34 protein-coding genes, 1 pseudogene and 1 riboswitch are annotated in these 51,197 nt (G+C 66.4%); of the genes and pseudogenes, 16 read left to right on the forward strand and 19 right to left on the reverse strand.

The window, feature by feature from the left end; genetic code table 11:
• Positions 1-216: 216 nt before the first annotated feature.
• Positions 217-2,859, reverse strand: coding sequence for a PAS-domain containing protein (locus V3B30_RS18115; protein ID WP_262083703.1), 2,643 nt, complete (start codon positions 2,857-2,859; stop codon positions 217-219).
• Positions 2,860-2,925: 66 nt separating this feature from the next.
• Positions 2,926-4,095 (reverse strand): porin, encoded by a 1,170-nt coding sequence (locus V3B30_RS18120; RefSeq protein WP_100473869.1) that lies wholly within the window; start codon positions 4,093-4,095, stop codon positions 2,926-2,928.
• A gap of 333 nt (positions 4,096-4,428) precedes the next feature.
• Between V3B30_RS18120 and V3B30_RS18125 the strand changes: the two genes are divergently transcribed.
• Both V3B30_RS18125 and V3B30_RS18130 read left to right on the forward strand, forming a co-directional pair.
• On the forward strand, positions 4,429-5,772 hold the full coding sequence (locus V3B30_RS18125) for a dicarboxylate/amino acid:cation symporter (protein WP_100473868.1): 1,344 nt from the start codon (positions 4,429-4,431) through the stop codon (positions 5,770-5,772).
• A 229-nt stretch (positions 5,773-6,001) separates the two neighbouring features.
• Complete coding sequence (locus V3B30_RS18130; protein ID WP_262083704.1) at positions 6,002-8,293, forward strand: NADP-dependent malic enzyme; 2,292 nt, start codon at positions 6,002-6,004, stop codon at positions 8,291-8,293.
• A gap of 440 nt (positions 8,294-8,733) precedes the next feature.
• Here the strand turns inward: V3B30_RS18130 and V3B30_RS18135 are convergent, their stop codons facing one another.
• A complete protein-coding gene (locus V3B30_RS18135; protein WP_262083705.1) occupies positions 8,734-9,477 on the reverse strand; it encodes a basic secretory family protein in 744 nt (247 codons plus the stop codon).
• Positions 9,474-12,818, reverse strand: coding sequence for a GH92 family glycosyl hydrolase (locus V3B30_RS18140; RefSeq protein ID WP_262083706.1), 3,345 nt, complete (start codon positions 12,816-12,818; stop codon positions 9,474-9,476). Before V3B30_RS18140 ends, V3B30_RS18135 begins: the two co-directional genes overlap by 4 nt.
• A 420-nt stretch (positions 12,819-13,238) precedes the next feature.
• On the opposite strand from V3B30_RS18140, the gene V3B30_RS18145 reads away from it, so the two are divergent.
• The 4 genes from V3B30_RS18145 to V3B30_RS18160 all read left to right on the forward strand — a co-directional run bounded on the left by V3B30_RS18145 (position 13,239) and on the right by V3B30_RS18160 (position 16,374).
• A complete protein-coding gene (locus V3B30_RS18145; protein WP_005410967.1) occupies positions 13,239-13,436 on the forward strand; it encodes a zinc-finger domain-containing protein in 198 nt (65 codons plus the stop codon).
• A gap of 15 nt (positions 13,437-13,451) precedes the next feature.
• Complete coding sequence (locus V3B30_RS18150; protein WP_100473865.1) at positions 13,452-14,567, forward strand: glycosyltransferase; 1,116 nt, start codon at positions 13,452-13,454, stop codon at positions 14,565-14,567.
• A complete protein-coding gene (locus V3B30_RS18155) occupies positions 14,548-15,879 on the forward strand; it encodes an O-antigen ligase family protein (RefSeq protein WP_262083707.1) in 1,332 nt (443 codons plus the stop codon). The genes V3B30_RS18150 and V3B30_RS18155 overlap by 20 nt, the downstream gene beginning before the upstream one ends.
• Positions 15,880-16,074: 195 nt before the next feature.
• On the forward strand, positions 16,075-16,374 hold the full coding sequence (locus tag V3B30_RS18160) for a transposase (protein ID WP_315973631.1): 300 nt from the start codon (positions 16,075-16,077) through the stop codon (positions 16,372-16,374).
• Between the two features lie 42 nt (positions 16,375-16,416).
• Here V3B30_RS18160 and V3B30_RS18165 read toward each other — a convergent pair whose 3' ends face one another.
• Complete coding sequence (locus V3B30_RS18165; protein WP_100473863.1) at positions 16,417-17,334, reverse strand: LpxL/LpxP family Kdo(2)-lipid IV(A) lauroyl/palmitoleoyl acyltransferase; 918 nt, start codon at positions 17,332-17,334, stop codon at positions 16,417-16,419.
• 60 nt (positions 17,335-17,394) lie between these two features.
• Between V3B30_RS18165 and waaA the strand changes: the two genes are divergently transcribed.
• The 5 genes and pseudogenes from waaA (at position 17,395) to gmtX (ending at position 25,158) form a co-directional block, all read left to right on the forward strand.
• On the forward strand, positions 17,395-18,693 hold the full coding sequence (gene waaA, locus V3B30_RS18170) for a lipid IV(A) 3-deoxy-D-manno-octulosonic acid transferase (RefSeq protein WP_262083708.1): 1,299 nt from the start codon (positions 17,395-17,397) through the stop codon (positions 18,691-18,693).
• A 223-nt stretch (positions 18,694-18,916) separates the two neighbouring features.
• A pseudogene (locus tag V3B30_RS18175) lies at positions 18,917-20,165 on the forward strand (amino acid transporter).
• A gap of 324 nt (positions 20,166-20,489) precedes the next feature.
• Positions 20,490-21,881 carry a gamma-mobile-trio recombinase GmtY gene (gene gmtY / locus V3B30_RS18180; protein WP_049417540.1) on the forward strand — a complete coding sequence of 464 codons (1,392 nt, stop codon included), beginning with the start codon at positions 20,490-20,492 and terminating at the stop codon, positions 21,879-21,881.
• 2 nt (positions 21,882-21,883) lie between these two features.
• Positions 21,884-24,481 carry an integrase family protein gene (locus V3B30_RS18185; protein WP_049417539.1) on the forward strand — a complete coding sequence of 866 codons (2,598 nt, stop codon included), beginning with the start codon at positions 21,884-21,886 and terminating at the stop codon, positions 24,479-24,481.
• Entirely contained in the window at positions 24,478-25,158 is a 681-nt protein-coding gene (gmtX, locus tag V3B30_RS18190) for a gamma-mobile-trio protein GmtX (protein ID WP_049417537.1), read from the forward strand. The genes V3B30_RS18185 and gmtX overlap by 4 nt, the downstream gene beginning before the upstream one ends.
• A gap of 185 nt (positions 25,159-25,343) precedes the next feature.
• Here gmtX and V3B30_RS18195 read toward each other — a convergent pair whose 3' ends face one another.
• From V3B30_RS18195 to V3B30_RS18205, 3 genes are all read right to left on the reverse strand, one after another.
• Positions 25,344-26,702 carry a TolC family outer membrane protein gene (locus tag V3B30_RS18195; protein WP_100473860.1) on the reverse strand — a complete coding sequence of 453 codons (1,359 nt, stop codon included), beginning with the start codon at positions 26,700-26,702 and terminating at the stop codon, positions 25,344-25,346.
• Positions 26,703-26,718: 16 nt separating this feature from the next.
• Positions 26,719-27,366, reverse strand: a complete 648-nt coding sequence (locus tag V3B30_RS18200) for a protein-L-isoaspartate O-methyltransferase (protein ID WP_014648346.1) — start codon at positions 27,364-27,366, stop codon at positions 26,719-26,721.
• Positions 27,367-27,506: 140 nt separating this feature from the next.
• Positions 27,507-28,184 carry a TetR/AcrR family transcriptional regulator gene (locus tag V3B30_RS18205; RefSeq protein WP_262083709.1) on the reverse strand — a complete coding sequence of 226 codons (678 nt, stop codon included), beginning with the start codon at positions 28,182-28,184 and terminating at the stop codon, positions 27,507-27,509.
• Between the two features lie 118 nt (positions 28,185-28,302).
• Between V3B30_RS18205 and V3B30_RS18210 the strand changes: the two genes are divergently transcribed.
• Together V3B30_RS18210 and V3B30_RS18215 are read left to right on the forward strand one after the other, a co-directional pair.
• Complete coding sequence (locus tag V3B30_RS18210; protein ID WP_100473858.1) at positions 28,303-29,433, forward strand: efflux RND transporter periplasmic adaptor subunit; 1,131 nt, start codon at positions 28,303-28,305, stop codon at positions 29,431-29,433.
• 4 nt (positions 29,434-29,437) lie between these two features.
• Positions 29,438-32,599 carry an efflux RND transporter permease subunit gene (locus V3B30_RS18215; RefSeq protein WP_262083710.1) on the forward strand — a complete coding sequence of 1,054 codons (3,162 nt, stop codon included), beginning with the start codon at positions 29,438-29,440 and terminating at the stop codon, positions 32,597-32,599.
• 94 nt (positions 32,600-32,693) lie between these two features.
• On the opposite strand, the gene V3B30_RS18220 is transcribed toward V3B30_RS18215, so the two are convergent.
• Positions 32,694-33,599: a LysR family transcriptional regulator gene (locus V3B30_RS18220; protein ID WP_100473856.1), complete on the reverse strand. Its 906-nt coding sequence runs from the start codon at positions 33,597-33,599 to the stop codon at positions 32,694-32,696.
• 117 nt (positions 33,600-33,716) lie between these two features.
• On the opposite strand from V3B30_RS18220, the gene V3B30_RS18225 reads away from it, so the two are divergent.
• On the forward strand, positions 33,717-34,490 hold the full coding sequence (locus tag V3B30_RS18225; RefSeq protein WP_100473855.1) for an SDR family oxidoreductase: 774 nt from the start codon (positions 33,717-33,719) through the stop codon (positions 34,488-34,490).
• 114 nt (positions 34,491-34,604) lie between these two features.
• On the opposite strand, the gene leuB is transcribed toward V3B30_RS18225, so the two are convergent.
• The 9 genes from leuB to ilvC all read right to left on the reverse strand — a co-directional run bounded on the left by leuB (position 34,605) and on the right by ilvC (position 44,262).
• Positions 34,605-35,669 carry a 3-isopropylmalate dehydrogenase gene (leuB, locus tag V3B30_RS18230; RefSeq protein ID WP_262083711.1) on the reverse strand — a complete coding sequence of 355 codons (1,065 nt, stop codon included), beginning with the start codon at positions 35,667-35,669 and terminating at the stop codon, positions 34,605-34,607.
• The gene (leuD, locus tag V3B30_RS18235; protein WP_100473853.1) at positions 35,659-36,237 is read right to left on the reverse strand and encodes a 3-isopropylmalate dehydratase small subunit; all 579 of its coding nucleotides are present in this window, start codon (positions 36,235-36,237) and stop codon (positions 35,659-35,661) included. Before leuD ends, leuB begins: the two co-directional genes overlap by 11 nt.
• Positions 36,237-37,655, reverse strand: a complete 1,419-nt coding sequence (leuC, locus tag V3B30_RS18240) for a 3-isopropylmalate dehydratase large subunit (protein ID WP_262083712.1) — start codon at positions 37,653-37,655, stop codon at positions 36,237-36,239. Before leuC ends, leuD begins: the two co-directional genes overlap by 1 nt.
• A 60-nt stretch (positions 37,656-37,715) precedes the next feature.
• On the reverse strand, positions 37,716-38,495 hold the full coding sequence (locus V3B30_RS18245; RefSeq protein ID WP_262083713.1) for a class I SAM-dependent methyltransferase: 780 nt from the start codon (positions 38,493-38,495) through the stop codon (positions 37,716-37,718).
• Positions 38,496-38,505: 10 nt separating this feature from the next.
• The gene (locus tag V3B30_RS18250) at positions 38,506-40,092 is read right to left on the reverse strand and encodes a 2-isopropylmalate synthase (protein ID WP_262083714.1); all 1,587 of its coding nucleotides are present in this window, start codon (positions 40,090-40,092) and stop codon (positions 38,506-38,508) included.
• The gene (locus V3B30_RS18255) at positions 40,089-41,180 is read right to left on the reverse strand and encodes a threonine dehydratase (protein WP_262083715.1); all 1,092 of its coding nucleotides are present in this window, start codon (positions 41,178-41,180) and stop codon (positions 40,089-40,091) included. Before V3B30_RS18255 ends, V3B30_RS18250 begins: the two co-directional genes overlap by 4 nt.
• 96 nt (positions 41,181-41,276) lie before the next feature.
• A complete protein-coding gene (locus V3B30_RS18260) occupies positions 41,277-41,528 on the reverse strand; it encodes an ACT domain-containing protein (protein WP_100473848.1) in 252 nt (83 codons plus the stop codon).
• Positions 41,512-43,248 carry an acetolactate synthase 2 catalytic subunit gene (gene ilvG, locus V3B30_RS18265; protein WP_262083716.1) on the reverse strand — a complete coding sequence of 579 codons (1,737 nt, stop codon included), beginning with the start codon at positions 43,246-43,248 and terminating at the stop codon, positions 41,512-41,514. Before ilvG ends, V3B30_RS18260 begins: the two co-directional genes overlap by 17 nt.
• 39 nt (positions 43,249-43,287) lie before the next feature.
• Complete coding sequence (gene ilvC / locus V3B30_RS18270; protein WP_014038401.1) at positions 43,288-44,262, reverse strand: ketol-acid reductoisomerase; 975 nt, start codon at positions 44,260-44,262, stop codon at positions 43,288-43,290.
• A 614-nt stretch (positions 44,263-44,876) separates the two neighbouring features.
• Between ilvC and ggt the strand changes: the two genes are divergently transcribed.
• A complete protein-coding gene (gene ggt, locus V3B30_RS18275) occupies positions 44,877-46,670 on the forward strand; it encodes a gamma-glutamyltransferase (protein ID WP_262083717.1) in 1,794 nt (597 codons plus the stop codon).
• 568 nt (positions 46,671-47,238) lie between these two features.
• On the opposite strand, the gene V3B30_RS18280 is transcribed toward ggt, so the two are convergent.
• Entirely contained in the window at positions 47,239-48,816 is a 1,578-nt protein-coding gene (locus V3B30_RS18280) for a BCCT family transporter (protein ID WP_262083718.1), read from the reverse strand.
• A 266-nt stretch (positions 48,817-49,082) separates the two neighbouring features.
• A riboswitch (TPP riboswitch) is annotated at positions 49,083-49,184 on the forward strand.
• An 82-nt stretch (positions 49,185-49,266) separates the two neighbouring features.
• On the opposite strand from V3B30_RS18280, the gene thiC reads away from it, so the two are divergent.
• Complete coding sequence (gene thiC, locus V3B30_RS18285; RefSeq protein WP_262083719.1) at positions 49,267-51,111, forward strand: phosphomethylpyrimidine synthase ThiC; 1,845 nt, start codon at positions 49,267-49,269, stop codon at positions 51,109-51,111.
• Positions 51,112-51,197 lie beyond the last annotated feature (86 nt).

Below are 51,197 nucleotides of genomic sequence, written 5' to 3' on the forward strand. Positions count from 1 at the left end.
GATCCGCTTTTGATCTTCTTTTTCTTCTCCGTGGGTGGCAGGCCACCGAAATCTGTCAGAGGCCGGTCGGGGTGGGGGGGCGGGGGGGGGGGCCGCCCCGCGGGGGGGGGCCCCCCCCCCCCCGCCGCCCCCCCCGCCCCCCCCCCCCCCCCACGGCTTTTGCTTTCCACGACCAACCAGACACCACCCCCGAGGGGCTGCGCCGTTGGCTGGAAACTACCCGCGATGCCGGATCAGCAACTGACTCATCAGCGCCCGCAGCGCCGGCGGCTTCACCGGCTTGGCCATCATCCCCCAGCCACGCTCGGCGGCCATCTCACGCAATCCCGCATCGCGCTCGGCAGTGACCAGCACCACCGGCGGACGGGCCTGCCACAGTTCGGCCAATGTCTCGTACAGCACCGGCCCGTGGTGATCGCCCATGCGCACGTCCAGCAACACCAGCTCCGGCACGGTTGCTGTACTGGCCAACTGCAGAGCCGCCTGTGGGCCATCGGCCAGAGACACCTCGCAGCCCCAGCGCTCCAGCAGCGCGCGGCTGGCCGCGCACACGTGCGGGTCGTCGTCGATCACCCACACCCGGCGCCCGCGCAGTGGATTGTCCGCGGCCGGTTCCTGCGCCAGTACCGGCGCGGGTGCAGAGGCGGGAATCGCGCTGGCTTCACCGAACGGCACGCCTACGGCGAATACGCTGCCCTGGCCCAGCTGCGAGCGCAGCCGGATCGGATGCCCGAGCAGGCGGCCGATGCGGTCGACAATGGCCAAGCCAAGGCCGGCACCGCGCTGTTGGCCGTCGTGCAGACGGCGGAACTCCTCGAAGATCTCGCCCTGCAACGCGTCGGGAATGCCGGGACCCTGATCGTGCACTTCGATCCACAGCATGCCTTCGCGGCGACGGCAGCCGAGCAGCACGCGGCCGCGTTCGCTGTAGCGCAGTGCATTGGACAGGAAATTCTGCAGGATGCGCCGCAGCAGCGCTTCATCGCTGACCACCACGGCATTGGTATCAACCCAGTCGACCACCAGGCCGCGTGAGTGCGCGGCGATACCGAACTCGCGCGCCAGCGTCTGCAGCAGCGGGCCCAGCCGGAACGCCTGCACGCGGGTGGGGAGACTGCCCGATTCCAGCCGCGCAATGTCAAGCAGGCTGTTGAGGATCGCATCCTGCGCCGCCAGCGCGGCATCGATGTGATCGGCGGTCTGCTGCTGCGACGGGTCGCCCAGCTTGCCGCGCAGCACCGAGACGAACATGCGCGCCGCGTTGAGCGGCTGCAGCAGGTCGTGCACCGCCGAGGCGACGAAGCGGGTCTTGTAGCGGTTGGCCTGCTCGGCTTCGCGGCGTGCTTCGTCCAGGTCGCGGGTGCGTTCGGCAATGCGGTGTTCCAGCGCATCGGCCAGCGAGCGCAGTTCACGCGCCGCGTTCTTGTAGCTGGTGATGTCGGCGTAGCTGGTGACGAAGCCGCCATCGGGCAGGGGATTGCCACGGATCTCCAGCACCGTGCCGTCGTCCTTCTCGCTCTCGCGCATGTGCGGGCGGCCGCTGCGCAGGTGGTTCAGGCGGCGCTCGATGGCCTCGTCCACCGGGCCGGGACCGAGCAGGCCACGGCGTGCATTGAAGCGGAACAGGTCTTCGATCGGCCGGCCCACGCGCACCAGGTCCAGCGGGAAGCGGAACAGTTCCAGATAGCGCGAATTCCACGCGACCAGGCGCAGGTCCCGGTCGATCACCACCACGCCCTGCGGCAGGTGTTCGAGGCTGCGGCTGAGGCCGCTGTCGGCATCGGTGGCGGCCTGCAGCAGGCCATCCTGCGCGGTGCGCAGTTCCTGTGCATGCTGCTTGAGCAGGGTTTCCAGCTCGCGGCGGCTGCGCAGGCGATGCTTGGCCAAGCGCCGGCGCTGCTGCACGAACAGCACCAGGAAGCCCAGTGCCAGCCATGCGGCGCCACCGGTGACTGCCGCAGCGCGGCCGGCAGCGGTGGCGGCACTGGCGTCGTGCAGCAAGTGCAGGTTCCAGCCTTCGGCGGGCAGCGGCAGGCTCTGCCACAGCATCGGCTGCGGCAGCGCCGGGTCCAGCAGGCGCACCATGCGGCCGCCGTCGGCCAGCACGTCTTCGGTGCGTGCGCGCAGCGGCTGCAATGTACGGTCGGCGTACTGGCGGGCGTCCAGCATCTCGCGGCGCTCATCGGCGCCCAGCGGGCGCAGCAGCCGGTAGCGCCAGCTGTCACGGTTGGCCAGGAACACTACGTCGTGGTCGTCGCTGGCCAGCACCACGTCGGGGCTGCTCAACCATTCCTGTTCCAGTGCGGACAACTCGACCTTGATCACCACCACGCCCAGCCGCTTGCCGTCTTCTTCAATGGCCTGCGAAAGGTAATAGCCGGGCACGCCGGTGGTCATCCCGATGCCGTAGAAGCGGCCACGGCCCTGCGCCAGCGCCTGGCGGTAGTAGGGGCGATAGCTGTAGTTCTCGCCGACGTTGGTGGTCGGCTGGTCCCAGTTGCTGGCCGCCACCGCCACGCCGTCGTGGCCAACCAGGGTCAGGGTAGAGGCACGGGTGACTTCATTGGCGCGTTGCAGCTTGAGGTTCAGCCGCTGCCGTTCAACAGGCGAGGGCGGCACGCGCAGTGCATGCAGAAGATCCGGATCAAGCGCCAGCACCTGCGGCAGCGTACCGAAACGGTCGATACGCTGCTTCAGGCCCTGGCCGTACAGCTGCAGCTGGCGTTGCACCTGGCTGCTTTCCTCGCCGAGTGCGCGGCGCCAGGCGTAATGGCCTGCTGCAACCGCGCACAGCATGGTGCCACCGACCATCACCAGCAGGGTCAGCAACAGCATCCGATGGCGGCTGAGCCAATACATGGCGGCAGTCTACGCAGGGCCGGCGGGCGTGGCGTGCACGCCCGCCGGGGTCTGACGTGGAAGGGGTCAGAAGTGCATCTGCGCGCGCAGTTCGAAGATCTCCGGCGTGCTGTGCACGCCACGACGGCTGGCGTCGACCTTCACGTAGTTGGCCTGGAACTTGAAGTGGCTGGTCAGGTACCAGTTCGCACCCAGGGTGAGGTCATGCTGGCGGCCACCGAGGATGTCGCCGTCATCGAGATCCAGGCGGCTGTAGCGGGCTACCAGTTCGACTGCCCCGTAGTTGTGTGCGGGCTTGATGTTGGCCACCGCGCCGGCGTTGTACGGGCGCGATTCGCCGGTCAGCACCCAGCTGGCCATCGCGTACTGGCCGCTGCCGGTGTAGTCGGGCTTGCCGTCATGGCGGGTGACCGTAGCGCGCAGGGCTTCGGCCTGCAGCGAGAACGGGCCGCGGATCCAGATGCCTTCCAGGCCGGTGCGGCGGATCTGGTCGGCGGTGACCAGCGCACCGGAATCGACGTAGCGGATGTCGGTCAGGCCGGCTTCCGGGCGCGCGCGCAGGCGGGCGCTGGCCTCGTGGTGCACGTCGCGGCCATCGCTGTAGCCACGCGGATTCTCCTGCGAGTAGGCCAGGCCCAGGTGGATCACATCACCCGGTGCCTTCACCGGCGTCCACACCGCACGCACGGCCTGGGTGGTGCCGGGGTTGTCGCCCTGCAGGTCCTTGCCGCCATAGGCGCCGGCCTGCAGCAGGTACTGCGGGCGCTCCAGCACCCATTCCACGCCGGTACGGCGGCCGGCGTAGAAGGCCTGCACCGGCAGCGCGGTTTCCAGGAACGTGCCGGCGCGCGAGGACGTGTTCGCGTCCAGGCCGACCGGAGTCTTCATGTAGCCGAAGCGGAAGCGGCCGACGTCACGGCCGAAGAAGGCCTTGCTCTCCAAGCGCACGAACACGTCCAGCCAGGTGTCGGACTGGAAGTCGTAGTAGACCATCGCGTCATAGACGCCCTTCTTCTTCAGCGTCGCGCCGAACTCCTTGCGGCGCACGGCGTCGTCGTCCTCGAGGCCACTTCCCGAGGAGAAATCGTTGTAGTCGTAGGCGATGTTGGCGGTGGCCGCCAGCTCGGTGCCGTCGCCGAAAGCGTACTTGGTCGGCCAGTTGTCGAAATCGGCAGCCGAAGCGAAGGCGGGAAGCGCGGCCAGCGACAGGGCCAGCAAGGTGGGAATCGGGCGCATGTTGGGTGCGGCTCTCTCAGATTGCGTGTGGACAGGACAACAACGGCCGCAACGGCCGGAACTTTCGCAATGACGCGCCCGGCCGTTCAGCTCGGGCCACCGGCCTCCCCGTGATCGGGCGGTGCGGCGCCAGTGTAGGCATCGCGGCCACCTGAACCGGCGGGCTAGTACCAATAGGTTATCTGCGCCAGCGTGCCCAGCGCGTACAAAGGCGTCCATTGGTCGCACCCCCCCGCGCGTGCAGCACAGGGCCTGCGAGCAGTTTCCACGGTTACGGTTCCCGTGCAGTTCCGGGGCCGTACGTGCCTGAAAACGCCCCTTCCGGAGTCCGCCATGCACATCCCGACCGCAGCACCGGTGCCTGCAAAGCCGTTGCCGATCTATCGCCAGCTGTACTTCCAGGTGATCGTGGCGATCGTCCTGGGCGCCATCCTCGGCCACTACGAACCGCTGGTCGGCGAGAAGATGAAGCCGCTCGGCGATGCCTTCATCAACCTGGTGAAGATGATCATCGCGCCGGTGATCTTCCTGACCATCGTCACCGGCATCGCGGGAATGACCCACCTGCGCACCGTGGGCCGTGTGTTCATCAAGGCGATGGTGTATTTCCTGTTCTTCTCCACGCTGGCGCTGGTCGTCGGCATGATCGTGGCGCACGTGGTGCAGCCCGGCGCGGGCATGAACATCAATCCGCTCGACCTGGACCAGACCGACGTCAACAACTACGTCAAGAAGTCGCATGACCTGACCCTGGTCGGCTTCCTGATGGACATCATCCCGAAGACGCTGCTCAGCGCGTTCGTCGATGGCAACATCCTGCAGGTGTTGTTCGTGGCCGTGCTGTTCGGCATCGCGCTGGCATCGGTGGGCGAGAAGGGCAAGCCGATCGTGAACTTCCTGGAGGCGCTGGTCGCTCCGGTGTTCAAGCTGGTGCACATCCTGATGAAGGCCGCTCCGATCGGTGCCTTCGGTGCAATCGCCTTCACCATTGGCAAGTACGGCGTCGGTTCGCTGATCAACCTGGCCTGGCTGGTGGGCTCGTTCTACCTCACCGCCTTCCTGTTCGTGGCGGTGATTCTCGGCGTGGTCTGCCGCCTGTGCGGCTTCTCGGTGTTCAAGCTGGCGCGCTACCTGAAGGCCGAACTGCTGCTGGTGCTGGGCACGTCCTCGTCGGAGTCGGCGCTGCCGTCGCTGATGGAGAAGATGGAACGTGCCGGCTGCAGCAAGTCGGTGGTGGGCCTGGTGGTCCCGACCGGCTACTCGTTCAACCTGGACGGCACCAATATCTACATGACCCTGGCGGCACTGTTCATCGCCCAGGCCACCAACACCGAACTGACCCTGGGCCACCAGATCGCCCTGCTGCTGGTCGCCATGCTCAGCTCCAAGGGCGCGGCCGGTGTCACCGGTGCCGGCTTCATCACCCTGGCCGCCACACTGGCCGTGGTGCCGGAAGTGCCGGTGGCCGGCATGGCGCTGATCCTGGGCGTGGACCGCTTCATGAGCGAGTGCCGCTCGCTGACCAACTTCATCGGCAATGCCGTGGCCACCGTGGTGGTCTCGCGCTGGGAAGGCGCGCTGGACCGCAATCGCCTGAAGCTGGCGCTGGATGGCCGTGAAAGCGAACTGCCGCCGCCGGTCGATGCGCTGCCAGAGGCGCTGCCGGCCAAGGGCTGATCCAGGTGTGTGGTACCGCGGGGCCGGTCACGACAGTGGTACGGCCCCGCGCGTTTCAGGGCGTCCCATGGCTGTCATGGGCAGCGCCGAAGCTGGTGTCGCGGTACCGTCGCATACGGCACGGAATTGTGCGGTCGCAGCATGCTTGCGACAGGATAGCGACAGGTCCAGACGCTCCAACGGGGGTATCATCCCCTGTCCCTTCTGCCCATTCATGTAACCCACATCGATGTCCAACGAAGATTTCAAACAGGCCGCCCTCGATTACCACCGGATGTCCCCGCCGGGAAAGATCAAGGTTTCCGCTACCAAGCCCATGCTGACCCAGCGCGACCTGTCGCTGGCGTATTCGCCGGGCGTGGCGTACGCCTGTGAAGCGATCAAGGCCGACCCGCAGCAGGCCAGCGAGCTGACCGCCCGCGGCAACCTGGTGGCGGTGATCTCCAACGGCACCGCGGTGCTGGGCCTGGGTAACATCGGTGCGCTGGCCGGCAAGCCGGTGATGGAAGGCAAGGGCGTGCTGTTCCAGAAGTTCGCCGGCATCGACGTGTTCGACATCGAAGTCGATGAGACCGACCCGGACAAGCTGGTCGACATCATCGCCTCGCTGGAGCCGACCTTCGGCGGCATCAACCTGGAAGACATCAAGGCGCCGGAATGCTTCGTGGTCGAGCGCAAGCTGCGCGAGCGCATGAAGATCCCGGTGTTCCATGACGACCAGCACGGCACCGCGATCATCGTCGGCGCCGCCGTGCTCAACGCCATGGCCATCACCGGCAAGAAGATCGAGGAAGTGAAGCTGGCGACCACGGGCATGGGCGCGGCCGGCATTTCCTGCGTGAACATGCTGGTGCAGCTGGGCCTGAAGCCGGAGAACATCCTGGCCTTCGACCGCGAGGGCGTGATCCACACCGGTCGCACCGACCTGGACCCGGAAAAGCAGCGCTATGCGCGCGACACCGACAAGCGCACCCTGGCCGAGATCGTCGACGGCGCGGACATCTTCCTGGGCCTGTCGGCACCGGGCATCCTGACTGCCGAGATGGTCAAGACCATGGCGCCGGATCCGGTGATCTTCGCGCTGGCCAACCCGACCCCGGAAATCATGCCGGAACTGGCGCGCGCCGCCCGTCCGGACGCGATCATCGGCACCGGCCGTTCGGACTACCCGAACCAGGTCAACAACGTACTGTGCTTCCCGTACCTGTTCCGTGGCGCGCTGGACGTGGGCGCCACCGCGATCAACGAGGAAATGAAGATCGCCTGCGTGCGCGCCATCGCCGCACTGGCTCGCCGTGCTGCCACCGACATGGGCTCGGCCTACGGCGGCGACACCCCGAGCTTCGGCCGTGAATACCTGATCCCGCGCCCGTTCGACCGCCGCCTGCTGGTGGAGCTGTCGGCCGCCGTGGCCCAGGCCGCGATGGACTCGGGCGTGGCTTCGCGCCCGATCGACGACATGGGCGCCTACCGCGACAAGCTGGCCCAGTTCGTCTACCGCACCAGCCTGATGATGAAGCCGGTCTACGACCGCGCGCGCAGCGACAAGCAGCGCGTGGTGTACGCCGAAGGCGAAGAGGAAGTGGTGCTGCAGGCGGTGCAGAACGTGGTCGATGACGGCCTGGCGCACCCGATCTTGATCGGCCGCCCGGAAGTGATCGAATCGCGCATCGAGCGCCTCGGCCTGCGCCTGAAGATCGGCGAGAACGTTGAAGTCACCAACATCAACGACGATCCGCGCTTCAACGAGTACTGGCAGTACTACCATGGCCTGACCGGCCGTCGTGGCGTGACCGTGGCCGCGGCGAAGAACCTGATGCGTTCACGCCCGACCCTGATCGCCGCGGTGATGGTGGCGCGTGGCGAAGCCGATGCGATGCTGACCGGCATCGTCGGCCGCTTCCACAAGAAGCTGGGCTACGTGCGCAGCGTGCTGCCGCTGGAGCCGAAGGTCACCTCGACCTCGGCGATGACCGGCGTGATCAACCAGCAGGGCGTGTTCTTCTTCGTCGATACCCACGTGCAGGAAGACCCGACCGCCGAGCAGCTGTGCGAAGCGACCCTGCAGGCGGCCTACCGCATGAAGCTGTTCGGCATCGAGCCGAAGGTCGCGCTGCTGTCGCACTCCAACTTCGGCAGCCATGATTCGAAGGACGCGCTGAAGATGCGCCAGGTGCGCGAGCTGCTGCTCAAGCGCAATCCGCGTCTGAACGTGGATGGCGAAATGCAGGGTGACACCGCGTGGGATGAAGCGCTGCGCCAGAAGCTGCTGCCGGGCTCGACCCTGCAGGGCCGCGCCAACCTGTTCGTGCTGCCGAACCTGGAGGCGGCCAACATCGCCTACAACCTGGTGCGTGTGTTCACCGACGGCGTGGCGATCGGCCCGATCCTGATGGGCGTGAACAAGCCGGTGCATATCCTGACCACCAGCGCGACCTCGCGCCGGATCCTGAACATGACCGCGATCGCGGCGGTCGATGCGCAGATCCGCAAGCAGCTGGAAGCGGAAAAGAAGGCATAAGCCTTCTTTCCACTTCCGCTGCCCACGCATTCTGCCTTTACCCCCGCCTTCGGCGCGCCCCTTCAACAAGAAGGGGCTCTTGGCCGGAACAAAGATGGCGCGGTTGGACGTCGGCGCAAATGAGAACACCGGGCACTGCCCGGTGTTTTCATTTGCCGCAACGGCCGCCGAACCTGCCACACGCGCTACGCAACCCGGTCATTTCCCTGCAATGCCGTTGCGGCCCAATACGCCCACGCGGCCTGGCCGTGGGAAGGGTCCGGACCGGCCTTCCCACCCTGGGCCCGACCACCTCCCCATCGGCGAAAGTGTCATGCGCAATCGAGTGACCCGGCGGTATTTCCAGCAGCTGTTCGCGCTCTACGCAGGTTTCGTGCAGTCGCGCTGAGGCAGCGATGCGGTAGCGCCGGGGATGCCCGGCGGACGTGTGTGCGAGGGTATCAGCGCCGCTTGCCGCGGCGTGCAGGGGCCGGCGGCGGTGCGTCGGAACGCGGCTTGGCGTACTGCGCCCACAACGCCGGCAGTGCCTTGCCGGTGTGCTTCTGCCATAGCGCCGGTGCATAGCGGCCGTCGCGCAGGGCTTTGTTCAGCGCCAGCACCAGGCCCGGATGCTCGGCCTCGGCCCATTTCAGGAACGCGCCGGTGACCCGGTAGCCGCTGTCGAAGTTCTGGCCCTTCTCGACCTTGCCGGGCAGCGCCCAGCCGGCCGCGGCATTGTCCATGCCGTAGCGGTCGCGTGCGTAGTCGGCGATGCCTTCCACCAGCCAGCCCGGCACCCGCGCGTCGCCGTAGCCCGGATAGCCCTGCACGATGTGCATGGCCTCATGGGTGACCAGGTCGATGTCGTTCGGATGCTGTGCCAGCCAACCCGGATTGATCGTGATCGTCGCCGCCTGGTCCTTGTCGCCGACGAACGCGATGCCGGTATAGGCCGGATCGATCACGATGCGCACCATCGACGGCGCAGCCGGGTGGAAGTCCGCGCGTTCGCGCAGGTAGGCGAAGTAGAACGTATCGATCACCCGCTTGCGCTGCGGCGCGGCCAGGGCGCCACGGGCGTCCTGGTAGTTCAGCGTCACGCCGTCGCGGGTCAGCTGCGCATCAAAGGCCTGGGTCTGGCCAAAGCTGGAAAAGGAAAGGGCAACAAGGGCCAGAGGCAACAGACGGTAGCGCATAGGGTTCATTGTACGGCGCTGGGCGCCAACAGTTCGATCTCCGCCAGCGGCAGCCGGCCCGGCGCCGCCAGGCGCAGGCGGTACTCGCTGTAGCGACCGGGTTTGGCGATGCGGAACGGGCGGGTCTGGCGGGCCGACTCGAAGGCTTCGCCGCTGCGCTGGTCGAGCACGGTCCAGCGGCCGTTGCCGTTGCGTGCTTCCAGTGCCCATTCGCCGCCCTGGATGCGGCCGTCGCCGCTGGTGAGCGTGTACATCATCGGCGCGCCTTCGGCCAGGCCGGTCAGGGCGATGGTTGCGCCGCCGCCCAGGCCCACGGTGGTGGCCGCATCGTCGTCGACCAGCGCCGGCAGGGCACGGCCATCGGCCAGCGCCGCCTTCGCGCCGCTGCCGAGCAGGTCGTGCAGCAGCTGCGGGCGCTGGCCACGGGCGGTCAACGAGCGCGGCACGTCCTCCACGCCGCTGCCCCAGCGCGAGGGCTGCGGTCCCATCACGAAGTCCAGCGTCGCACCCTTGGCAATCAGGTCGTGCGGCACCCAGGTCTTCGTCCAGGGCGTGCCGTTGATCTTCAGCGACTGCACGTAGACGTTCTCGCGTGAGTTGTTGGCCGCGTTCACGGTCAGCACCGCGCCGCCCTGCAGTTCCACCCGCGCGTGACGGAAGGCCGGCGAACCGATCACGTACTCCGGCGCGCCCATGCGCAGCGGGTACAGGCCCAGCGAGGCCAGCACGTACCATGCCGAGGTCTCGCCGTTGTCCTCGTCGCCTGGATAGCCCTGGCCGATCTCGCTGCCGACGTACAGCCGGGACAGGATCTCGCGCACGTGCTGCTGGGTCTTCCACGGCTGCCCGGTGTACAGGTACATCCACGGGATGTGGTGCGCCGGCTGGTTGCTGTGCGCGTACATGCCCATGCGCACGTCGCGCGCTTCGGTCATCTCGTGGATGGTGCCGCCGTAGGAGCCGGCCAGTGCCGGGTCCGCGGTTTCCGGCGTGGCGAAGAAGGCATCCAGCTTCGCCGCCAGCTTGTCGCGGCCACCGTACAGCGCGGCCAGGCCTTCGCCATCGTGGGCGGCGGTGAAAGCGAAGGTCCAGCCATTGGATTCGGTGTAATCGTGGCCCCACACGCGGGGGTCGTAGTCCTTGGCATCCACGCGCCAGCGGCCATCGTCCGTGCGGCCCTGGAAGAAGCCGGCGGCCGGATCGAACATCGTCGCGTAGCTGGCGGCGCGGTAGCGGAAGTAGTCCGCTTCGGTGCTGTAGCGCTCGCGTGCGGCAGGCGTGGTCGCGCGCCTGGCCAACGCCTCGGCCATATTGGCGATGCCGAAGTCATTGAGTGCGCCTTCCATCGTCCACGACATGCCTTCGTGCACGTCCGCGCTGGCGTAGCCACGGAAGGTCGAACGGTCCATGCCCTTGCGGCCGACATGGCGGTCGGGCGGGACCACGGTCGCGTTCTTCAGCGCGGCGGCATAGGCCTCGGCCGGATCGAAGCCGCCGATGCCCTTCAGCCATGCATCGGCGAAGGCCACGTCCGAGCTGGTGCCGACCATCAGGTCGGCGTAGCCCGGCGACGACCAGCGCGCGATCCAGCCACCGGCACGGTACTGCTCGATGAAGCCCTGCACCATCTGCCCGGCATCGTGGGGGGTGAACAGTGCATAGGCCGGCCAGGTGGTGCGGAAGGTGTCCCAGAAGCCGTTGTTGACGAACACCCTGCCGTCGCGCACGCCGGTGAAGCTGCGCTTCGCGCTGCCGTCGGTGTTGTCATCGCTGGCGCTGGCCTGGTTGGCGTAGCGCCAGTCCGGTGCGGCCGCGCTGCCCGCGTTCTCGTAGCCGGAATTGGGGTACAGGTACAGCCGGTACAGGCTGGAGTACAGCGTGGTCTTCTGGTCGTCGCTGGCATCGCCGATATCGAAGCGGGCCAGGCGTGCGTCCCATGCATCCTGCGCGCGGCCGGCCACGCTCTCCAGCGTATCGGTGGCGGCGATCTCCAGTGCCAGGTTGTGCCGCGCCTGCTCCACCGAGATCAGCGAGGTGGCGATGCGCATCGTCACCTGCCGGTCGCTGCCGGCATCGAACTTGATGTAGCCGGTCGGGCGGCCGGTGTCGAGGTGGCCGCTGCTGCGCCAGGGCTTGTCGAAGCTGGCCACCACGTACATGCGGCTGGCGCCGTTGGACAGGCCGCTGCGGGTATCGGTGTAGCCGGACAGCGTCTGCGTGGCGGCGTCCAGGGTCAGGCCACCACGCGCGTCGACGTTGTCGAACAGCAGGTTGGCGTCGCCGCCTTCGGGGAAATCGAAGCGGAACACCGCGGCATGGTCGGTCGGCGCGATCGCGGCGGCGATGCCATTGTCGAAGCGCACGTCGTAGCGGTAGGGACGTGCGCTTTCATGGTTGCGGTCGAACGACAGCGCGCGCCTGCGGCGGTCGGCATCGGGCACGCCACGGCTGGCCGAGGGCATCACCTGGAAGGTCTGGCGGTCGCCCATCCACGGGCTGGGCTGATGGCTCAGCGCCAGTGCCTGCAGCTGTGGACGGTTCTGCGCATCGTTCTGCTCGTTCCAGCGGTACAGCCAGTTCAGTGCGCCGGCATCGGTGACCGGGGTCCAGAAGTTGAACCCGTGCGGCACCGCCGTGGCCGGGAAATTGTTGCCGCGCGAGAAGGTGCCGTTGGCCTGGGTGCCGCGGGTGGTCAGCACCCAGTCGGAGACGCGCTGTGGCTGCTGCCTCGGCACTGCATCCAGGCGCACGTCATCAATCCAGCCAGAGACCGGCGCGCCCTCGGCACTGGCCACCTCCAGCTCGATCGCCACCACGCGGCGCCCCTTCAGCGTGGATACGTCGCCCAGCCGCACCGCCTTGCGGGCCCACTGTTGTGGGTACAGCGTCTTCGACTCGCCCTGCGCGCGTGCGCCGATCGCCACGCCGTGCTGGTCGCGTGCCTCACCGGCCGAAACGCGGCTGCCATCGTCCAGCAGCAGGTCCAGCGAGACAAAGGTCGAAGCGACGGTGTCCTTGCCGACGATCTCCGGCAGTACCAGCCACGACAGCGTGGTATCGGCCTCGATGGGCAGGTCGGCCTTGAACAGTTCGCGCCGCGCGCTGCCGCCCGCGCTGCTGTAGCGCAGTGCATGCAGGCCGCTGTAGCCGGCGTTGCGCTTGGCGGTGTAGGGCGCGGTCGGTCCATTGCCGATCGTGACCTGAAGTGCACCCGCCGCCTGTGACGGGGCAGGTTCGCCCGGTTCGAACGAGGTCTGCAGCCCCTGTGCCAGCACCGGCATCGCAGTGGTCGCACAGGCCAGGGCCAGGGCGAGTGGAAGCAGGGCGCGGCGCGGATCGGACAGGGTCATGCAAGGGTCTCCCGGAAGGGCTGGCGGCGGGCAGAACCCGCATCGGCGGACACCACGGACGGCATCGCTCCGCCCGCCAGGCTGGCAGTGGGAGAGGCGATGCCGGTCCGGTGGGGGCGGGCCATGCGATCGGGTTGGATTGGAGGGGTCGAGGTGCGACCCGGCCCGATCCTGCAACAGCCGCCGCGCGCTGGCAAGTGCCATTTAGTTCGATCCAAATGCGGGAAATATCGCTGGAGGCGATTCCGGTGAGCGAACCTGCCGGAACGACCACAGAATCCTGCCTGGCGCTGCCGCCCGGCGTGCGGCGGGGAGATGCGAGGCATCGACGGGCGGGCGCAACGACCCGTTGCGGCGCAATGTCGGTGCGGCCCAGATGCTAGAATCACAGGCCTCGCAACCCGTTCACCGACATCCGCCATGAGCCATACCGCCACTGCGCCCGCCAACGCCGAGAAGCGCTACACCGTGCACCGCAGCGATCTGCCGCTGAGCTGCCCGACCCCGGAAATGGCGCTGTGGAACTCGCATCCGCGCGTGTACCTGCCGATCGAAGACGAACCCAACGGCGAAGCGCAGTGCCCGTACTGCGGCTCCGTGTTCGTGCTGGCCGACTAAACGGCGGCCCCTTCGATGCGCCGATTGACCGTGGTGCAGTTGCTGCCGGCGCTGCACTCCGGTGGTGTCGAGCGCTCGACCCTGGAAATCGCTGCGGCCCTGGTTGCCGCCGGCCATCGCGCGCTGGTGGTGTCTGCCGGTGGCCGCCTGGTGCAGCCGCTGCTGGACAGCGGTGCCGAGCACCTCACCCTGGACATCGGCCGCAAGTCGCTGCTGACCCTGCGCCATCTGCCTACCCTGCGCCGGCTGTTTGCCGAGGTTGGCGCGGACATCGTGCATGCCCGTTCGCGGCTGCCGGCCTGGCTGGGCCTGTACGCCATCCGTGCCATGCCTGCCGCGCAGCGCCCGCATTGGGTAACCACCGTGCACGGGTTGAATTCGCCCAGCCGGTACAGTGCGGTGATGACCAGTGGCGAACGCGTGATCTGCGTGTCCAATACCGTGCGCGCGTACGTGCAGCGCCACTACCCGACGGTGCCGGAAGAAAAACTGCAGGTCATTCCCCGCGGTGTCGATGTCGGCCAGTTCCCGCGCGTGGCCCGTGCCGACCGTCGCCCGCGGCTGGCATTGGCGGCCGATTACCCCTGGCTGGCCCAGGTGGAAGGCCCGCTGCTGCTGCTGCCGGGGCGCGGCACCCGGCTGAAGGGCCACGCCCACGCGCTGCAGTTGCTGGCCGACGTGCGTGCCGCTGGCGTGCCTGCCCAGTTGTGGATGCTGGGCACCGACGAACCCGGGCGCGAGGCCTATGTGGCTGACCTGCGCAGCCAGGCTGCGGCATTGGGCGTGGCCGAGGCCGTACAGATCAGTACGCCGACGGCACGCATCGCCCAGGCCTACGCCGCCAGCGATCTTGTGCTGCAGTTGTCGGACAAGCCGGAAGCCTTTGGCCGCACCGTGGTCGAGGCGCTGTCGGTCGGCCGGCCGGTGCTGGGCTGGGACCACGGTGGCGTGGGCGAACTGCTGCAGCAGCTGCAGCCCAGCGGCGCGGTGCCGCCCGGTGATGCACGCGCGCTGGGTGAACGTGCGCTGGCCCTGTTGGCGCAGCCACCGTCGTTGCCGACCCGCATCCCGTTTACCCTGCAGGCCATGCAGCGCGATACCCTCCGCCTCTATGCCGATCTCGCCGGCTGACCCCGCTGTCATTGTGCGCGACGACCGCGCCGGGCGCTGGGCGCCCTGGTGGGTGCTGGCGTACGTGGCGATGTGGCCGTTGCCGGGCATCGCGGAGACCGTGTTGGGCCTCGGCGCGATCTATGCTGCCGCGCGCATGGTCATGCGCCGGCTGCAGCGCCGCCCGCACCTGTTGAGCACCGCCGCCTGGGCGCTGACCTCGATCCTGTTCCTCGGTTACTGGCTGCCGCAGGCGTTCTCGGCCATCGATGCCATCGACCCGTCGGCCTCATGGACCAAGGCCGCTGCCGGGCTGCGCTACCTGCCCTTCATGTGGCTGGTGGCGATCGCGGTGGCCACGCCGGAACGGCGGCGGCTGACCTTCGGTGGCCTGGCACTGATCACCGGCGCGTGGACGCTGGACGCACTGGTGCAGGCGCTGGCCGGCACCAGCCCGTGGTTCTGGTCGTTGGAGCACCTGAAGCTGGCCGTGAGTGGCCACGCGCTGTGCCCGGCCGGCGAAGCTGTGCTGGCCGACCGCCTCAGTGGCGTGCTTGGGCCGTGCAATCTGAAATTCGGCCAGGTGCTGGCCAGCCTGTCACCGTTCCTGTTGCTGCCGATGGCGCGGCGTTTCGGCAGTGCCGGGTGGCTGCTGGCCGCTGCCGCGCTGGGATGCGTGTTGCTGCTGGCCGGTTCGCGCGCCTCGTGGATCACCTTTGCGCTGGTGCTGGCCTACAGCGGCATGCGCCAGCTCGGCTGGAAGCGGCTGCTCCTGCTTGCCCTGGTGGCGGCGATGGGCACGGCCGCACTGGCAGCGGGCGTGCCGCAGCTGCGCGAGCGTGTTGCGCGCACGGCCCAGGCATGGAACGAAGACGGGCAGGGCGTTGACGAGGCACTGTCGGGGCGCGCGCGCATCTGGACGGCGGCGGTGTGCATGATCGAAGAACATCCGGTCAACGGCGTCGGTGCGCGTGGCTTCCGCGATGCGTATCCGGCGTGCGTGGCCGATGAAGGCCCCGCAGTGTGGGGCAATCAACCGGCGTTGCACGCCCACCAGATCGTGCTGGAAATCCTTGCAGAAACCGGCGTGCTGGGCTTGCTGCTGTGGTTGGCGGCGGTGGCGCAGGCCTGGCGTGCCTGGCGCTATGCACCGCCGGCCGCGCGTGATCGCGCCCGCCCGGCGATGCTGGCGCTGGCGGTGACCGTGTTTCCGCTCAATACGCACCTGGCGTTCTATTCCGCGTTCTGGGGTGGCCTGACCGTGCTGCTGGCGGCCCTGTTCGCCGGCAGCCTGCTGGCCCGCGACGCAGATGATTCCCCGCCGGTGAAGTGACCGCGCATCTGCGCCTGGCAGGGATCAACCATGGAGCCGATCAACAGATCCACGCCATGCGTGGATGGGGCTTTCCCGACCCGAACACGGCGACATCTCCAATATCGGTGTCCCCCACCGGTTGCGCACGCTGGAGGCATGGCCAGCCCCAGACTTCGCTACGGTCGGTATTCCCGATCCGGCAACGTGTACTCATTGACCACAGCAACCCTGGACCGCGAACCGTTTTTCGCCGATGCGGCCAACGTGGCGATCCTGGTTGACTGTCTGCGCTTTGTCGAGCGCCGCGGTATCAGCCACAGCCTCGCCTGGGTGGTCATGCCCGACCATCTGCACTGGCTGATGGAGCTGCGCAGCGAAACCTCGGCCGAGTGCATGGCCCTGCTGAAGTCGCGCAGCAGTCGGCTGCTGAACCGGCCAATCCGGTCCGTGCGGGCCTGGCCAGCGCGTTGGGTGAGTACCCGTACGCACGCATGGTGCCGTTGGCCGTTGTAGTTGCCGGCACCCGGATGCAGAGCATCCACGCATGGCGTGGATCTACTTGTAGAAATCGCTCCGGCCGCCCGGCTGGCGCTTGAAACGGCGGTGGATCCACAGGTACTGGTCAGGGGCCTCGCGCACCATTGCCTCGATGGCCTGGTTGACCCGCGTGGTATCGGCTTCCACGTCCTCGCTGGGAAAATTCTCCAGCGGGGCGCCGATCTTCAGCACGTACTTCCCGCCTTCGCGGCGGTGGAAATAGGGGATCACCGCGCAACCAGTCATCCGTGCCAGCTGGTGGGTGGCGGTGATGGTCGAAGCGGTGTGGCCGAAGAACGGCACGAACACGGTGTCCTTGCCACGCATGTCCTGGTCCGGCGCGTACCAGAGGAAGCCGCCCTTCTTCAGATGGCGCACGGTCGCGCGGATGTCCTCGTTGGCGAACATCGCCTTGGCATAGCGCAGGCGGCCGAACTTCACCGCCCACTCGTACACCGGGTTCTTGTGCTTGCGGTACATGCCGGACAGGTCGACATAGTCGCACAGCAGCCGCCCGCACATTTCCAGGGTCATGAAGTGGCCGGAGACCAGCAGCACGCCGCGGCCTTCGGCCTGCATCTGCCGCAGGTGTTCCAGGCCTTCGATCCGCACGTGCGGGCGGATGCGGTCGATGCTGCCCCACCAGGCACGGATGCACTCGAACACGCCCACGCCCAGCGCGTCGAAACTATCGCGCACCAGGCGCTGGCGCCAGGCTTCGTCCTTCTCGGGGAAGCACAGCTGCAGGTTGACCTCGGCGGCGCGGCGGCGGCTGCCAAGCAGGCGCCAGGTAATCCAGCCGACGCCCCGGCCCAGCGCGCGCTGCAGCATCCACGGCAGGCGGGCGATGGCGAAGGCGCCGAACATGGCGGCAAACATCGGCCAGTTGCGCGGATCGCGCAGCGACGGGCGGACGGCGGTGGTGGCATCGGACATTGGCCCATTCTACCAAGGCGGCCGCGTGTCTTTCCCGGGGGGCTCCCGTATCCTTGCCGCATGCGTAAAGACCCTGTCGAATGGATCCTGCGCGGCCTGTATTCGGTCGTGCTCTACATCCTGCTGCCGATCACCGTGTACCACCTGGTCTGGCGCGGCTTCCGGGTCCGTGAATACTTCCGGCGCTGGGACGAACGCTACGCCTCCTATCCGCAGCCGACCGGCCAGCCGCGGGTGTGGCTGCACGCGGTCTCGGTAGGCGAGGTCAATGCCGCCGCTCCGCTGGTCAATGCCCTGCGCCAGCAGCGCCCGGACATCCGCTGGGTGATCACCACCATCACCCCGACCGGCTCCGAACGCGTGCGCGCGCTGTGGGGCGACGCCCTGGACCATGTCTACCTGCCCTACGACGTGCCGGGCAGCGTCAACCGTTTCCTGGGCCATTTCCAGCCCAGCCTGGCGCTGATCCTGGAAACCGAGCTGTGGCCGAACATGCTGTTCGGCTGCCGTGACCGCGGTATTCCGGTGTACATCCTCAATGCCCGGTTGTCGGCGCGTTCGCTGCGCGGCTACCGGCTGCTGGCCGCACTGATCCGCCGCGCGCTGCGCACCGTCACCTGCGTGGCCGCGCAGTCGCAGGACGATGCCGAGCGCTTCGTGCAGCTGGGGGCGGAGCCCGGCCAGGTGCAGGCGCTGGGCAACCTGAAGTTCGACATCGCCACACCGGATGTGCAGGGCTTCGTCGAACAGTTCCATGCGCGGGTACCGGCCGCTCGTCCCGTGTGGATCGCCGCCAGTACCCATGATGGCGAAGAGCAGGCGGTGATCGACCTGCACCGGCGCCTGCGCCAGCAGCATCCGGACCTGCTGCTGATGTGGGCACCGCGCCATCCCGAGCGTTTCCCGAAGGTGGAAGCACTGGCGCGCGAACAGGGCTGGAGCGTGGCGACCCGCCGCGTGGACCAGTGGCCGCACGCGGCCACCGACGTGTTCGTCATCGATACCCTCGGCGAGCTGATGCCGTTCTATGCCTGCGCCCAGGTCGCCTTCGTCGGCGGCAGCCTGCAGGCCATCGGCGGCCACAACCTGCTGGAGCCGGCCGCGATGGGAACGGCGGCGGTGACCGGCCCGCACCTGCACAACTTTGCGGAAATCTCCCGGCGCATGCGTGAGGCCGGTGCGCTGCTGATCGGTGAGGACGCGCAGGCGGTGGGCGATCTGCTGCAGCACCTGCTCGACGATGCCCAGGCCCGCGAGGACATGGCACGTGCCGGTTGCACGCTGGTCAGCAACGGCCGCGGCGCGCTGCAGCGCACGCTTGCCCTGGTCGCGCCGCACCTGCCCCCGCCGCACGAGTGATTCCGTCAGCGCGGCGTCAGCGGCGCTGGCGAGCATTGTCGTGATCAACTTCATCAATTCTGCTTAGCGACGATTTTTCTGTCGTTGCTGGACCGACCCTGCCAATGGCAGCGTGCCTGCCATCACATCGTGGCGCACACGGCACCGATTCTGATTCCGCAGGGCGACGCAGGCTGCCAGCCTGCTGTCGACCGCGCTTGGGCGGATATCAAGGGAACTTGCGATGGACGGCGACAGGGGCAGGGGCGGCACCGGTGGGGCCCGGCTGGGCATGGACCATCTGGCAGTGGTGGCGCTGACGCTTCTGGTGGGCGGCAGCGTGATCGCGCTGGTGGGTCAGCACACGGCGGCGCAGGCCGGCCCGGCCATCGTGCTGAGCCTGTTGCTGGCCGCACTGGGGGCCGGCCTGGTGCTGTGCTGCCTGCAGGATATGGTGCTGCGGCTGCCGGCGGCAGAGGGCCTGCACGGGCTGCTGGCTGCCAGCTGGGGGCCGCGGGTGGCTGGCGTGCTGGGCGTGGCCCTGCTGCTGGAGCTGGTGGCGACCACGGCGGGCGTGGCGCAGTCCATGGCCCACCATGTATACGCGGTGCTGGCTGCGGAAAGCCTTCAGGCCAGCGACTGGCTACCGGAACAGGTGACGGCGGCGATGGGTCTGCTGATGCTGGGCGCGCTGGCGTTGCTGCCGCCTCGGCGTGCGGTGCTGGTGGCCTGTGCCCTGCTGACGGTGAAGGTCGGTGCGGGGGTGTTGCTGCTGGCGCTCGCGGCACGTTACGTGCACTACGCCCACTGGATTCCCTGGCTGCCACCGGCGACCGCGCCGTATCGCTTTGGGCTGGGCGGTGTGCTGGCGGCTGCGGTGCCGCTGCTGGGGGTATTTGCCAGCGTCGGCTTGGCACTGGGCTTTCCTGCGCTGCGCCGCCGGGGTGCGATGTGGCAGCCGGCCGTGCTGGCGCTGGTCTCGTTGCTGGCGATGTTGCTGCTGATCGTGCTGGCAGCATTGCAGGCCGGGCTGGTCGAGTTTTCCGCGCTGGCCAGTACCCGGCCGCTGTCGGTGGCGCTGCAGATGCATCCGCAACTGCAGTGGATGCTGCCGTTGTTGCCCTTGGCGGGGGCAGCGGGTCTGGCCGCGCTGCAGCTGGTGCTGCTGATGCTGGCCGTGCGGCTGGCAACGTCGCTATGGCCGGGGAGGGGTGATGCGGTGGGACGATCCCGCGCCGGCCTGACCGTGGCGGTGGTCGGGCTGCCAGCGGTGATGCTGGAGTTGTGGCTGCCGCTGGGCACCCTGCCGACGCTGCCGGGTCCGGCAACCCTGCTGGTGATGGCGGCACTGTGCCTGGCGGTGCTGCGTCGACGGAAAGACACGCGGCAGGGCGCAACCGGCCGCGAGCTGATGCTGCCGATGCTGGCCGCCCTTGGCGGCGGCCCTGTGCCTGCTTGCGGCGCTGGAGCGCCTGTGGGCATGGCCAGGCTGAGGATTCGCGGGGCCACGCAACAGGACGGTGCGTGTGGAGGCACCGCCTGCAAAAAAGCCACCCTTGCGTTATTCCCCCCAGCTAAAGATACATAGTTGGGGTGGATTAGCCCCTGGAAACACCCCAGAGCCCCTCTCGTAGGGGCTTTTTTACGCCTAGCGCCCCATGAACTTCTCCCCTAAAATTACATGGTATGTGACTGTGGCGCCTGTTCAGATGCTCCAATGACTGTCGACAACTTGCCGTTGGATGTAGCCAGGCATCCTGATCTCCATCAGTCCCTGAGCGCGATCTACTGGATGCGCGGTCAGATGGCGTAGGTCTATGTTCGTGACCGTGAAGGCCCGCATCTATACAGATGCCACAGGGGCCTATTCTGAGTTGCCCGCACTGCTAACTCCTGCAGGGGTGCTGGAGCCACTTCTTGACTATTGCTTGCACCGTAGCCATGACCGTAGCCTGACGTGGATGTCGAAAGTCACCCGTTCTGTACGGCTGTTCCTGGAGTACCTGCTCTCCAACCCTGCCGAGCGTGACACCTATCGTTTGTTCCAGAACTTTGCGCAGCGGCTGTATACAGGCACCTTCGACCGAAAAACGGGGCTCGATCCGAGCGGTCTTTGTTGGGCTCCACGCGCACCGCAGGATGCCGCGAACATCGTTACCCACTTGACGGACTTCTTTGCGTGGTTAAGCGAGATACGACCTGAAGCTGCTCGGCTGAACCCGCGATATCAAGGTGGGGCCTTCGATCGACAGATAGATGAGGCTGCTTATCAGTTCCGCCGCAGCAAAGCGTTCTTAGGTCACACCTGGGCAGCAAATGCACATCCAACCGAAACTGGACATCGTGTCCGAAGCCAACGCCTGCCGAAGGTGCAGAGCGGGGAGCCTCCCGCCTTTCCCGAAGAGCGATTCGAGGAATTGTTAACGAGAGGATTTCGTGCAGGTAGACGCCAGGACTACCGCGGCATGCTCATTACCTTGCTGTTGCACGGCGCAGGCTTCCGCGAGTCGGAACCCTTCCACCTCTACATTTCGGACGTTTTTCCAGACCCGGGCAACCTAGAGGGGGCAAAAGTGCTCATCCACCATCCGAGCCACGGCTCTGCTCCTAGTGACTGGCGTGACGAACGCGGAAGGGTGCGTAAAGGTACCCGCGCTGAATACCTTTCCCAACAATTCGGCTTGGCGCCTCGCACCTTGGTCATGGATCGGCGCCATGCGGGATGGAAGGGCGGCATGCATGACCAGGCCTACTACAAGCAGGCGTACTGGTTTGTGCCCGAGTATGGCGAATGGTTCCTGCAGTTGTGGCACCGCTATCTGGAACAGGTCGCTCGCATTGATCGCAACCACCCATTCGCCTTTATCAACCTGATCCGCCAGCCCGTGGGTGCCATGTACACGCTGACCCAGTACAACAAGGCACATGCGGCCGCCTGCGAGCGTATCGGGCTCACTGTGGGCAAGGCATTAGGTACTACACCTCACGGCCACCGACATGCCTACGGCCTCCGGCTGCGTACCGCAGGTGTTGAAAAAGCGCATATACGCCGCTTCATGCACCACTCCTCTGAAGCAAGCCAAGAGGTCTATACACAGCCGAGTACCCGTGAAGCGCTGATGGCACTTGAGGCGGCCGCACAACGAATGCGAGATAGGGGACTCAGCACGGCCAATGTGATTGACATAAATCTGAGTTCTGGAATTTAAGGATGACTGAGATCAATAAAGGGGCGAATGCACACCTCAAGAAGAAGGGGGCAGGACGCGAGCAGGACACATCTCTTGGATGGCTCGATCGTGAGCATCCGCACCTAACTGCTTGGCGAATCTTGGCAGTTGAATGGCTGAAAGGCGAGACTCGGGGGCTGCCCAGCAGGCTGAGAGCCTTATCAGCCTTCTTCGATCGCTTCATTGCGCGACAGGGGTTGCCCCACGAACCTAGCGTGTTCCTCGCTCGTAGCACGAGCGTGCCCAACTTCTATCTCACTGCTTGTCCGAACTCTTTTGACGGCATCAAGAACAACAATCACATCAATTCCTTCCTTCAATACGTGCTGCTAAAGGAGTTCAGCGAGGAGACTGACAACGGCCAGTTGGTTGTATCCCCGGCGTTTCACAATCCCGTCCCTCGTATGTCCAGAGAGGGTCTACCCAGGCGTGATGAGAGTGTTCATTCGCCGCTGCCCTATGGATACATCGACGAACTTCGCCAGATTCTTGCTGCTGGACCACACTTCCGCGATTGGCAATGGGCGCAGCAGGCACTGGGGGCGAAAGCTGGTACGCGCGGTAGAACTGCTCCTGACTGGTTTGAGGTAACAGAGGCGCAAATAGATCGAACAGACCCAGATTGCGTATGGCGTATCCGCAAACTCAAGTCGGGATATCGTGGCGGACAGGTTCTGGAGATGTGGAGCCCGGTGCGCTGGGTTGCGCTACTCGTAAAGCTAATCCTGCCACTGCGTACTCACCAGGTACGATTCCTTGATTCCGGCGAAGCCGACACTTGGCGCTTTGAAGCAGGTTCTTGGACGTTGAATCCCAGTCCCCTCGCTGGGGGAAGTGAGCGACGCCCCGTCCAGCTAGGCGTATTTCGACGTAGCCAGCAGCTAGGTGAGAGTGAGTCCTCCGGGGCGGTGCTCTACATCAACACCAATAAGACTGCTGACATGGCGAAGGCTGGTGAGGACAAAGGCTACCTAATGCCGTGGTGCGCAGGTGGGCCGATCCATCAAGACGTCTTCTATTGGCTAGAGAAGATGCGTAACTGGCAGGAAAAGTACAATCCTGTCTCGAGGCGAACAGCCTGGGGAGAGCTCGACGCACGTCACGTCCAAGCAAAAAGCGAGATACAGCTAAGTAGTTATCCGGATGCCTGCTTCTTGTTTAGATTGCCGGAGGAATGCGATGGATCCTCCAATCTACCTCTGCAGCGCGCCGGCCAGCTTGAGGGCTGCTGGTTCCGCCTCCTGTCAGCACTGCAAATCCGCATTGCTGAGCGAGGCGAGACTCACTCTAACGGTGCGCCAATTCAATTCCTTCCGCCTGTGGAGGAACAAAATTGCGGGCTGACCACTCTCTTTCCGCTTCATAGCCTACGCGTTTCGCTCATCACCGCACTGGCCTTAGAAGGACAAGTTCCGTTCCCCGTTCTGCAGAAGCTCGTCGGTCACAGTCGGCTGCTGATGACCCTCTACTATACAAAGCCGGGGCCGACCCATGTTCGCAAGTTGTTGCATAGCGCTGCGGAACGGCTTGAGGCAGGAAAGGAAGTCAGCATTCAGAATTTCCTTCTCGATACGGCTCACGAAGAATTGCTTCAAAAGGCGGTCTGCAATAGCGTCCCTAGCCTCGCCGTGGCCATCCCTCAACATCCCTCCGTACGCAATCCAGTGGGCTGGATGCCAATGCACCATGGGTTGTGCCTGGTTGGAGGCAATACCAGTGAGAATGAGGGCAATAGTGCGATAGGTGGCTGTTACAACGGAGGGGCATACTTGGGATCAGCAACGTCTCAAAAGTACGGACCTGTCCCCGGCGGCAGTCGCAACTGCGTACGCTGCCGCTGGTTTGTGACCGAGCCACATCACCTCCCAGCGCTTGCCGCGCACTTCAACACACTCGCCTATCACTTTGACGAAGCGCGCAACACTTGCCTCACGCGCGAAGAAGAACTTCAGAATATCAAAAGGCAGAAGGCTGACGCTGAGGACAGCGGGCATCCCTTTGTTGCGTTGAACGCACACCGACAGGCAGAGCGGGTGTGGGAAAGCGCCATGAAGCGCTTCAGTGATCTGGCAGAAGACCTGGTGGCTTGCTGGCGTCTAATTGAACGCTGCAAGTTGGCCCTCGGCGATTCGCAAGAAGGCGGTACGCAGTTGATTGCCGCTGGCGAAATGGTTGATGTACAGGCTGTCTTCGAGGAGACAGAGTCAGAACTCCTACAGCTGACGGGCATATGCGATAGCGTTGAGATGTATCCGGATCTTGACCCAGGAAAGGCGGTATTCCGCCGAAGTCAGCTTCTCGATGCCGTGCTCTACAACGATGGCCGACCGCCCTTGTTCATGACGCTCAGCGAACAAGAGCAGCTACTGGCGGGCAATGCGTTCATGCGGCATCTATCTCAGCAGATGGATCCAACCAATCCAATACTCGGCCAACGAGAAGTGATCCGTTTGATGGACGCCGGTGTGCGTCTCAGCCAGCACTTCGACGTCGATCTCTCGCATCTGCTGTCTGTATCTCAACATCCGGCGCAAGGAATCCCTGTCGACCGGGTTCTTCTGGAAGAAGTGAAAGCATGACCGACACAACGAATGTGCACCCCGACGCTGTGCTTGCCGCACTGCTGGCAAAAGGAGGGCGTTCAAATCGGCAGGCGAATCTGGCTAGGATGCATGAGATCTGTAGTAATCAGCACGCCACCGGCTCGCGAGACTTCTCGATTTCAACCATTGGCCGCTTGGCAGAGGCCGAAGGAGTGCTAAAAGGTCGAGCACTCTATAACGCAGCATCCGCCGACTACCGGTCGCTCATTGAGGCTTGGGCGGCCTACGCTGGCCCGCCTCTACCGAGAGTCAAGAAGGTCTTGGCGAGTGATGAATATCTGATGCGTATCGAAGATCCGGCTATTCGATCCATCATGCAGGGCATCATCGCCGAACGTGACAGGCTCAAATCGCAGCTCAATTTGCTGAAGGCCCACACGCAAGTGACAGTTGATCGCCGCCCCCTGGGCGCCACGATCTCGGCGACTGGCGTAGCACCGCCTCTGGCTGTATTCACGCTGTCTGAGCAGTTCACACCATCAGAACGCGAGGCACTCAGGAAAGCGATATCACCAGACTACCTGCAAGAGCGGGGCCTGAAGGAAGGAACTCACGGAGAAATCATCAACGAACGGGGACGGGTCGTGCTTGAGGTTGGCTTTGCAAGAGCGATCCGCAAGATTCTTGGAGATTCGATCACCAAAGGCCGATAGAAAAAGCGCCGACGTCACCGTCGGCGCCTCCACCGTACGATGCATTGCTATGCATCTATACATAGCAATGCAATCGAGTACATCCGTATACGTATCAGTGACATAGGAAGCCACCCATGCATCCTATGTACATTTAGGGTATGAGTCCCTGCGGGTGGCTTCTTCGTTGCCGGCGGGGCGACGGATCAGTGCGTGGTCGTTGCCGGGTTGCCCGCGTCCTGGGTCAGCAGGCGGTTGACGTCCTGCAGCTCGGCCACGTCCAGCGCACCCAGCGACTGGCTCAGCAGCAGGCGGTTCTGCAGGAAGGTGTAGCGGGCCTGGGCGTAATCCAGCTGCGCCGAGAACAGGATGCGCTGGTTCTGGATCACGTCCAGCACGGTACGGGTACCGACTTCCAGGCCGACCTGCGAGGCGTCGTACGCGCTCTGCGCCGAGACCACCGCCAGGCGGCGTGCTTCCACTTCGCTGATGCCCTGAACCAGGGTCTGGTAGGCATTGCGGGTGTTGCGGTCCAGGGCGCGCTTCTGCTGCTCGTAGCCGTCCTGGGCGATGTCACGCTGGGCCAGCGCCTGGCGCACGCCCGACTGGGTGGCACCACCGGAGAAGATCGGCACGCTCAGGGTCAGGCCGATGCTGTTGGTGCGGGCGTCCGGCGACAGCGAACCGGAACCGGTGCTGTCACCCCAGGTCGCGCTCTTGCCCCAGCTGCCGCCCAGCGACAGGGTCGGGTAATGGCCGCCACGGGCGGCCTGCACGCCAGCCTCGGCGGCGCTGACCTTCAGTTCCTGGGCCTTCAGCGCCGGATTCTGGGAGGTGGCCTGCTGCACCAGCTCGTCGATGTTGCCGCGGTTGGCCGGCACTTCCGGGCGGAAGTCCGCCGGCAGGCCACGCAGGTTGGTCACAGGCTGGCCGGTCAGTTCGGTCAGCGCCTGGTAGTTATCGGCCAGGGTGTTCTGCGCAACGATGGTGTTGGCACGCGCCTGGTCGTACTGGGCGCGTGCTTCGTGCACGTCGGTGATCGGCGCCAGGCCCACTTCCAGGCGCTTGTCGGCGAAGTCGAACTGCTTCTTCGCGGCCGCTTCATTGGTCTGTGCGGCGTTCAGCGATTCGATCGCCACCAGCACGTTGAAGTAGGCCGCCGAGGTGCGCACGATCAGGCTGTCGTTGGCCGAATCGAGGGTGAAGTCCGCCGCCTTGCTCAGTTCGCGCTGCGAGCGCAGGTTGTTGATCTGGGTCCAGTTGAACAGCGTCTGGCTGCCATCGATCGTGTAGGTGCGGCGCTTGCTGGTGAACGAGCCGGAGTTGGCGTCGGCATTGGGCTCGCTGCGCGTGCGGTTCAGCTGGGCCTGGCCGTTGATCTGCGGCAGCAGGGCAGCGCGGGCCTGCACGGCGCCTTCCTTGTCGTACAGCCGGGTCGATTCGGCGGCGGACAGCTGCGGATCGCCATTGCGCGCCATTTCGTAGACCTGCAGCAGGTCGGCGGCATGGGCGGACAACGGCAGCAGGGCAGTGGCCAGCGCAACAGCGAGGGATCGGCGGATCATTGCGGCTTCCTTGGACTCAGAGGTGGAACTGGGGGGCCGGGGCGGCACCACGCAGGTAATCGATATCGGTCTCGAACAGGGACTCGCTGCTGCCGTCGGCCTTGACCAGCAGGGCCTCCATCGCCGGCGAGCGGCCGTGGATCACGAACAGGCGACCACCCGGACGCAGCCACGAAGCGAACTGTGACGGCACGACGTCGACCGCACCAGTGACACAGATCACGTCAAAGCGGCGTTCGGTCTGCCAAGACAGGGCGTCGGCCACTTCCACGCGGACATTGGTGCCCAGGCCGGAGGCATCCAGGCGGGCGCGCGCGGCGGCGGCCAGCTCCGGGTCGATTTCCAGGCTCAGTACGTCGCGCGCCAGCGCGCCGATGCAGGCCGACAGGAAGCCGCTGCCGGTGCCGATTTCCAGCACTTCGTCACCCGGCTGCAGGTCCAGCGCCTGCAGGGTACGGCCCTCGATGACCGGCTTCATCATCTTCTGGCCATGGCCGATCGGCAGTTCGACATCGGCGTAGGCCAGTGCCCGGTGCGCATCGGCGACAAAGGCCTCGCGCGGCAGGCGGGCCAGGACGTCGAGCACCTTGATGTCCAGCACGTCCCAGGGACGGATCTGCTGTTCCACCATCAGTTCGCGGGCGTGGGCGTAATCAATCGTCATGAGGTTCAAATCCAGCGCAGTGGGCCGGCCATTTTACCGGTGCCGGAGGCCGGCGGCGCGCCCAGAGCATCAGCTGCCGGGGGGCCGGGGTCGCAGTGCCGGAAGTCATCGCGACCTCCGGTTCATTCAGGTTTGCCGTTTCAGCCGGTTCCGGCCCCTCGCGGCGCATAGGCGCGCAGGAAGAAGTCGATGCTGGCGGTGACATGGACAAGAGGGTCGCACTCCACCGGTGACAGTGGCATGCCGCACATCATATGCATGTGCACTTCGCCCTTGACCAGGGTCAGGAACTGCTGGCCAGCCAGGTAATAGTCGGCGATGTCCAGTTCGCCGCGCTGACCGCGCGCGCGCAGGAAATCGGCCAACGCCTCGCAGGTACGCTCCGGGCCGGCCTGCCAGAACAGCTCGCGCAGGCGCTCATCGGTCTCCGGCGCCATCATCATGCGCTGGATCGAGATCGCCGCGTCGGAGGTGATCAACTCGAAGAAGGCCAGGCCGATACCGATCAGCTGGTCGCGCAATGGGCCGTCAGCGTCGGCCACGAACAGCGCGTCCGGCAGCATTTCGATGCACTTTGACTGCACGGCTTCGGAGAACAGCGTCTCCTTGTCACCGAAGTGGCTGTACACAGTCAGCTTCGAGACGCCGGCCTGAGCGGCGATGGTGTCCATGCTCACGCCGGTATAGCCCTGTTCGATGAACAGTGCCTTGGCTGCTTCAAGGATCGCCGCGCGCTTGCCGAGGTCCTTGGGGCGCCCGGGTCCGGCGGCCTTGGCAGCGGGCTTGGCCGACGGCTTGCGGGAAGTGTGAGAACTCATCGCGACAATACTAGACCAAGCGGTTCGATATTTATACTATACCGGCCGGTTTATTAAATTGGGCCGGCAGTCCCGGCTCTCCCTTAGTTGCAACCCTGCGTTTTCAGGACGTTGACCGATGAAGATCGTGCGCTGGATGGGCGGTATGGTGTGGATGGCTGCGCTGGCAGCCTGTTCGGGACAGGAGCAGGCGCCACAGGCGGCCGTACCGGTGCTGGTGGTTCACCCCGGCGAGCAGGCCGGGCAAGCGCCGGCGGCGTTCCCGGGCACGGTGCGCGCACGGCAGGAAAGTCCGCTGTCGTTCCGCGTCGGCGGCAACCTGGTCAAGCGCCACGTCGATGCAGGGCAACGGGTGAAGAAGGGCGACGTGCTGGCCGAGCTGGACGTAGCAGACTTCGCACTGCAGGCCCGTGCCTCGCAGGCGCAGCTGGCTGCGGCCGAGGCCGATCTGGTGCGTGCCCGCGATGACCTCAAGCGCTACCAGGTGCTGGCCGACCAGCAACTGGTCAGCCGCTCGCAGCTGGACCAGCAGTCCGCGGCCTTCAAGGCCGCGCAGGGGCAGGCCAATGCCGCTCGCGCCAACCTCGATGTGCTGCGCAACCAGGCCGACTACGCACAGCTGCGCGCGCCGGCCGATGGCGTGATCGCCAGCCGCGAGGCCGAAGCCGGGCAGGTGGTGTCGGCCGGCCAGACCATCTTCAACCTGGCCGCCGATGGTGCGCGCGAAGTGCTGATCGACCTGCCCGAGGGCACCATCCGCGACTATGCGGTGGGCCAGCCGGTCGAGGTGGAGCTGTGGAACCGCCCCGGCCAGCGCCTGCCGGGCACGATCCGCGAGATCGCGGCCGCCGCCGATCCGCAGGCGCGCACCTACGCGACCCGGGTCAGCCTGCCGGCCGATGCGCTGGCCGATGTCGAACTGGGCCAGAGCGCGCGCGTCTACAGCAGCGCTGGGCGCCACGGCACCCTGCAGCTGCCGCTCGGCGCGCTGCAGCGCGGCGCCAATGGTGCCGCCAGCGTATGGGTGGTCGATCCGGCCAACAGCACGCTGAAGGCCGCAGCGGTCACCACCGGCGCCTACGGCAGCGAGACGGTGCCGGTGCTGTCCGGGGTGGGCGCCGCTGACTGGGTGGTCGCCGCCGGCGGGCACCTGTTGCGGGCCGGCCAGCCGGTGATCGCCGTGGACCGCCAGAACCGCCCGGTGCTGAAGCCGGCCACGCCGGCCGCTGCCGCCAAGGCCAAGGAGTAAGCCGGTGCGCCGCTTCAATCTTTCCGAGTGGGCGTTGTCCAACCGCCCGTTGGTGCTGTTTGCGATGCTTGCCTTCGCGCTGATCGGCGCGTGGTCGTACAAGCATCTGGGCCAGTCCGAGGATCCGCCCTTCACCTTCAAGGCGATGGTGGTGCGCACGCTGTGGCCGGGCGCCACCGCCGAACAGGTTTCGCGGCAGGTGACCGAGCCGATCGAGAAGGCACTGATGAATACCGGCGAGTACGAGTTCATCCGCTCGTATTCGCGCCCCGGCGAATCGCAGGTCATCTTCATGGCGCGCGACAGCCTGCGCTCCAGGCAGATCCCGGACCTGTGGTACCAGGTACGCAAGCGCGTGGGCGATATCCGTCCCACGCTGCCGCGGGAGATCGTCGGCCCGTTCTTCAATGATGAGTTCGGCGACACCTACGGCAACATCTATGCCTTGACCGGCAAGGGCTTCGACTACGCGGTGATGCGCGACTACGCCGACCGCATCCAGCTGGAACTGCAGCGCGTGCCCGACGTTGGCAAGATCGACCTGGTCGGCCTGCAGGACGAGAAGGTGTGGATCGAGCTGTCCAACACCCGGCTGGCGACGCTGGGTGTGTCGATGCAGCAGGTGCAGCAGGCGTTGGCCGACCAGAATGCAGTGACCGGTACCAGCTTCTTCGAGACCGCCACCGACCGCGTACAGCTGCGCGTGACCGGCCAGTTCAACGACATCGAAGCGATCCGCCAGTTCCCGATCCGTGCTGGCGACCGCACCGTGCACCTGGGCGACATCGCCGAGGTCAAGCGTGGCTTCGCCGATCCGGCGTCGCCGAAGATGCGATTCATGGGCGAAGAAGCGATTGGCCTGGCGGTGGCGATGAAGGATGGCGGTGACATCCTCAAGCTGGGCGCCAACCTCGATGCCGAATTCGAACGCCTGCAGAAGACCCTGCCGGCCGGCATGCAGCTGCGCAAAGTGTCCGACCAGCCGCAGTCGGTGGAGGAGTCGGTCGGCGAGTTCGTGCAGGTGCTGACCGAAGCGGTGGTGATCGTGCTGCTGGTCAGCTTCTTCTCGCTGGGCCTGCGCACCGGCCTGGTGGTGGGCGTGACCATTCCGTTGGTGCTGGCGATGACCTTCTTCGTCATGCACTACTTCGACATCGGCCTGCACAAGATCTCGCTGGGCGCGCTGGTGCTGGCGCTGGGCCTGCTGGTGGACGATGCGATCATCGCGGTGGAGATGATGGCCACCAAGATGGAGCAGGGCTTCGATCGCCTGCGCGCGGCCAGTTTCGCCTGGGAATCCACCGCGTTCCCGATGCTGACCGGTACATTGATCACGGCAGCCGGCTTCCTGCCGATCGCCACGGCCGCCTCGAGCACGGGTGAGTACACCCGTTCACTGTTCCAGGTGGTGACCATCGCACTGGTGGTGTCGTGGATTGCCGCGGTGCTGTTCATCCCATACCTGGGCGACAAGATGCTGCCGGACCTGTTCAATCCGCAGCCGCCGAAGCCGGGCAGCCTGTCCGCGCGCTGGCTGGCCAAGCGCCGGCAGTGGGCCGATCGCTATCCGGCGCTGGCCAACCTGATCGCGCCGCCGCAGCATGGGCACGACCACGATCCCTACCAGCGCCCGTTCTACCGCAGCTTCCGGCGCTTCCTGGACGCCTGCCTGCGCCGCCGCTGGTGGGTGATCGCCGCAACCATCGCGCTGTTCGTGTTCTCGCTGATGATGTTCCGCTTCGTGCCGCAGCAGTTCTTCCCGGACTCGACCCGGCCGGAACTGATGGTGGACATCGAGCTGGCCGAGGGTGCCTCGCTGCGCTCGACCCAGGCCCAGGCCGAGAAGCTGGAAAAGCTGCTGTCCAGCCGCGAGGGCATCGCCAACTACGTGTCCTACGTGGGTACCGGTTCGCCGCGCTTCTACCTGCCGCTGGACCAGCAGCTGCCGGCGACCAACTTCGCCCAGTTCGTGGTGCTGGCCAAGGACATCGAATCGCGCGAAACCACCCGCGACTGGCTGCTGCACGAGGTGATCCCGAAGTTCCCGGATGTGCAGATGCGCGTGACCCGCCTGGAGAACGGCCCGCCGGTCGGCTACCCGGTGCAGATGCGCATCTCCGGCGAGCACATCGAGAAGGTGCAGGCGATCGCGCGCCAGGTCGAGGCCAAGGTGCGTGAGAACCCGCACGTGATGAACGTCAACCTGGACTGGAGCGAGCCGAGCAAGGTGGTGCGGCTGGTGATCGACCAGGAGCGTGCCCGCGCGCTGGGCGTGAGCAGTGCCCAGGTCAGCCAGTTCCTGGCCAGTTCGCTCGCCGGCCAGTCGGTGAGCGTGTACCGCGAAGGCAACCGCCAGATCGAGATGCTGCTGCGTGGACCGGCCGATGAACGCAACCAGCTGGAGCTGCTGTCCAGCCTGTCGATGCCGACCGCCAACGGCGGCAGCATCACGCTGTCGCAGGTAGCGACGATGGAGTACGGCTTCGAGGACGGCATCATCTGGCACCGCAACCGGTTGCCGACCGTGACCGTGCGGGCCGACATCAGCGATGGCATGCAGGCGCTGGACGTGGTCCACCAGATCGTGCCCACGCTGGATGGCATCCGTGCCGAGCTGCCCAGCGGCTACCTGCTGGAGACCGGCGGCACCGTGGAGGATTCGGCGCGCGGCCAGAACTCGATCAAGGCCGGCATGCCGCTGTTCCTGGTGGTGGTGGCCACGCTGCTGATGCTGCAGTTGCGCAGCTTCTCGCGTGCGGCGATGGTGCTGGTGACCGCGCCGTTGGGCATCATCGGTGCAACCCTGTTCCTGCTGCTGTTCCGCGCGCCGTTCGGCTTCGTCGCGCTGCTGGGCACGATCGCGCTGGCCGGCATGATCATGCGCAACTCGGTGATCCTGATCGACCAGATCCAGCAGGATATCGACGCCGGGCATGACCGCTGGCATTCGATCATCGATGCGACGGTGCGCCGCTTCCGCCCGATCGTGCTGACCGCGCTGGCGGCCGTGCTGGCGATGATTCCTCTGTCACGCAGTGCGTTCTACGGCTCGATGGCGATCTCGATCATGGGCGGGCTGATCGTGGGCACGGTGCTGACCCTGGTGTTCCTGCCGGCGCTGTACGCGGCGTGGTTCCGGGTCAAGCCGGACGAATCCGGGGCGTGATGCCCCGGGTTTTCCGCCTGGGGTCGGATCCCTTTCCCGCTGGGAATGGGCTCTGACCCCATCCACGATGTGCACATCCACGCACGGCGTGGATCTACTGCAGCTGCAGGCCGGTCTTCAGCACTGGCAGCAGCCATTCGATGAACACCTGCACGCGTGGCGCGCGGTGTTGCCGATGCGGCTGCAGCAAGGTGACCGGCAAGGGCTGTGCGACATGCTGTGGCATCACTTCCACCAGTGCACCCGAGTTCAGTTCGGCCTGCACGTCGTAGCGCGGAATCTGCAGCAACCCCAGCCCGGCCACGCAGCAGGCGATCGAGGCCTCGGCGCTGTTGACCCGTACCCAGCCGGGCATCGGCACTGTGCGCAGCTGGCCGCCGTCCTGCCATTCCCAGGGTTCCACCCGGGCCGTGGTCGGCGACGCGTAGTTCACCGCGCGGTGCTGCTGCAGGTTGGCGGGGTGCTGCGGCACACCGTGTTCACGTAGGTAGGCCGGCGCGGCAACGTTGACGAAGTCGAGCTGGCCCAGCGTGCGCGCCACCAGACTGGAGTCGCCCAGCTGGCCGACCCGCAGCACCGCATCACAGCCGTCTTCGATGAGGTTCACCGCGCGGTCGGTCATGCCCAGGTCCACTTCAACGTGTGGATGGCGCGCGAAGAAGTCGGGCAGGGCCGGGGCGAGGATGCGACGGCCGATGCGGCTGGGCACATCGATCTTCAGCAGGCCCACCGGCTGCGCGTCGTCCTGCCGGAACAGGGATTCGGCCGCTTCAACTTCGGCAATCAGGCGCAGGCAACGGGCATGGAACACATCGCCGTCATGCGTGGTGGAAACCCGGCGGGTCGAGCGCTGCAGCAGCCGGGTACCGAGCCGCTGCTCCAGCTCCGCAATCGCTGCCGAGACGGTGGAGCGGGGCAGGCCGAGCTGGTCGGCGGCGCGGGTGAAGCTGGCGCATTCCACGACCCGGGTGAAGATGCGGAAACGATCGATCCGATCCATTGTTCGCTGACTCTGGAAAGTTAAGTCAATGTGGCGGGCTTTATCCGCATTTTCTGCACGATATCGTCGTCAGGGCAGGGTTGCCACCCCGGGCAGCCCCCTCGCGAGACCGAAGCCATGACCGACCATTCCCTCAAGGGCAAGACCGTACTGATCGCCGGTGGCGCCAAGAACCTGGGCGGACTGATCGCCCGCGACTTCGCCAGCCAGGGTGCCAAGGCCATCGTCATCCACTACAACAGTGCCGCCACCCAGGCCGATGCAGAAGCGACCGTCGCCGCCGTGCAGGCCGCCGGCAGCACAGCGGTGGCCCTGCAGGGAGACCTGACCTCTGCGGCAGCGATGGAGCGCTTGTTCGCCGATGCCGTGGCTGCGGTTGGCCGTCCCGACATCGCAATCAACACCGTCGGCAAGGTGCTGAAGAAGCCACTGCTGGAGATCAGCGAAGCGGAGTACGACGAGATGAGTGCGGTCAACGCGAAGGCTGCGTTCTTCTTCCTCAAGGAGGCCGGCCGCCACGTCAACGACGGCGGCCGCATCTGCACCCTGGTCACCTCGCTGCTGGGCGCGTTCACGCCGTTCTATTCCAGCTACGCCGGTACCAAGGCACCGGTCGAGCACTTCACCCGCGCGGCGTCGAAGGAGTTCGGTGAGCGTGGCATCTCGGTGACCGCGATCGGCCCGGGTCCGATGGATACGCCATTCTTCTATCCGGCCGAGAGTGCCGATGCGCAGGCGTATCACAAGACCGCAGCGGCGCTTTCCGCGTTCACCCGCACCGGCCTGACCGACATCGCCGACATCGTGCCGTGGATCCGCTTCCTGGTCACCGACGGCTGGTGGATGACCGGGCAGACCATCCTGGTCAATGGGGGTTACACCACCAAGTAACGCAGCCACGCATGAGGGGCTCTACCAGGCCTCGGTAGAGCCACCCCACGGGCGGCTGCGCATGGTTCAATGCCGGGCAACGGCCACGCATCGCGTGGCTCTACTGCACAGCGATTACGCGCTCAGGCGCGCCAGCACCGCATCCGTTGCGGCAGCGGTGCTCACCGCCCGGCCCTTGGCGGCCAGGTCGGCGGTGAACACGCCATCGTCCAGCACCGCATGCACGGCCGCCTCCACCGCGGCGGCTTCGGCTTCCAGCCCCAGCGAATGGCGCAGCAGCATCGCCGCGCTGAAGATCGTCGCGTAGGGATTGGCAATGCCCTTGCCGGCGATGTCCGGGGCCGAACCGTGGATCGGTTCGTAGATGCCGACCGCGCCCGGTTCGCCCAGCGATGCCGACGGCAGCAGGCCCAGCGAACCGGCCAGCATTGAAGCCTCGTCGGTGAGGATGTCGCCGAACATGTTCTCGGTCACGATCACGTCGTACTCGCGCGGCTTGGCCAGCAGGTGCATGGCCATCGAATCGACCAGCTGGTGCTCCAGCGCTACGTCCGGGAACTCGTCGCGACCGATGCGCGCGGCCACGTCACGCCAGAGTCGCGAGGTCTCCAGCACGTTGGCCTTGTCCACCGAGGTGACCTTGCCGCGACGCTGCTGCGCCAGGCGGAACGCACTGCGCAGGACGCGTTCGATCTCGGCCACGGTGTAGCGGCACAGGTCGCTGGCGCTGCCGGCATCGCGGGTCTTGTCGCCGAAGTAGATGCCGCCGGTCAGTTCACGCACCACCACGAAGTCCACCCCCTGCAGCAGCTCGGCCTTGATCGGCGAGGCGTGCAGCGCGGCTTCGTGGGTACGCACCGGGCGCAGGTTGGCATACAGGCCCAGTGCCTTGCGGATCGCCAGCAGGCCCTGTTCCGGGCGCACCTTGGCGTTCGGGTCGGACCACTTCGGGCCACCGACCGCGCCCAGCAGCACCGCATTCGCGGCCTGGCAGGCCGCCAGGGTCGACGCCGGCAGCGGTTCGCCGTGGCGGTCGATGGCGATGCCACCGATATCGTGCTCGCTGAAGGTGAAGGTGTGGTTGAAGCGTTCGGCGACCGCCTTCAGGACGGCCACTGCCGCGGCGGCCACTTCCGGGCCGATGCCATCACCGGGCAGGACAACAATTTCAGCGTGCATGCTCACTCTCGTAGCGTTCGATTTCAGGGACACGGCCCAACAGATACCCCAACTGGTCGACGCCTTCCAGCAGGCAGGTCTGCGAGAAGCCATCCAGCGGGAAGGAATAGACGCGGCCGTCCGGCGTGCGCAGTTCGCGCGAGGCCACGTCGATGGTCAGCTCGTCGTCCGGGCGCTGCATCAGCGCCTGCACGTCGGCTTCGTCCAGCACGATCGGCAGCAGGCCGTTCTTCAACGCGTTGCCGCGGAAAATGTCGGCGATCTCGCTGCTGACGATGGCGCGCAGGCCCAGGTCGGTCAGTGCCCAGGGCGCGTGTTCGCGCGACGAGCCGCAGCCGAAGTTGCGGCCGGCCAGCAGGATGCTGCGGCCAGCGTTGTGCGGCTGGTTGAAGGCGAAGTCGGCTACTGGTGCGCCGTCGGCCTGCCAGCGCCAGTCATTGAACGCGTTGCGGCCGAGGCCGGCGCGTTCGGTGGTGGACAGGAACCGGGCCGGGATGATCTGGTCGGTGTCGATGTTGGTCTGGCGCAGCACCACGCTGGCCGAGGTCAGGGTACGGAAACCGGCCATCACGCCACCTCCTGTGCGAACAGGTCGCGGGTATCGGCAACGTGCCCGTTCACTGCGGCCCACGCGGCGCTCATCGGCGAGGCCAGCAGCGTGCGCGAACCGGGACCCTGGCGGCCCTCGAAATTGCGGTTGCTGGTGCTCACGGCCAGCTGGCCGGGTGCGACCAGATCGCCGTTCATGGCGATGCACATCGAGCAGCCCGGTTCGCGCCATTCGGCACCGGCCGCACGCACGATCTCGTCGATGCCCTCAGCCTCGGCCTCGCGCTTGACGATCTCCGAACCCGGCACCACCAGCATGCGCACCCGCTCGGCGACGCGGCGACCGCGCAGGACCTGCGCCACTTCGCGCATGTCGCTCAGGCGGCCATTGGTGCACGAACCGACGAACACCACATCCACCGGCGTACCCGCCAGCGCCTTGCCGGCCTGGAAGTGCATGTAGTCCAGGCCCTTCTGTGCGGCGGCATCATTGGCCGCTGGAATCGGCGCATCCACCGCGATGGCGGTGCCCGGGTGGGTGCCCCAGGTCAGGGTGGGGCGGATATCGGCGGCGTCGATGTGCACCTCGTTGTCGAAGCGTGCGCCTTCATCGCTGCGCAGCTGCTGCCAGCGTGCCACGGCAGCGTCGAAGTCGGCGCCCTTGGGACCACGCGGGGTCGCGGCGACGAAGTCGAAGGTGACCTGGTCCGGCGCCACCATGCCGGCGCGTGCGCCGGCCTCGATCGACATGTTGCACAGGGTCATGCGCTGTTCCATGTCCATCGCTTCGATGGTGCTGCCACGGAACTCGATCACGTGGCCGGTGCCACCGTTGACGCCGATCACGCCGATGATGTGCAGCACCACATCCTTGGCACCGACGCCCGGCGCCAGGACGCCATCGACGGTGATTGCCAGGGTCTTGGCCTTGCGCTGCAGCAGGCACTGCGTGGCCAGCACGTGGCCGACCTCGCTGGTGCCGATGCCGAAGGCCAGCGAGCCGAACGCACCATGGGTGGAGGTGTGGCTGTCGCCGCACACGATGGTCATGCCGGGCTGGGTGAACCCCTGTTCCGGGGCGATCACGTGGACGATGCCGCGGTTGTCCGAGGCCATGTCGAACAACTCGATGCCGTGCTCGGCGCAGTTGCGCGCCAGCGTGGCGACCTGGGCTTCGGAGGCGGCGCTGGCGTAGGGCAGCGTGCCGTCGGCGGCGGCCGGCAGGGTTGGCGTGGAGTGGTCCATCGTTGCCTTGGTACGGTCCGGCCGGCGCGGTGACAGGCCGCGTTGGCGCAGTTCGGTGAACGCCTGCGGCGAGGTCACCTCGTGGATCAGGTGCAGGTCGATGTACAGCACGGCGGGCGCGCTGTCGGATTCAGGGACAACCACGTGGGCGTCCCACAGTTTGTCGTACAGGGTGCGGGGTGCGGAGGTCATGCGTATGCCTGGCAGAAGTACGAAGTTGCGGACATCGGAAAAGTTGACGAATGGATCATGTCAGCGGCGACGGGCAAGTACCCGCAGCCGCACGTAGTCGGCCAGCGGCTGGCCGGCGGCGTTGCGCGGCAGGTCGGCCAGCAGCGCGGTGGCGGCCTCGCGCACGGTCGCGCGTGCCTCGGCGGGCAGGTCGTCCAGCAGCGGTGCGGCGAACACCCGCAGCCAGCCGGCCACGCCGGTCGGCAGTGCGGTCGGGCGCGGCGTGCACTCGATCAGCTGCACCTGGAAGCCATGCTGGCGCAGGCGATCGGCGTAGGCATCGGCTGTGGGGAAGTACCACTGGAAGGCGCTGGCACCATGGCCGTGGGCCACGCGCGCGGCCTGCACCGCCGCGACGATGGTGGCCACGTTGCCATGGCCGCCGAACTCGGCGACGAAGCGGCCGCCAGGGCGCAGGGCGCGGCGCACGCCTTCCAGCACCTGATCGGGGTTGGCCATCCAGTGCAGTGCGGCGTTGCTGAACACCGCATCGAATGCGTTGTCGAAGGTCAGTGCGTGGCCATCCATCACCTGCGCATCGACACCGCGCGCACGCGCGGCGATCACCAGTTCAGGCGACGCATCCACGCCGCGGATGTGTGCGCCACTGAGCGCCAGTTCGGTGCTGAGCATGCCATCGCCACAGCCCAGGTCGAGGATGCGTTCACCGGCGCGCGGGTCGAGCAGGCGCGATACCGCGCCGCCGAGCAGCGGCACGAAGCCGGCGTCGATCGCATAGTCCTGGGCGTTCCACTGCTGGCCAGCGGCGCTGGCCGGGGTGGGGGTGTCGAAGGCGCTCATCTCGGGTTCCTCAGGCGGTGGCGGGGGTGGGAACGTCGGCGCTGCTGGGGGCGGTAGCCTGGCGCTGGCGCAGCAGGCGGTTGGCCACATCCAGCCAGGCCAGTGCGGAGGCTTCAATGATGTCCTTGCTGGTACCGGTACCGTCGTACTCCACGCCTTCGTGGCGCACGCTCAGGTTGGCCTCGCCGCGCGCATCGGCGCCGATGCCGACGCTGTGTACGTGGTAGCTGTCCAGCATCAGCTGCACGCCGGTGGCAGCCGACAGTGCGCCGAACAGCGCATCGACCGGGCCGTCGCCCTGTGCGGTCTCGGCCACGCGGTTGCCGTCCGGATCGGACAGTTCGACCAACGCATTGGCGCGGCTGCCGACGTCGCTGATGGTCATCGACGCCAGGCGGTAGCCCTGCGCGTTGGAGCCGCCCTGCATCAGCGTCTGCAGGTCGGCATCGGTGACCACGCGCTGCTGCTCGCACAGCCCCTTGAACTGCTCGAACACCAGCTTCAGTTCGTCTTCGTCCAGCCAGAAGCCCAGCGCACGCAGGCGCGCTTCGACGGCGGCGCGGCCACTGTGGCGGCCCAGCACCATCTGTGAATCCTCCCAGCCCACGTCTTCCGGCCGCATGATTTCGTAGGTGCCGCGATGGCGCAGCATGCCGTGCTGGTGGATGCCCGATTCGTGGGCAAAGGCATTGGCGCCGACGATGGCCTTGTTGCGCTGTACCGGCATGCCGACCAGGCGCTGCAGCAGCTGCGAGGTGCCGACGATGCGCGGGGTATTGATCGAGCTGTCCTGCTCGTAGAAGGCCTGGCGCACCTTCAGCACCATTGCGATTTCTTCCAGCGAGCAGTTGCCGGCGCGCTCGCCGATGCCGTTGATGGTGCACTCGACCTGCCGGGCGCCGCCTTCGACGGCGGCCAGCGAGTTGGCCACGGCCAGGCCCAGGTCGTTGTGGCAATGCGCACTGAAGATCACGTTGGCGGCATTCGGCACGTCGGCGACACCGGCGATGACCTGCTGGAACATCGCGCGGATTTCTTCCGGCGTAGTGAAGCCGACGGTGTCGGGCAGGTTGATGGTGGTGGCGCCAGCGGCGATCGCCACGCGCGAGACCTCGATCAGGTAGTCCAGTTCGGTACGGGTGGCATCCTCGGCCGAGAACTCGACATCGTCGATGTAGGACCGGGCCAGCGAGACGTGCTTGCGTACCGACTCCAGTACCTGCTCGCGGGTCATGCGCAGCTTGTGCTCGCGGTGCAACGGGCTGGTCGACAGGAACACGTGCAGGCGCGGGTTGGCGGCGGCCTCCAGGGCACGTGCCGAGGTCTCGATGTCGGCCTGCAGGCAGCGCGACAGCACCGCCAGGCTCAGGCTGGGGCGGCGCAGTTCGCGGCCGATCAGCGCCATCGCCTCGCGGTCGGACTGCGAGCTGGCCGGGAAGCCGGTCTCGATGATGTCCACGCCCAGTTCATCCAGCGCACGCGCCATCACCAGCTTCTGCGGTGGGCTCATGCTGCAGCCGGGGGACTGCTCGCCGTCACGCAGGGTGGTGTCGAAGATGCGGATGCGCGGGGTGGTAATTCGTTCGATGGTGGTCACAGGGAAATCTCCTCGACAGCGGGTGCAACGGCTTGCAGGGGGGAAGGGGAAGAGGTGGGAGATGCGGAAGCGCTGGCCCTGCCGGGCGAGCGCGGGGTTTCACTGCGCCGTCGCCGTGGTTTGCGTGGCGGGCGCGGGCGGATGTCGGTGAGCAGGCCGGCCAGAACGCCGGCATCGATATTGCCGCCGGAGACCACTGCGCACTTGCGGCGGCCGGCGACGCGGCGGCCAGCGGCCAGCGCCAACGCGCCCGCGCCCTCGGCGATGATGTGTTCCTCCAGCGCCAGCCGGACCAGGGTTTCGCGCAGTTCGGCCTCGCGCACGATCACCACGTCGTCCAGCAGCGAGGTGCACAGGCGGCGGGTCAGGAAGCCGGGAATCTTCACCCGGACGCCATCGGCCAGCGACGCGACGGGGGCGATCTCGCGCACGTCGCCACGGATCGCACGCGCCATCGAGTCGACGCCCTCCACCTGCGCGCCGACCACGCGCACGCCCTGCGATTTCAGTGCCAGTGCAACGCCGGACGCCAGCCCACCGCCGCCGATCGGAACGATTACCACGTCCGGCGCGTGTGCGGCCAGCTCGATGCCGACCGTGCCCTGGCCGGCGATCACGTCGGCATCGTCGAACGCGGACAGGAAGCGGTAGCCGTGGCGTTGTGCCAGATCGACCGCGAAGGCGTAGGCCTCGTCATAGCTGTTGCCGTGCTGGCGCACGGTCGCGCCCCAATGGGCGACGCCGGCGATCTTGGTGGCCGGTGCGCCATGCGGCATCACGGTGATGGCCGGCACGTCCAGGCGGTAGGCGGCCCACGCCACGCCTTGGGCGTGGTTGCCGGCCGAGGCACAGATCACCGGCCGGGTATCGCCGCGCTCGCGGCCGGCCAGCAGCGCGTTCAACGCGCCGCGCACTTTGTAGGACCCGGTGCGCTGCAGGTTCTCCAGCTTCAGCCAGGTGCCGAAGCGCTCGGAATGGTGCAGCGGGGTGTGCGGCAGGAAGCGGCGCAGCCGGGCCTGCGCCGCCAGTACGTCGGCGACGCTTACGTCGCCGACATCGCTTTCCTGGCTGGCATCAGCGGCCGGCATGGGCCACCGGCGCGGTGCAGGCGACCGCCGCATGCGGGCACGGGCGGCGAAGAAGACGCCTCCGTACCGGCACCGTGCTCGCTACGGTACGGGTGTTCATACGGATGCTCCTTCCACGGCGGTGACCTGCACGGACACGCAGTCGTAGATCTTCTCCATCTGCCGGCACAGGGTCTCCGGCGGACGCTGTCCATCCACCACCAGCTGCAGGTGCCAGCGGCCATCGTCGGCGGCCATCGGCGCACCGGTGATCGCACGCGGCGCGAAGCCACGGCGTTCGGCCATGCCGATCACGCGCAGCAGCGCGCCTTCGGCCGGGTGCAGCACCAGGTCAAGCCGGTATTGCATTGGGGGTCTCCTGGCGGGCGTGGGCGGGATTGCTTTCCAGCATCGTGCTGTTGGCGGTGTTCGGCGGCACCAGCGGCCACACGTTGGCGCGTGCGTCGATGGCCACGTGCAGCAGCGCCGGGCCGGGCTCGGCCAGCAGCGCGGCCAGGCCACCCTCGACGTCATCACGCGCGTCGATGCGGGTCGCGGCAATGCCGAACACCTGCGCCAACGCCACGAAGTCCGGGTTGTCGGACAGGTCGATCTCGCTGTAACGCTCGGCGAAGAACAGCTCCTGCCACTGCCGCACCATGCCCAGCGAACTGTTGTCCAGCAGCACGATCTTCACCGGCAGGCGGCAGCGGGCGATGGTGGCCAGCTCCTGCACGTTCATCATGAAGCTGCCGTCGCCGGACACCAGCACGACGGTGCGATCGGGGCAGGCGAACTGCGCACCCATCGCAGCCGGCAGGCCGAAGCCCATGGTGCCCAGGGCGCCGCTGGTCAGGTGGTTGCGCGGGTGGTTGAAGCGGCAGTGCTGCGCCACCCACATCTGGTGCTGGCCGACATCGCAGGCGATCACCGCATCGGCCGGCGCCAGCTCGCTCAGGCGCTTCAGCATGGCCGGTGCGTAGATGTGCTGGCCGGGCGCGTCGTAACGCGCAGCGAAACGATCGCGATGCTGTGCACAGCGCTTGCGCCATGCGTCCTGGTGGGCCTCGGGGGAGGGGAAGGCCGCACGCAGGGCGCGGATGGCATGGCCGACATTGCCGGGCACGGCGACATCGGCGCTGCGCAGCTTGGAGATCTCGTAGGCGTCGGCATCGATGTGGACGACACGGGCGAACGGTGCGAACTCGGCCAGCTTGCCGGTGGCGCGGTCATCGAAGCGTGCGCCCAGCACCAGCAGCAGGTCGCTTTCCTGCACCGCCATGTTGGCCGCGCGGGTGCCATGCATGCCCAGCATGCCCAGCGACTGCGGGTGGTTGGCCGGCAGTGCGCCCAGCCCGCGCAGGGTCATTACGGTGGGGATGGCGCTGGCCTCGACGAAGTCGCGCAGGTCCTGCACCGCATCGCCCAGCGCGATGCCACCACCGGCGTAGACCACCGGCTTTTCGGCGGCCGCCAATGCGGCGATGGCCTCGGCGATGGCAGCTTCGGCCGGGGCCGGCGGCGGCTCGACGCTGCTCGGCACGTGCGCCGGCAGATGGCTGGCATCGGCCAGCTGCACGTCCTTGGGCAGGTCGATCAGCACCGGGCCGGGCCGGCCTTCGCGGGCGATGCGGAAGGCATCGGCGACCACGCGGGGCAGGTCGTCGACGCTGCGCACCAGCCAGCTGTGCTTGACGATCGGCAACGTCAGGCCGAACACATCCAGCTCCTGGAAGGCGTCGGTGCCCAGCAGCGGCGTGGCGACCTGGCCGGTGATGCAGACCATCGGCACCGAATCCAGCATCGCGTCGGCGATGCCGGTGACCAGGTTGGAGGCGCCCGGACCGGAGGTGGCCACGCAGACGCCCACCTGGTTGCTGGCGCGGGCAAAACCATTGGCAGCCAGCGCAGCGCCCTGCTCATGGCGCACCAGGACGTGCTTCAGCGACGAATCCACCAGCGCGTCGTAGAACGGCATGATGGTGCCGCCGGGATAGCCGAACAGCGTGTGGACGCCCTCGGCCTCCAGCGCCTGGGTCAGCCAGCGCGCGCCATTGGGCGGCGCGCTGCGATGTGTGGAAGAGTTCATGGGGGAACCTTGCAAAGCGGGTGGGGGAGGGCCGCGCGGTTACGCGGCCTGTCCTTGCAACCAGACCATCTTGGCGCGCAGTTCCTTGCCCACCTTTTCGATCGGGTGCTCCAGGTCGGCCTGCTTGAACCTGTTGTAGTTCGGCAGGCCCGCTTCGTACTCGGCCACCCAGTTCTTGGTGAAGGTGCCGTCCTGGATGTCCTTCAGGACCTCCTTCATGCGCGCCTTGGTGCCGGCGTCGATCACCCGCGGGCCACTGACGTAGTCGCCGTACTGCGCGGTTTCGGAGATGAACTCCAGCATGCGCGAGATGCCACCTTCGTAGAACAGGTCGACGATCAGCTTCAGTTCGTGCAGCACTTCGTAGTAGGCGATCTCGGGCTGGTAGCCGGCCTCGACCAGCGTCTCGAAACCGGCCTGCACCAGCGCCGAGGCACCGCCGCACAGCACCGCCTGTTCGCCGAACAGATCGGTCTCGGTCTCTTCCTTGAAGGTCGTCTGGATCAGGTTGGCGCGTGCACCGCCGAGGCCGGCCGCATAGGCCAGGGCGTACTCGGCCGCCTTGCCGCTCTTGTCCTGGTAGACCGCCCAGATGCACGGCACGCCACGGCCGATTTCATACTCGCGGCGCACCAGCGCACCCGGTCCCTTGGGCGCGACCAGCACCACGTCCAGGTCCTCGCGCGGCTTGATCATGTCGAAGTGCACGTTCAGGCCGTGCGCGAACAACAGCACCGCACCCTGTTTCATGTTCGCAGCCAGCACGTCGTCGTAGAGCTTCTTCTGCACCATGTCCGGCGTCAGCACGGCAACCAGGTCCGCATCCTTCACTGCGTCGGCCGGTGCTTTCACGGTGAAGCCATCGGCCTGTGCCTTGACCTCGGTCGGGCCGCCCGGACGCAGGCCTACCACCACGTCGAAGCCGGATTCGCGCAGGTTCAGTGCGTGGGCGCGGCCCTGGCTGCCGTAGCCGATGACGGCGATCTTGGTCTGGGGCAGGTCGTTGGTGCTCATGGGGGAGGTTCCTTGCGGTGGGAAGAAAAAAGAACGGCCGGTCGTCGAAGTGACGTGCCGGCCGGTCAGGGGAAAGCGGTGGAGGAGGCGCCATGCGTCGCACAGGCACAGCGACCACGAGGCGTCGTGGTGGTGCTGCTCCAGGTTTTGAAGTTGGCGTTGTTCATGGTGGTTGCGTCTGAAACCAGGTTCTGGAATGAAAAAACCCGCACCGGAGCGGGTGCGGGTTTTTGAAGAGTTCCGGTGTGTTTGTTGCTTACACGCTGGCTCGTCCCGCACCTGTGGGTTGGGTAATAAGTACGAGCACAAGAATCGAACGCAGCGATGCGGCGCCGATGTCGGCGGCTTCGATGTGGGTTCGCGGTGGCGTGTTGTGTTGCAGCATGTGATCGAGAGAAACACAGCCGTTTCGGCGATGTCAACCCTCGCAACGGATTTTTTATCGGTTTCCGCTGCATCCAGCGCAATCGCTTGTGGCACAAGGATGGTTGCCGCTGAAAGTGATTCGGTGAACCCGAATTCACTCCTTTCAGGGCCGCTTTTGCGCGGAATCCGGCGGATTTTGGCCTTGGTGGGGCGGACCGTGTTCCGCACCCACCCCAGGATCAACGCCCATGACCTCTGCCCGATACCGCGTGAAGGCTGCAGCGGCGAAGATCGGGGAACCACCCTTCCATCGGAACCCGACCGTGTCCCGACGCCTTGCCCGTTCCCTGCTCGCCGCCGCCGTGCTGGCTGCCGTGCCCGCGCTGTCCTTTGCCGCCGACCGCATCACCGGTCACACCTTCGCCACCCGTTCGGAGGTGATCGCCCCGCATGCGATGGCCGCCACCTCGCAGCCACTGGCCACCCAGATTGCGCTGGACGTGATGAAGGGCGGTGGCTCGGCCGTGGACGCGGCGATTGCCGCCAACGCCGCGCTCGGCCTGATGGAGCCCACCGGCAACGGCATCGGTGGTGACCTGTTCGCCATCGTCTGGGACCCGAAGACGCAGAAGCTCTATGGCTACAACGGCTCGGGCCGCTCGCCGAAGTCGCTGACCCTGGCCGAGTTCCAGCGTCGTGGCCTGAAGGACATCCCGGCTACCGGCCCGCTGCCGGTGTCCGTGCCCGGCGCGGTCGATGGCTGGTTCGCGCTGCACGACCGCTTCGGCCGCAAGCCGATGGCGGACAACCTGGCGCCGGCCATCCGCTATGCCCGCGAGGGCCACCCGGTGGCCGAGGTGATCGCCTACTACTGGGACCGCTCGGTGCCCAAACTGTCGCAGTACCCGGGCTTCAAGGAGCAGTTCACGATCAACGGCCACGCCCCGCGCAAGGGCGAGATGTGGAAGAGCCCGAACCTGGCCAGCACGCTGCAGAAGATCGCCGACGGCGGGCGCGACGCTTTCTACAAGGGTGACATCGCCCGTACCATCGGCGACTACTTCAAGGCCAATGGTGGCTACCTGAGCTACCAGGACATGGCCGACCACAACGGTGAGTGGGTCGAACCGGTCAGCAGCAACTACCGTGGCTACGACGTATGGGAACTGCCACCGAACAGCCAGGGCATCGCTGCGCTGCAGATCCTCAACGTGCTGGAGGGCTACGACTTCTCCAAGATCCCGTTCGGTTCACCGGAGCACGTGCACCTGTTCGTTGAAGCGAAGAAGCTGGCCTTTGCCGACCGTGCGCGCTTCTATGCCGACATGGCGTTCCAGCCGGCGCCGGTGCAGAAGCTGATCTCCAAGGAATACGCCGCACAGCGCCGCGCGCTGATCTCGATGGACAAAGCGCTGAAGGAAGTGCAGCCGGGGACGCCGAAGCAGCTGGAAGAGGGCGACACGATCTACATGACCGTGGCCGACGCCGACGGCATGATGGTGTCACTGATCCAGTCCAACTACCGCGGCATGGGCAGTGGCATGGCGCCGCCGGGGCTGGGCTTCATCCTGCAGGATCGTGGCGAGATGTTCGTGCTGCAGAAGAACCATCCCAACGGCTACGCACCGGGCAAGCGGCCGTTCCAGACCATCATCCCGGCCTTCATCACCAAGGGTGGCAAGCCGTATGCCAGCTTCGGGGTGATGGGCGGCGCGATGCAGCCGCAGGGTCATGCGCAGATAGTGATGAACCTGGTGGACTTCGGGATGAATCTGCAGGAAGCCGGTGATGCGCCGCGCATCCAGCACGAAGGCTCGACCGAACCGACCGGGCAGGCTACGGCAATGTCCGATGGCGGCGAGGTGAATCTGGAAACCGGGTTCCCGTATGAAACAGTGCGTGCGCTGATGCGCAAGGGGCATCGCATCGTGTTTGCCGATGGTCCCTATGGCGGGTACCAGGCGATCATGCGTGATCCCGACACCGGGGTTTACTACGGTGCCTCGGAGAGCCGCAAGGATGGGCAGGCGGCGGGGTATTGAGGTTTCCCGGCCGCCGGGCTGAGCCCCCTCTGCGGTGTCGGTTTAGAAGCTGGATTGCGTGATTGGGCCGGGCGGGTGGATTGTCTGGGGGACGCCGTGAATACGTCCCTGTAGGCTCGGTCGCCGCATCCATGCGGCTCACGCCCCCAGCCAACCCACCCGCCCGGCCACGGACAGTTTCCGTGTCCGTCACCGCAGGAAAAGAAAAAAGAAGAGCAAGAGCAAAGGCAACAGCAACAGCAAAGGCAACAGCCGCGCGCTTTGGGTTGGGGTCGGATCCGTTTTCCATAGGAAAGCGGCTCCCACCCCGTCCGGGTGTGCGCTACACCGCAAACACGCATGGCGTGGAAAACCCACCGTCACACGGAAACTGTCGGGGGTGGGGCGGTGTGGGCCGGCAGGACCGTTGGCGCCATGGATGGCGCCATCGAGCCCCCAGGGACGGGTTTACGGCGTGTCCTGCCAGCCCACACCGACCCGCCCAACCAACAGCAACCCAGAGCCGCCGTTGAAGTTGCTGTTGCTGTTGCTTGAGAAAAGCAGTGCAGCCGCAGGCTGCAAAACCCCCTCAATCCTGATCGTGCGCGCGCGCGGCCTCCGCCTGGGTCTCCTCCTGCGCCGCCATCTCGCGTGCGATCCAGGCATCGATCATGTGCCGCTGGCGCTGCGCCTGCCGCCGCTCGCGTGTGTACTCCTGGTCCAGCACGCGGTGCAGCGACACCATCACCAGCACCATCAGCAGCGCGAACGGCAGCGCCGCAATCGTGATCATGCCCTGTAGCGCCTCGAGGCCGCCGGCCAGCAGCAGAGAGCCGGCGATCAGGGCGATTCCCACGCCCCACGCAATCTTGTGCCTCTGCGAAGGCTCGCCTGCGTCGTCGGTGGACATGGTGGCCAGCACCAGCACCGCCGAATCCGCGGATGTCACGAAGAAGATCATCAGCAACAACAGCGCAGTGCACGACAGCAGCACAGGCAGCGGCATGCTGTCAAACATCGTAAACAGGACCGTTTCATAGCCATTGCCCAATGCCTGTAACAGGTCTGCCTGTCCGAAAATCTGCATCCAGATGGCACTGCCGCCGAAGACCGAGAACCAGAAGAAGCCAAGCAACGTCGGCGCCATGACGACGCAGACAACGAACTCCCGTACGCTGCGCCCGCGCGAGATGCGAGCAATGAAGGAACCGACGAAGGGCGCCCACGAAATCCACCAGGCCCAGTAGAAGATCGTCCAGTCGGCCACCCAGGTGCTGGATGAGAACGGCGACATGCGCAGGCTCATCGTCACCAGCTGGTTGAGGTAGGAGCCCAGCGTGGTGGTGAAGGTGTTGAAGATCGCGCCGGTAGGGCCCAGCACCAGCACCAGGGCCAGCAACAACGCCGCCAGTGCCAGGTTGAAGTTGGAGAGCCATTTCATGCCGCGGCCGACGCCGCTGAGCGTGGACGCCATGTATAGAACGAAGGCCACCGCAATGATCGTCAGCTGCAGGGGCACGCCCGCCTGCACGCCGAACACGCGCTCCACGCCGGCCGCGATCTGCACCGTTCCAAAGCCCAGTGCGGTGGCCACGCCCACTGCAGTGGCAACGACCGCGGAGATGTTGACGATGTGCCCGATCCAGCCGCGATGGTGGCGGCCGATGATGGGCTGCAGCATGTCGCTGATCTGGCCGCGGCCATTGCGGTTGAACCGGAACCAGGCCATTGCCAGGCCGATCAGTGCATAGATGGCCCACGGGTGCAGGCCCCAGTGGAAGAATGCATAGCGCATCGATGCGCGCGCAGCATCCATGCTTTCCGGCGCCAGGCCCTCGGGCGGCTTGCTGAAGTGCGAAATGGGCTCGGCCGCGCCCCAGAACACCAGGCCGATACCCATGCCGGCGGCGAACAGCATCGACATCCAGCTGGCCCGCGAGAATTCGGGCTCGGCGTCTTCGCCACCGATGCGCAGGTTGCCGAAGCGGCCGAACGCCAGGTACATCAGGAACACCAGCGTCAGGAACACGACCAGCAGGTAAAGCCAGCCGATGCCGCGGATGAGTTCACCGAGGATGCTCTGCACCACGGCATTGAAGGGGCCCGGTGCAACACCGGCAAGCAGCACCAGCAGCAGGACCAGTGCGATGGAAACGCGAAACACCATGAAGGAGCTTCTCCGATCAAGGGATTGAGGGGAGCGAGCAGAGCTTGCAGCGAAGGGCCGGCGGCATGCAGCACGAGCCGGGCAGGGGCCGCGAAGACGGCGAAGGAAACACCGGTCGCAGCGACACGATGCGCGTGCACGTTACTGAACGCGACGTCATGGTTCTGTTAACGAATAGCGATTGGGGTCAGATCCGCTTTCCGCAGGGAAGCGGATCTGACCCTCGGGGCTAACTCCGGAGGCGGGCGGTCTATGCTCTAATGCACATCAAGAAGCGGGGGTACCGCGGCCAAGCGGCCACGGTTGAGACAGTCCCTTGGAACCTGATCCGGCTCATACCGGCGTAGGGAAGCTTTGCAGTGCAGCCGTGCCCGGACTCCGCCCAAGGACCGTCCGTGCGCGGGCGCAGTGCGCCGCCGCTTCGTCCCTGACCTTTCTGGACGATGCCCGATGAACGCACAGCTCTCCGCCCTGCAGCAACAGGCCCAGCAACTCTCCGAATCCGTGACCCGGCCCATTCCCGGCTCGCGCAAGATCCACGTGCCCGGTTCGCGTCCGGATCTGCAGGTGCCGATGCGCGAGATCGCGCTGACCCGCACGCCGACGCTGTTCGGAGGCGAAGAGAATGCACCGGTCACGGTCTATGACACGTCTGGCCCCTACACCGATCCGGACGTGCGTATTGATCTTTCCGCGGGCCTGCCGGCGCTGCGTCGCGGTTGGGTGGAGGAACGCGGCGATACCGAGCAGCTCGACGGCCTGAGTTCGTCGTTCGGCCGCGGCCGCGAGCAGGATCCCAAGCTCGATGCCGTGCGTTTCCCTGCGCGCAGCCTGCCGCGCCGTGCACGGGCAGGTGCGAACGTCACCCAGATGCACTACGCGCGCCGCGGCATCATCACGCCGGAAATGGAATTCGTCGCCATCCGTGAGAACCAGCGGCTGGAAGCGATCCGCGATGCCGGCCTGCTGCAGCAGCACCCGGGCGAGGCGTTCGGGGCTTCGATCCAGAAGATCATCACGCCAGAATTCGTGCGCGATGAGATCGCGCGCGGCCGTGCGGTGCTGCCCAACAACATCAACCATCCGGAAAGCGAGCCGATGATCATCGGCCGCAACTTCCTGACCAAGATCAACGCCAACATCGGCAACAGCGCCGTGTCCTCGGGCATCGCCGAGGAAGTGGAGAAGCTGGTGTGGGCGATCCGCTGGGGCGGCGACACGGTGATGGACCTGTCCACCGGCAAGCACATCCATGAGACCCGCGAGTGGATCATCCGCAACTCGCCGGTGGCGATCGGTACCGTGCCGATCTACCAGGCGCTGGAGAAGGTTGATGGCCGTGCCGAAGCGCTCACCTGGGAGATCTTCCGCGACACGCTGATCGAGCAGGCCGAGCAGGGCGTGGACTACTTCACCATCCATGCCGGCGTGCTGCTGCGCTATGTGCCGCTCACTGCCAAGCGCGTGACCGGCATCGTCAGCCGGGGCGGCTCGATCATGGCCAAGTGGTGCCTGGCGCACCATGAGGAGAACTTCCTCTACACACACTTCGAAGAGATCTGCGAAATCATGAAGGCCTACGACGTGACCTTCTCGCTGGGCGATGGCCTGCGTCCGGGCTGCATCGCCGATGCCAACGACGCGGCGCAGTTCGGTGAGCTGGAAACGCTGGGTGAGCTGACGAAGATCGCCTGGAAGCATGATGTGCAGACCATGATCGAAGGCCCTGGCCATGTGCCGATGCAGCTGATCAAGGAGAACATGGACAAGCAGCTGCGCGAGTGCGGTGAAGCGCCGTTCTACACGCTGGGCCCGCTGACCACCGATATCGCACCGGGCTACGACCACATCACCAGTGCGATCGGTGCGGCGATGATCGGCTGGTTCGGCACGGCCATGCTCTGCTACGTGACGCCGAAGGAGCACCTGGGCCTGCCCAATCGCCAGGACGTGCGCGACGGCATCATGGCCTATCGCATCGCCGCGCATGCGGCCGACCTTGCCAAGGGCCATCCCGGCGCGCAGGTGCGCGACAACGCACTGAGCAAAGCGCGCTTCGAATTCCGCTGGGAAGACCAGTTCCACCTTGGCCTGGATCCGGAGAAGGCCAAGGAGTTCCATGACGAGACGCTGCCGAAGGATGCGCACAAGCTGGCGCACTTCTGCTCGATGTGCGGCCCGCATTTCTGTTCGATGAAGATCACCCAGGACGTGCGTGACTACGCCGAGGCCGGCATGAAGGAGAAGTCGGAAGAGTTCCGCGCTGCTGGCGCCGAGGTCTACCGCCAGGGTTGATGCGGAAACGGGGGTGGCGGGCGGGGGGCGGGCCGACCGCGCCGCAACCAGGAACCCCCGAAGGGCCCGGCAGAGCCCCCCGGGCG

The organism is Stenotrophomonas sp. SMYL41 (genome assembly GCF_036319965.1).
Taxonomy (GTDB): Bacteria; Pseudomonadota; Gammaproteobacteria; order Xanthomonadales; family Xanthomonadaceae; genus Stenotrophomonas; species Stenotrophomonas maltophilia_R.

Excerpts from the sequence above, each read along its gene's own strand:
- V3B30_RS18150 (WP_100473865.1), top strand. The coding sequence starts at position 13,452 with ATGCGCCGATTGACCGTGGTGCAGTTGCTGCCGGCGCTGCACTCCGGT.
- V3B30_RS18245 (WP_262083713.1), bottom strand. The coding sequence starts at position 38,495 with ATGAGCGCCTTCGACACCCCCACCCCGGCCAGCGCCGCTGGCCAGCAG.
- V3B30_RS18135 (WP_262083705.1), bottom strand. The coding sequence starts at position 9,477 with ATGAACCCTATGCGCTACCGTCTGTTGCCTCTGGCCCTTGTTGCCCTT.
- V3B30_RS18140 (WP_262083706.1), bottom strand. The coding sequence starts at position 12,818 with ATGACCCTGTCCGATCCGCGCCGCGCCCTGCTTCCACTCGCCCTGGCC.
- V3B30_RS18130 (WP_262083704.1), top strand. The coding sequence starts at position 6,002 with ATGTCCAACGAAGATTTCAAACAGGCCGCCCTCGATTACCACCGGATG.
- waaA (WP_262083708.1), top strand. The coding sequence starts at position 17,395 with ATGCGTAAAGACCCTGTCGAATGGATCCTGCGCGGCCTGTATTCGGTC.
- leuB (WP_262083711.1), bottom strand. The coding sequence starts at position 35,669 with ATGCACGCTGAAATTGTTGTCCTGCCCGGTGATGGCATCGGCCCGGAA.
- gmtX (WP_049417537.1), top strand. The coding sequence starts at position 24,478 with ATGACCGACACAACGAATGTGCACCCCGACGCTGTGCTTGCCGCACTG.
- ilvG (WP_262083716.1), bottom strand. The coding sequence starts at position 43,248 with ATGAACTCTTCCACACATCGCAGCGCGCCGCCCAATGGCGCGCGCTGG.
- V3B30_RS18210 (WP_100473858.1), top strand. The coding sequence starts at position 28,303 with ATGAAGATCGTGCGCTGGATGGGCGGTATGGTGTGGATGGCTGCGCTG.
- V3B30_RS18220 (WP_100473856.1), bottom strand. The coding sequence starts at position 33,599 with ATGGATCGGATCGATCGTTTCCGCATCTTCACCCGGGTCGTGGAATGC.
- V3B30_RS18115 (WP_262083703.1), bottom strand. The coding sequence starts at position 2,859 with ATGTATTGGCTCAGCCGCCATCGGATGCTGTTGCTGACCCTGCTGGTG.
- V3B30_RS18225 (WP_100473855.1), top strand. The coding sequence starts at position 33,717 with ATGACCGACCATTCCCTCAAGGGCAAGACCGTACTGATCGCCGGTGGC.
- ggt (WP_262083717.1), top strand. The coding sequence starts at position 44,877 with ATGACCTCTGCCCGATACCGCGTGAAGGCTGCAGCGGCGAAGATCGGG.
- gmtY (WP_049417540.1), top strand. The coding sequence starts at position 20,490 with ATGTTCGTGACCGTGAAGGCCCGCATCTATACAGATGCCACAGGGGCC.
- V3B30_RS18125 (WP_100473868.1), top strand. The coding sequence starts at position 4,429 with ATGCACATCCCGACCGCAGCACCGGTGCCTGCAAAGCCGTTGCCGATC.
- leuC (WP_262083712.1), bottom strand. The coding sequence starts at position 37,655 with ATGACCTCCGCACCCCGCACCCTGTACGACAAACTGTGGGACGCCCAC.
- ilvC (WP_014038401.1), bottom strand. The coding sequence starts at position 44,262 with ATGAGCACCAACGACCTGCCCCAGACCAAGATCGCCGTCATCGGCTAC.
- V3B30_RS18260 (WP_100473848.1), bottom strand. The coding sequence starts at position 41,528 with ATGCAATACCGGCTTGACCTGGTGCTGCACCCGGCCGAAGGCGCGCTG.
- V3B30_RS18255 (WP_262083715.1), bottom strand. The coding sequence starts at position 41,180 with ATGCCGGCCGCTGATGCCAGCCAGGAAAGCGATGTCGGCGACGTAAGC.
- V3B30_RS18205 (WP_262083709.1), bottom strand. The coding sequence starts at position 28,184 with ATGAGTTCTCACACTTCCCGCAAGCCGTCGGCCAAGCCCGCTGCCAAG.
- V3B30_RS18145 (WP_005410967.1), top strand. The coding sequence starts at position 13,239 with ATGAGCCATACCGCCACTGCGCCCGCCAACGCCGAGAAGCGCTACACC.
- V3B30_RS18165 (WP_100473863.1), bottom strand. The coding sequence starts at position 17,334 with ATGTCCGATGCCACCACCGCCGTCCGCCCGTCGCTGCGCGATCCGCGC.
- V3B30_RS18185 (WP_049417539.1), top strand. The coding sequence starts at position 21,884 with ATGACTGAGATCAATAAAGGGGCGAATGCACACCTCAAGAAGAAGGGG.
- V3B30_RS18155 (WP_262083707.1), top strand. The coding sequence starts at position 14,548 with ATGCCGATCTCGCCGGCTGACCCCGCTGTCATTGTGCGCGACGACCGC.
- V3B30_RS18200 (WP_014648346.1), bottom strand. The coding sequence starts at position 27,366 with ATGACGATTGATTACGCCCACGCCCGCGAACTGATGGTGGAACAGCAG.
- V3B30_RS18280 (WP_262083718.1), bottom strand. The coding sequence starts at position 48,816 with ATGGTGTTTCGCGTTTCCATCGCACTGGTCCTGCTGCTGGTGCTGCTT.
- V3B30_RS18120 (WP_100473869.1), bottom strand. The coding sequence starts at position 4,095 with ATGCGCCCGATTCCCACCTTGCTGGCCCTGTCGCTGGCCGCGCTTCCC.
- leuD (WP_100473853.1), bottom strand. The coding sequence starts at position 36,237 with ATGGCCGGTTTCCGTACCCTGACCTCGGCCAGCGTGGTGCTGCGCCAG.
- V3B30_RS18195 (WP_100473860.1), bottom strand. The coding sequence starts at position 26,702 with ATGATCCGCCGATCCCTCGCTGTTGCGCTGGCCACTGCCCTGCTGCCG.
- thiC (WP_262083719.1), top strand. The coding sequence starts at position 49,267 with ATGAACGCACAGCTCTCCGCCCTGCAGCAACAGGCCCAGCAACTCTCC.